A 57,671-nucleotide genomic window follows, 5' to 3' on the forward strand; every position below is an offset into this window, starting at 1 on the left:
TCTCCGATATTGCGCTTTGAGGCGTATCAGGATTAAAACATCCCAGTTGTTTTGCATTGTTTATTGCGGTAGCTAATTTTGATTTTAGTTGCAAGTAAATATCATTATTTTGTTTGGTATAATACTTTTGTGTCTTTTTATAATCTTTGAGATGTTTTTTTAATTGCTTTTCAGCGCCTTCGCATGAGCTAAAATATTTTGATGTACGTTCAAAATGGAGCAATATCATCTCAAATTGTTCTGAAAGCCTTTTCCTTTGAGGTATCTTAGGCTCAATGTTAACATTAATGGACCTTTCGTTTCTCTTTAGCATTTGCAAATACCACACTTCAGTATCTCCATCCACAACAACCGCAAATGTTTTCCTGGCCTTTATTGCAATAGCTCTTTTTTGTCTCATTTTTCGATGTCAATGTAGTAATCTCCTAAATGCGGAACACCACCAAGTTTCCCACTTTTATAGACATTTAACCTATTTGTGGTGTCCCTGATTACTGAGCTGTCAAAGTCGGCTAGTGAATATAACGAAGTTGAGCAGGATTCATCTTTATCGGTAATCCAAATAGCATCATCTCTGAGTATATCCCTGCTGTCAAGGATTTCTCTGTTATGCGTCGTTGCAATTATTTGAGATTTATCTGCATTCAAAAGAAATGAAAGTAAAAAATGACGATACAATTCAGGATGTAATGATGATTCAAGTTCATCTATGGGAAACACAACCGAGTTTTTGATAAGTAGCGCCAGTATACCAGCAAACCCATAGTATCTTTTAGTACCCTGCGACTCCAGGTCGAAAAGCAGTGTATACTTTTTGTTATCTTCTGTGGTGTGTTCGAATGTTAACTTCCGGGAGGTCATTCTTCCCTTTGCTTTTAATTCGTTTATTGTATCGTTGGGGGCATTCAACTGGTTTTCAATAAATGTAATGAAGCCTTCAGGAATGTCTCTTTCTTCTTCCTGAATAAATATATCTGAAATATTAAAGTCAGCTTTTTTAAGAATGTTAACAACGTTCTCTTTTGAGATGTTGGACTTATCAATGTGAGAGGTCACATAGCCTTCCAAATCCGTTGTTGTAAGAACCAGGGGTTTCAGATATTGCTTAAACCAATCTGTAGCCTCCTTTAATTCTTTTAACTCAATGTTTGTTTTCAGAAAGCCACCCAATACCGTATTGTTCCAAAGAGTGTTGGATTCTAATATCTTTTCAGAAGTTTTATCTATCTTAATCTTACTACCAAAAGAGATTTCTGTAAATTGGTTTTCCAGACTTGTTTTTCGTTTGAAAATACCCGCTTTGTTAGGATGAAAGAAATCCAGTTTTTCTGTTATAATTGCTTTTTGGGAAAACTCAACTTCATAATAGTATCTTATTTCATTTTGAATAAACGTTATCGTAATAGTGGAATTTTGTTTAGACGTTTGACTATCAAAAAGGAAAGGATGAAAATCTAATTCTTTCGTTTTCTTCCCAACGGGCTCTAAAACTATATTTCTTAAAAAATCCAGTGCTTTTAATATGGTAGTTTTCCCTGATGCGTTTGCTCCATAAATTAAAGCCAGCTTTAGTAATTTAACGCCACCAGTATTTACCACATATTGATTTTCAAGATGAGATGATTTGGTCGCTTCAAAAGAAAGCGTTTGCTTATCCTTGATCGAGCCAAAGTTTTCAATGCTAAAATTAACTATCATTTTATGCCTTTATAAATGCAGTTGAATTACAAATATAGCCATAAAAATACAGAATGTATTACTTTTAGGTCTGATTTTTGTAATCAAATTACAAATAATAGCGGTGAAATGCAGTAAGGTGGATAGTGCAGGAGACTAAATAAATGGGCTAATGATAAGGGGAAGCCCCTGTAGCGTCTGCTGCGTGGTTTTTTTGTTTATTGAATTTATTCGGAGACACGCCTACTTCTTTTTTAAACAGACGTGAAAAATAAGTGGCATTTTCAAAGCCAAGTGAATACGAAATTTCCGATATATTCATTTCGCCTGCTGTTAGCAAATTTCTGGCTTCACCAATCAAAAAAAGATGAATAAGCTCCAAAGCTGTTTTTCCTGTTTCCTGCTTCAGTACATCAGTTAAATAGCGGGGAGAAACATGCAGGTTTTCTGCCATGAAAGATACCGTGGGCAGCCCAATATTTTTTGTTTTTCGCTCTTCAAAATTAGCAGCAAGCAAGGCATTGAACTTTGTAAGGGTTGAACCGGTTAATGGTGCCCGGTTAATAAACTGCCTGTTATAAAAGCGCTGCGCATATTTAAGCATGGCATCAAGATGACTGATAATAATAGCCTTGCTATGTTCGTCCGTATTATTATTGTATTCTTTTTCTATGCTGAAATACAAATTCCAGATGATTTCCTCTTCTCCAGGTGAAAGGTGCAATGCTTCATTCACTTCATAATCGAAATAGCTATATTGTTTTATTTCCTTGTAAAGAGCAGTTCCTGCGAGGAAATCTTCCTGGATAAGAATTAAAAATCCATTTTCCTGTAGTTTTACATTTTTAAAAATCACCTTCTGCTGCGGCTTTACAAACGACATTACCCCCCGGTCGTGGTCATACTTTGTTTTTCCATAAAGCATGCTTCCTGATTTCAGCTTTTTGAATCCAATGGTATAAAACGCTGAAGAAAACTCAATTTCCTTGCTACCGGTACACTTATCCTGTTCACCATATATCGCACTGAAAAGCGGATGCTCCGGTGGTTTAACACCGAGTGCTTCATGTAAGTCGGCTATTTTTTTAAAATGATTCATTTTTGTAAAAATAATGGAAACAGCACCCGGTAAAGCCGGATGCCGTAATTTAAATTGCTGTTAACCATGTGCTGCCACAGAAACATCCTGCCATGATTCCCATATTTTCAGGCGCTCTTCGTAAGTGTGTTTTACCCAGGGGTAAGTAGTTTTACCCAATAGCAATCTTAATGGTGGATTTTCCGAATCCACGAGGTTAAGAAGCGCTTTGGCAGTTGCTGCAGGGTTGCCGGAATCCAGCTCATTAGCCTGATCATAAAAAGCTTTTCGTATGCCATCGTAAACCGGTATTGATTCACTTGATGCAAGGGAACTGGCGCTGAAGAAATCTGTGGAGAAACCACCTGGTTCCAGTATGGTCACTTTAATGCCAAATCTACTTACTTCGCCGGCCAGTGTTTCAGCAAGACCTTCCACTGCGAATTTGGATGCGCTGTACAGTCCCATCAATGGTACCGTATTCAATCCCAGGGCGCTGGAGAGTTGAATGATTTGCCCTGACTTTTGCTGACGCATAATGGGCAGTACTGCCTGTATCATCCACAATGAACCTAATACGTTAGTTTCAAACTGTGACCTGACGTCTTGCTCGTTTAACTCTTCGACTGCGCCAACGTGCCCAAAGCCGGCATTGTTTATTAGAACATCGATGCGGCCAAATTTGTTTTTTGCAGCTTTGATCGCTTCAAAACCCGCCTTTTTATCAGTTACATCAAGTTTCAGTACCAACAGATTTGATGAAAATTCTTTCGCAAGCCCGGTTAATGTTTCAGGGTTGCGAACAGCCGCAACTACATTATCGCCACGTTGTAAAAATGCTGCTGCCCAAATCCTGCCGAAACCGCGTGATGCCCCCGTTATAAAAATTGTTTTTGCCATGGTAGTAAATTTTGTTGTTTAAAACAAAGGACAAAGCTAGCCTGACCACCAGGAATTAATATGATACAAAAGCGCGGGAAAATGAAACATTTGTACGATTGACGTTTATTTAAAGTCTTTTGGATTTTTAGAGAATAATGAACGGTTAAGTTTTACGGTTTCTTCATGAGAAGGTTGACTTGGAAGTTCCATGAATGTTGAAATAGCAATATCTCTTATGCCCGGAGCATTTTCTTTAACACCATCACTGAGGGCTTGTTTAAGTGCTGCTGCATTCAGTTCTGTACAGTATGCAGGCGTGCCTGGCTGATGTCTCCATGATTCAGCAAGACTTCCCACATCAACAGCATCAAAACCTGCGTCATTGATTAGCCGGGATATTGTCTCTTTAGCTTTTTGGTCATCGCCTGATATGGCCATGGCAATCCGGTCATCTGCATTTCCGGGCTTACCTCCATGCTCAAGACTTGCGGCCAGTAGGTTATTGAAAGCCTTAATAACAGGACGCCCTATTTGCCCGGCCACCCATACACTTTCGACCATTCCCTTTTTGAGTTCTTCAATTTCCCCATCACGGAAGGGATAGTAGTTAGAAGTATCAACGACGATCACGTGTTCCGGAATGCCGGCAAATAACGTCTTTGGCAGTTTGGGGATGGCTGCAACCGGGATGGACAGGATCAGGACATCCACATCTTTTGCAATATCATTCAGTGTAGAAGGAGTGGCGCCTAACTGCCGGGCACGTTCTTTTAATGTGTCAAATTCCGCTGTATTATACACCTTTACCAGATGGCCTGCTGCAGCCATTTTTTTTGCTATCGTACCGCCTATTGCGCCGGTACCGATTATTCCGATTTTCATTTTTTGAATTTTAAGATTTCGTCAGAGGCCAGGAAGAGATCAGATGGCCATCACCTTTATTCCATATTGGAATAACATTTGCAAAGTTAACCTATTATACTTTCCTTTGTATAGTCCTTTCCCAAAGGAAAGTGACTTTGTAAACAATCTGAACTTATGGCACAAAAAGAAACGCATTGCGACTGCCTCAATACCGTGAAACCTGTGAGGGACGCTCTCGATGTCATCAGTGGAAAATGGAAATTGCCTATTATCATTTCCGTAGGCGTGGGCAATGATCGTTTTACCGATATACAGGAAAGTATACCTGGGATTACCCCCAAGGTGTTGGCAAAGGAACTTAAAGACCTGGAACAGCACAAATTGATAAAGCGCAACGTTTTGGGGGAATACCCGGTGAAGATATCTTACAAGCTGGAGCCGTATGCGGACACCTTAACCCCCATTATCTATTCGCTCAAGGACTGGGGAATTAATCATAAAAAAAGAGTTACCGGGAAATGACCGATTTCCTGCTACCTCTTGTTTCTCATCCCCTTATACCTTAGCTTTGGGATTATAACAATCTCTGAATATCAACCAATCATTAATTTTTGCAGGCATTTTTATAAGAGATGATGACCGAGTACTCCTACTATGCTGATGATGAGCTGGTTCAGCTGATGGGTAAAGATGATCACAACGCCTTTACAGAAATTTACAACCGTTACTGGAAACGTTTGTACGTACTGGCCTACGATCGCCTGCGTTCCCGGGAGCTGGCGGAAGATGTGGTGCAGGATGTGCTTACCGGTCTTTGGCAGCGCAGGGCGCAAACCATCATCCGGTCGTTGCCTGCCTACCTGGCTACTGCCAACAGGTACGCCGTATTTACACAATTATCGAAAATGGTCCCGGTTACAGCGGTGGAAGCCCTCCCCGAAGCTGTTCAGGCAGTAACAGACGATACCGCCCAGTTACATTTCCTCCAGCAATCCATGCAGGAGCAATTAAAACAACTACCCGAAAAATGCCGCATTGTATTCGACTATAGCCGCAATATGGGGATGAGCAACCGGGAAATTGCCACGGAACTGAAGATCTCCGAAAAAGCCGTGGAAAAGCATATCACCAAAGCCCTGCAGCGGCTGCGCCTCCAATTCCGCAACTACTTTCACGCCATTTTTTAGAAAGTCTATAATTTTTTTTTTGACGGAGGTAGGGTAGCACCCTTATTTCCGGACATTACTATATAGGACCCTGTAAATTATATCACGGATGGAAATGAATGAACTGGCCATACTGTCAAAAAAGTACCTTGCCGGCGCGGCCAGTGACGAGGAGAAGGACCGTTTGCTGCGATGGTATAATGCTTATGACGAGCATGCCTTAACAGCCCATTTAACTGTGGAGGAAAGAGAAACCGAAACAGCCATGGAACAACGGATGCGTAATCGCCTGATGCTGGCAACGGCGCCAGAGCCGCGCGTAGTGCCCATACGCCGCCGTAGCGGCTGGAAGGTGGCAGCAGCAGTCATATTGCTGGTAACGGCAGGCAGCAGCTTCTTTGTGTGGCAGTCGGGTAAAAAACAGGTGCTTGCAGATAAACCGGCGATTATTATGCCCGGAGGCGATAAAGCCACGCTCACGCTGGCAGATGGAACGGTGGTAAACCTGGACAGTGCCGGCACGGGAGTACTTACCGTACAGGGGAACAGTAAAGTAGAGAAAACCACGCACGGGCAAATTGTATATAAAAACGAAGAAGCCGAGGCATCTGCGGTAACGTACAACGTATTGCGCACGCCCCGCGGCGGACAATATAAAATCACCCTGCCGGATGGAACGGATGTATGGCTGAACGCCGCCTCATCTATCAGCTATCCCACGGCGTTTGCGGGAAAGGAGCGGACGGTGACGATCACAGGAGAAGCGTATTTTGAAGTGGCCAGCGATGTGGAACGGCCTTTCACGGTGAAAGTCAATAACATGGAAGTAATGGTATTGGGTACGCATTTTAATATCAATGCCTATGCAGATGAAAGCACCATCAATACCACCCTGCTGGAAGGGGCGGTGCTGGTAAAAACAAGCAGCGCTATGCGCCACCTGAACCCGGGGCAGCAGGCAAAGGCCACGGCCACCGGCGACGGGATCATAAAAGTGGGCAGGGTAGATGTAAACAGCGCTATCGCCTGGAAGAACGGGTATTTCTCTTTTGAGGAAGCAGATATCCCCACCGTTATGCGTCAGTTATCCAGGTGGTATAATATAGAAGTAAAATACAGCGATAAAATACCGGGAGAAATATTTACCGGGGAAATAGGGAGAAGTCTTACACAGGAACAATTGTTAAAAGTATTGTCACAGGCAAAAATTAACTTTAAAGTAGAGGAGGGAAGACGGATCATTATTTATCCATAAGCTAAATCAATAACCAACCATAGCTGATACCACCAACGTCAGCGAAACAACCAATGTTGCCAGGCTTGCTAACGCCTGCACAGATAGCTATCCAGTAATATCATGTTATGAATTGATGAGGTCCACCGGACGCGGAGGTCTTATGTTCATCCATAAAAAAAAACCTGGTGTCAAGATTGGCGTCCGCACCAGGTTTTGATCAATGGTTAACCCGTTTCAGGAAAGCTTTTCACTGCCTGCAAAGGCGGATGAGAAACATTTTGTCAACCAAAAACCAATCTAAGGTATGAAAATTAATGTTGTTCGCAACCCGCATGGGTTTTCCATGTCATTGGTTCGTTCACTTGATAACGGAAGGTCTCCTCAACCAGGGACCAATTATGTCACCAAAATCTGGCGAGTAATGAGAATGACCGCAGTTTTATTAACGGTACTGGCTTTACACGTTTGTGCCAGTGGAGTTTCACAAACGGTCACGGTGTCCTGCAAGGATATGCCGCTGCAGCAGCTGTTCAGCGTCATCAAACAACAAACCGGGTATGTGTTTTTTTACCGGAGTAAAGATTTGTCAGATGTGAGTCCTGTTTCGGCAGAGATCCGGGAGGTGCCGCTAAAGGCCGCTCTTGGAAAACTGCTGAAGGATAAGCCGTTAACCTTCGACATAGAAGGCAACACCATCGTTATTTCCCGGAAGGTAACCCCTCCGGCCGGCGACGATGCGCTACCCCCGGAAGATGTGCGCGGCAAAATAGTGGACACCAAAGGCAATCCCATACCCGGCGTATCGGTGCGTGTAAAAGGCAGCAATGCCGCCGCTATCACCGACCAAACGGGATTCTTTATCCTGCATAATACCGATGCCCGCGCGGTGCTGCTGATTTCATGCGTAGGCTTTGAATCCAAAACCCTCAGCATGGGTGGTAAATTCACTGTGGAGGTGGAGCTGAAAGCTAAAGTGGATGACCTGAACCAATACGTGGTAGTAGGCTACGGCAGTACTAAAAGAAAAGACCTCACCGGCTCGGTGGCCTCGGTAAATGTAGACGAAGTAAAGAATGTTTCCTTCGTGAGCATCGACCAGGCGCTGGCCGGTAAAGCAGCAGGTGTGCAGGTTACACAGTCCGACGGCTCCCCCGGCGGTGTAGCCAAAATCCGCATCCGCGGTGGTACCTCCCTGCTCGGCGGCAACGATCCCCTCTACATCATCGACGGCGTACAGGTAACTATCCAGAACAGGTATATCCAAAACCAGGCGGAAGTGGTAAACCCGATCGAAAGAGCCGGCAGCGATGATCCTAACAGTACCGTGAGCGGTTCCTTCTCCCGCGGACTAAACAGCCTCGCCGGGTTAAATATCAATGATATTGAAAGCATCGATATTTTGAAAGATGCATCCGCCACGGCTATCTACGGTTCCAAAGCAGCCAACGGCGTGATCATCATCAACACCAAAAAAGGTAAGCTGAACCAGAAACCGGTGCTGGAAGCCAATTACTATGCAGGCGTAAGCACACCTATTAAAGAAAAACTGCTCAACGCAACGGATTATCTCTCGCTGCTAACAGAAGCCGCTGTAAACCTGAATACGGCCCGCGCAGCCGCAGGTCAGGCATCCAGCACCAAGGCAGATAATATTATTAAAAATCCTTCCAGTCTTGGTACAGCTAACACCGACTGGCTCGGCCTCGTACTCCGTAACGCTACCTCGCAGAATGCCGATATTTCTGTACGTGGCGGCGGCTCGGGCTCCCGTTACTATACCTCCCTGGGTTATAACAAACAACAGGGCGTGGTGCTCGGAACAGATTTCTCCCGTATCTCCGGTAAAATTAGTCTCGATAATGAAATCACCAGCCGCTTCCGGATCATTACTAACCTCGATTACGGGTTCACTAAAAACAATATCACCAATGGTATTTACCCGGCTGCATTCTTTGCGCCGCCTACCTTGCCTGAACGCAACCCCGACGGCAGCTATTACCGGTTCCTGGGCTCGCAGATCGGTGGGTACGACTACCAGGGCAATCAAAACCCGATGATCCTCCTGGATGGTATCAACGAAGGAAAAACATCTTCTCTCCTGGGATCACTCTCCGCAGATTATGATGTGCTGAAAGATTTGAAATTCAGGTCTACTGTTTCTGTTAACTACAACAACTACCACCAGCTGAACTATGTGTCCAGTTCGGCCGTTATCGCTTCTCCCAGCGGGGTAGACGACTCCAATGGCGGCGTCGGCTCACAGTCGCAAACAGAAGATGTAAACCTCTTCTTCGAAAATACCCTTACCTGGGACAAACAGTTTAATGAAAACAACCGGTTAAATCTCCTTGGCGGTACCTCCTGGCAGAAATACCGCTATAACTCCTTTTCCGCCAGCGGTCAGGGCTTCCCGGATGATAAATACCTGAACAACCTTTCCTCCGCAGCCATTACTTTACCCGGCACCGGTGTTTCCGGGCAGAACTCCCTGCTGAGTTTCTACATGCGCGCTAACTATGCCTGGAGAGAAAGATACCTGTTCACCTTCACCGGCCGTTCAGATGCGTCCTCCAAATTCCCGAAAGATAACCGCGTAGGTTATTTCCCTTCCGGCGGTGTGGCATGGCGTATTTCTGAAGAGCCCTTTATGAAAAAAGTAACCTGGGTAAATGAACTGAAACTGAGAGCCAGCGGCGGTTACACCGGTACACAGAATTTTGGTGATAACCTTTATTATACTTTGTATACGCCCGGTTCTTACGGTGGTGTGAATGCACTCGTTCCTACCCAGCTCGGGAATGAAAAAATTAAATGGGAATCTACCCTGCAGAAGGATCTGGGCCTCGACTTTGAACTGTTCGGCTCCCGCCTGCGCGGTGTGATAGGTTATTATGAAAAAAATACCACGGGCCTGTTAATGGCTACACAACTGGCCCCCAGCTCATCTTATGGGAGTGTGATCTCCAACTTTGCCACTATCAACAACAAAGGACTGGAACTGGACCTGCGCACGGACTTTATCAAAAGCAAACAATTCCAGTGGACAGGCGCGCTTAATATTTCCAGGAACAGAAGTAAAGTAACCGACATCAACGACGATTTCACCAATGCAGGTGAAGTCAGCTCCTATATCCAGGGGAACAGCATCGTACGCAAAGGAGAACCCCTCGGCCTCTTCTATGGCTATAAAATGAAAGGTATTATACAAAACCAAAAGCAACTGGACGATTACAAGAAAGAATTCACCTTAGCACGGTACATGGCTCCCTACCTCGGCATCGGTGATCCGATGTATGAAATAGGCGACAATGGATTTTATAAAAGCGATGTGATAGGAAAGTCGCAGCCGGACTTCTTTGGCGGCTTCACCAACACTTTTACCTTTAAAAATTTTAGTCTTATCACCTTACTGACGTTCTCCTACGGCGGAGACCTGCTTTATCTCGCAGATATCCAGAATAAATCTTTCGATAGCTATGCCAACAGGGGAGTATCTATAAAAGATCGCTGGACACCCGAAAATCCAAATAGCAACAGGCCCCGCCTGCTGCTCGGGGAAAATGTGAGCAACACTGCCAGCGACGATGTGTACAATGGTTCCTATATCAAATTAAAATCCATTACGCTTACCTACCAGCTGCCGGCAAGAGTAGCGTCCTCGCTGCATATCAGGGACGCTTCCATGTACGCATCTGCTACCAACCTGTTTACGATCACCAACTACCCTGGCCCCGATCCGGAAGTGAGCAACAATCCTTACAGCCTTATCAACGGCAGCTCGGATGTAAGCACCTTTCCCACTACAAAGCAGTTTAACATCGGTCTTCGTTTTGGATTTTAAAACAACAAAAAAGATTTTATGAAAAGGATCATATATACTTTGCTCGGCACCCTATTAATAGCAGGAACTTCCTGCAAAAAGGAGCTGGGAAAATTACCGGAAAATGCAAAGGTAGATGGTAATACCATCATCGACCAGCGTACTTCTGAAATCGCCCTCAATGGTGTTTACTATCGCTTTGCCAACGTGGATGCCACTAATAATGTAACGGACTGGTTTGAACACGAAGTGCCCCCCGCCGTATTTGCCGGTTATATGGGATATGGTTATGGCGAAGATGGAGCAGAACTCAATGACTACACCAATTCCTTTTTCAGCGGCGTATACTGGACTTCAGCCTATCAGTTGGTAAATGCTGCCAACGGCGTTATAAAAGGCGTTTCCCTGCTGGAGGACAAAGCGTTTACCAACAACCGTAAAAAAGAAGTATTGGCAGAAGCACGGTTCCTGCGGGCTTACGGCCATTTTAAAGTGCTCAGTTACTTCGGCCAGTGGTTCGATCTCAGCAGCCCTTACGGCGCATTGCTGCGCGATGAATTTGTAACAGTGGGCGCTACCGCAAAAGCACGCAGCTCGGTGAAAGACAGCTACACCGCTATCCTCGCTGATATTGATGATGCCATTGCCAATGCGCCGGCACAAAATAAAGCGTTCTATGCTACCCGCTGGGCCGCCATGGCGCTGAAAATGAGGGTGCTTATGAGCCACGGCCAGCCGGCCGATTACCCGGTGGTAATAGCCCTGGCAGACAGTATCATCCTCAATAGCCAGTATACGCTGGAGCCGCAGATGAAAGACATCTTTTACACAAAAGGCCTTGCCAGTCCGGAAGTTATACTCGGTGTTAAATCACAGCAAAACCAGGAAAGCTATTACTATGTGCTCAGCCGCCAGTACTGGCCCGGTGCATCTTCCCTGTATGTAGCCAAAACAGCGCTGAAAACATTGCTGGCGAATGATCCCCGCGGCGCCTGGATGATAGGTTCCGCCAATGATTATTCGGATGGCACCTTTTACTTCCTGAAATATATCAAAGAAGGAAATACGCCCACACCTTTAACAGAAACCGCCTATGCCATCCGTTTAACAGAAGTATACCTGCTGAAAGCGGAAGCTATTGTACGTTCCGGCGGCAGCCTCGCTGCGGCCCGTACTATCCTGAAAAACATCATGGGCCATGCCGGTGTAACAGATTTTTCGGCAGTAGATAATGCCGGAAGCGTTAATGAAATGCTCAAACAACTGTACCTGGAAACGGTCCGCAACCTGGTAGGAGAAGACGGACAGGAGTGGATGTCGCTGCTGCGCCTTCCATCTTCGCTGGTACAGGAACTGCGGCCCACCGCAAATGATAAGGTGAAATATATCATGCCCATCCCGCACACCGAATTTTTGAACAACCCGACCATCGGTGAGCAAAACCCGGGCTATCAACAATAATAACTTTTAAATATTCAGTATGAAGATCCACACACCCACTATGTTTGCCATGCTGCTGCTGGCCGCCGCCTGCAGCCAGCCTAAAGCTCCCTCCGCCAGTATCACGGCGGAGCTGCGCGGATTGAAGGACTCCGTTGTTTTCATCTCCATACCGGTAGCCGATTCTGCTAAAACAGACACGGTGCCGGTAAAGGATGGCCGCTTCACCTGGACCGGCAACATCACCGAGCCGCAAAAAATATATATCGGTACCTCCACACGCTACCTGGAATTGTTCGTGGAAAATGCCGCTATACAGGTGAACGGAAATATGGATTCAACGGACCAGATAAAGATCACCGGCTCCGCCACGCAGGACGCTTACGAAGCGTATAAAAAATCGATCTCCGATATCACCAGCCAGGAAGATACCCTTTACTCAAAGTACGATGAAGTAAAAGGTAACGATACCGCCAAAGCGGCTTTGGAAGCGAACCTCGAATCCCTGCGTAATCAGCGGAGGGCCCGCGCCAAAGCCTATATTAAAGCACATCCTGAAAGCGCCGTAAGCCTGAACATGGTGGCAGATATGGCCGTGATGGGAGAATATGCACCGGTAGACAGTATGTTCCGTATACTCACGCCGGCGGCACAACAAACCGCTACCGGCGTACGATTGGCCAAACGCCTCGCTGTGCTGAAAAAGAGTGCGATCGGTGAGCCGATGATAGATTTCACTCAGGGAGATGTAGATGGTAAACCCGTTCGCTTATCCGACTTCAAAGGCAAATATGTATTGCTCGATTTCTGGGCCAGCTGGTGCGGTCCTTGCCGCGCTGAAAACCCCAACGTGCTGAAGGCTTACAACACATTCAAAGATAAAAACTTCACCGTGCTCGGCGTATCGCTCGATGATAAAGCCGATAAATGGAAAGAAGCGATTAAGCAGGATGGCATGCCCTGGATGCAGGTGTCGGACCTGAAAGGCTTCCGCAATGAAGTGGCGCAGGAATACGGTATCCAGGCGATCCCGTCTTCTTTCCTGATAGATCCGCAAGGCATCATCATCGCCAAAGAATTAAGAGGTACTGCGCTGCATACAAAGCTGGCTGAAATATTAAAGTAAAAACTACGCAGGTATGAAAAAAATAACCGCATTGCTGGCTGCTGCATTAACTACAGCAGCAGCCTACGCACAGCAAAACACCACCATCACGGCTACCATCAAAGATCTGCCGGCTGGTCAGTGGGTATACTGGCGCTCACAGGGCAACGATGACCGCCGCGACTCCGTGCAAACCACTGCCGGCGGATTCACCATTAAAACAAACATCGCCCCCGGGGAAGCAGATTACTATGTTATCCAGATCGGGAAAAAGTATGGAGACAATAACATGATCTTTTACTACCTCGATAAAGGAAACGTCGCCATAAAAGGAGATGGACCTATGTTTAAGAATGCCACTTTCTCAGGTCCGCAATACATAAAAGATTACAACGAATATACGGCCCTGCTGAAACAGGCGCCCGGGTTGCAAGGACAGGCAGCCCTCTATGAACAGGCGAATAAATTATACGCCGCAAAGGACTCCGCCGGCCTGGCAGCCCTCGAACCTAAAATGAAACGCATGCAGGAAGAGCGTGACAGCCTCACCAAACAATGGATCCTGCAACATCCGAAATCCGGTATCAGCGCATCGTTGCTGTCGCACCTGAACGACGTGCCGCTGGATGAAAAAGAAAGTATCTTTAATAAATTGTCTGCCGCTGCGAAAGAAAACGGCCCGGCAAAACGACTGGCGCACAGCATACGTGTAAATAAACTCACCGGCATCGGCAGCATGGCGCCGGACTTCACGCAGAATGACACTTTAGGCAAACCCGTTTCCCTAAAGGATTTCCGCGGTAAGTATGTACTCATCGATTTCTGGGCCAGCTGGTGTCATCCCTGCCGGGAAGAAAATCCGAATGTAGTGGCCGCCTTCCAAAAGTATAGCAGCAAGAACTTCACGGTACTCGGCATATCGCTGGATCAGCCCACCGGCAAAGAGAAGTGGCTTAACGCCATTCACCAGGACAACCTCACCTGGACACATGTATCTGACCTGAAATTCTGGAACAACGCCATCGCCCAACAGTATGATATCCGCAGCATTCCGGCTAACTTCCTGGTTGATCCTTCCGGTAAAATTATCGCCAAAGATCTGCATGGGGATGAACTGGAAAAGAAACTGGCGGAAGTATTATAATCATCTCAAAAAAACAGCAGCATGAAATACAGTCTCATTGCGCTTCCTTTTATAGCCCTGCAATTCGGGGCACAGGCGCAGGAAAAGTTACCATTTACCCTTACGGGAGATATTAAAGGTCTTCCCAATCGCTACGTGTACCTCGCTTATGCGGAAAGCGGCAAGGAATACCGGACCGACAGCGTATTGTCGAAAAACGGGCAGTTTACCTTCAGTGGTAAACTGGTGCAGCCGGTAGAAGGCCGTATCTACGTGGATAAAAAGACTGCCATGTACGGAGAAGGAGACATGGCCTCTTTTTTCATGGAGGCAGCGCCCATGAAATTAAAGTCTTCCACCGGGCGCCTGAAGGACGCGAAACTCACAGGTTCCAAAGCCCAGCTGGACCAGGACCAGCTGGATGCCGCCCGTGCACCTATCCTGAAAAAGCTCCAGCCATTATCTGATGCTTTTAATAAACTGAATAAAGAATACATTACTGCCATCAAAGCAAAGAAATCCGAAGCGGAGCTGGAATCCTACAAAACAAAGCTGGACAAAATAAAAGACCAGATGGAGCCCTACTACGAGGAAATGGAGAAAACGGACAAAGCTTTTATGAATGAGCATCCCAACTCCTACGTATCTGCACAGCTGCTCCGTTTTCGTGTAGGCAACATGCCTTTGCAGGAAGGAGAGGCCTTTTATGCAAAGATGTCGCCTGAGATGCAGCAAAGCGCCAACGGCCTTGAAATAAAAAAGGAACTGGACGCCCTGCGCGCAGGCTCTCCGGGCAGTCCCGCTCATGATTTCACCAAAACCGATATCGAAGGCAAAACCATTAATCTCGCTGATTTCAAGGGCAAATACGTGATGCTCGACTTCTGGGCCAGCTGGTGTGGCCCCTGCCGCAAAGGCAATCCGCACCTGAAGGAACTATACGGTAAATACAGCAGCAAAGGCTTCGAAATCATCGGCGTTTCCGACGACGACTCCAAGCCTGAAGCATGGAAAAAAGCCGTTAACGAAGATGGCATCGGCATCTGGCGTCATGTACTCCGCGGCCTGGATTGGGGCAAGCGGGAAAAGAACCTGCCCAATCCCGAAGATCTAAGCGACTATTATGGCATCCATTCCCTCCCTACCAAAATCCTGATAGACCCCAACGGCGTGATCATTGGCCGCTACGGTGGCGGCGGTGAGGATGACGAGGCGATGAACAAGAAGCTGGCGGAGATCTTCGGCGCGTAGATACGCGGATTTTGTCTTTCCCGCTGATTACGCTGATTATACTGATTTGGGGGATTTGATCACTTTGGATTTTAAATGATTCGGGGAGATGTAAGCGGATTTTGTTTTTTTGAAGGAGAAGATGGGGTATTTAAAGATGATGTGAAGAGGAGATAGGTTATGCTTTGTACTGGCTTTGTACCTGCTTAACAGATACTTTACACCTGCCTTTAACATGCTTTGAACCTGGCCTTGATGTGGAGGTGACGTGGACTTGATCGGTAATGTATTGTGTATCAATGCGCTATAGCAGGTTTTGAAATATTCTTTAGACGCACCCATCAGAGAATTGAACTGGTTATCAATGTCTTACGCACAACATAAAGATAACCAGGATCCGTTAAAATTCCAAAAAAATCAGCCTAATCAGCGTAATCAGTGAGAAAGACAAAATCCGCTAAAATCCCAAAATAAAATTAGCGTAATCCTGAGCCAAGACGAAATCCGCTTAGATCTCCCCGAATCATTTAAAAATCCAAAGTGATCAAATCCCCAAAATCAGTAAAATCAGCGTAATCAGCGGGAAAGACAAAATCCGCGTAATCCTGAGCCAAGACGAAATCCGCTTAGATCTCCCCGAATCATTTAAAAATCCAAAGTGATCAAATCCCCAAAATCAGTAAAATCAGCGTAATCAGCGGGAAAGACAAAATCCGCGTAATCCTGAGAAAGACAAAATCCGCGGCAAAACTTCAAATTTGCTATAAATTTACTACGCACTTTGCACCCAGGTGTGTTTATATGAAAGTATTGATTGTAGAAGATAACAAGGAACTGGCCAGCGGTATTTCCGATTACCTCAACGGGGAAAAGTATATCAGCGAACTGGCTTATGATGTGGAAACGGCCCGGGAAAAGCTTTCTCTTTTCACTTACGACTGTATCCTGCTGGATATCATGCTGCCTGATGGCAACGGGATGGAATTGCTCAATTTCATCCGGCAGGAGAATATCAGCAGCGGGGTGCTGATCATTTCCGCGAAAGATGCCCTCGACGACAAGGTGAATGGCCTCGAACGGGGTGCGGATGATTATGTGACCAAGCCTTTTCACTTGCCGGAGCTGCATGCCCGCCTGAGGGCTATTTACCGCCGGAAGAAGCTGGATGGCAATAACCTCGTTGTTTTCAATGAAATAGAGCTGAATACCGACACCATGGAAGCCCTGATCAATAACTCCCTCCTGGATGTAACACGCAAGGAATTCGACCTGTTGTTGTATTTTGTGGTCAATAAGAACCGTGTACTGTCACGACAGGCTATCGCCGCTCACCTTTGGGGTGATTATACCGATAACCTGGCTAACTTCGACTTCGTTTACCAGCATGTGAAAAATCTGAGAAAGAAGATCAGCGCCGCAGAAGGAGTAGACTATATAGAAACGGTTTATGGATTAGGGTACAAGTTTAATACATCCAAAACATGAAGCTGCTTAATAAAATAACACTCTGGTTTATAGGGATCGTGTTCCTGGTAACGCCTGTTACTATGGTGATTTCGCGCAATAATATCAAGAGGCACCTCGATGACGCGGAAGTAGCGCGTATGACCGCCGTGAATGACCGGGTGGCCCAGCAGATGATGGCCGGCGAAAAGCCCGACCGCTACACCCATGGCAGGCCTATTGCCATTACCACTGTGGCGGATCCGCTGCCGGAAAAGAAGGTGATTGTAACGAAAGATAATTTTGTAGCAGAAGATCTTGGAAAGAAAGAATGCCGTATCACGGTAGACTCCTGGTATAAAATCGGGGACCAGCAATATAAAATATCGTCCTATAATTATGTGATCAAATCGGAAGAAATATTCCGGGGGATGCTCAGCACCGTAGTATGGAAAATGCTGCTGATGATCTTCGCCGTATCTGTTACCGCAAGGTTGCTTTCCGGTAAGATCTTTTCCCCGCTGCGCCGCACCATGAAGGCGATTCATAGCTTCGACCTGAAACAAAAGAATAAGCTGCAGCTGGCGGAAACCAGCACCACCGAATTCAAAGAGCTGAATGTGTTCCTCACCAAGATGACCGATAAAGCAATGGAAGATTACGCTGCTGTAAAAGAGTTCAGCGAAAATGCTTCGCATGAATTACAAACGCCGCTGGCCGTAATCCGCAGTAAGATAGAACTGTTGTCCGAAACCAACATCGATAGCGTGCAGGCCGCACTGCTGGGGGATATGCAAAATGCCATTGAGAAGCTGTCGCATATTAACCGCTCCCTCATTTTGCTCACCAAGCTGGAAAACCAGGAATTTAAAGTAACGGAGAGCCTCAAGTTTTGCCGCGTGGTGAAAGATGTGATTGCTACTTATGAAGACTGGATCACCATGCGTGAAATTGCCATCACCACTAATCTTGATAAAAACATTCCGCTTAATATCCACCCGGCCCTTGCTGAAATGCTTATCAGCAACCTGCTGAGCAATGCCATCCGGCATAACCGCGATGGCGGACAAATAAAAATGGTACTCACTCACCGTGAGCTAAGCATCAGCAATACCGGCATACCGCCGCAAATCCCTACGTGTGAGCTGTTCCAGCGGTTTAAGAAAAGTAACCAGAGCAACGACAGCATCGGGCTCGGACTGGCCATCGTAAAGCAAATCTGCGAGGTGAATGGCTATGATGTGGATTATAATTACGCCGACGGATGGCATAAAATACAGGTGTGTTTTTACAAAAAACAGACAGTAAATAGTGATGCCTTGCCTGTAGCGGCCGCAGTAGCCGTTTAAGTGTCCATCTCACAAAAAAAAATCCGTATTTCCCTTTTCCTTCAAGTTTACTTCAAAATGATACAGAAATTTTGCAGTTGAATATCCTTCAGGATATTTCAACCGTAAAATCTATTTATTCATGTGGAGTAAGAAATATTTGCTGTTGGCGCTTGTATCCCTGTTTTCAGGCTACCATTTATATGCACAACAGGCATTTACCTTAAAGCAGGCTATCGACACGGCTATTGCCAACTATGGAACGATCCGTGCCAAAGCCAGCTACACCGCAGCTTCCAGGGAACAGGTGTCCCAGGCACGCCGCGATTACCTGCCTAATTTCAATGTGGCAGCACAACAGGACTATGGTACCGTAAACGGCCAGAACGGCCCGCTATACGGCTTCGGAGGCTTAGCAGCGGCTTCCTCCGGCTTACCACTCGATCATCAGAACTGGAACGCCTCCTTCGGCGCATTATACCTTACTAATATCAACTGGGATTTCTTTGCTTTCGGCAGGGCAAAGGAAAAAGTTAAAACAGCATTAGCGGCCGCCGCTCAGAACGATAAAGACTGGCAACAGGAGATTTTTAAGCACAAGATAAAAGTGGCGGCCACTTATTTAAACCTCGTAGCAGCACAGCAATTAACCCGCTCTTACCGGGAAAACCTGGAACGTGCAGATACCATCAGAAGGGTAGTGGTTACCCGCGTGAAAAACGGGCTGATAGCGGGCGTGGACTCCTCCCAGGCCAACGCGGAATACTCCAATGCAAAAATTGCGCTCACCAAAGCAAGGGACTTTGAACAAACACAAAGCAATGAACTGGCACAGCTGCTGGGCATCACGCCGCGGCAATTTATACTGGACACTTCTTATGTAGCGCGCATCCCGGCGCTGCCGCAGCAAACATTTTCCCCGGAAAACCACCCGTTGCTGCAGTGGTATAAAAGCAGGATTGCTGTTAGCGATGAACAGGCAAAGTATGCTAAAACCTTTTATTACCCGGCATTTACGCTGGTTGGCGTATTGCAGACAAGGGGCTCGGGCTTCGGTTATGGTTATGCCACCGATCAAACAGATTTCACGCATAGCTACTGGGATGGGATTAAACCTACCCGTACCAACTACCTGTTGGGCGTAGGCGTTACCTGGAATATTACGCAGCCCTTCCGCATTTCGCGGCAGGTGAGGTCGCAACAGCTCATCAGCCAGGGATTACAGGAAGAATACAACCTGGCGGATCAGCAGATCCGCGCACAGCTGGACCTCTCTGATATAAAAATCAAAAATGCTTTAGATAATTACCTGGAATCGCCCGTACAGGTGAAAGCCGCTTCAGATGCCTATCTCCAGAAATCAGTATTGTATAAAAACGGACTGACCAACCTGGTAGATGTAACACAGGCGCTGTATGCACTCATCAGGGCGGAAACAGATAAGGATATTGCATATAGTAACGTATGGCAGGCGCTATTGCTGAAAGCCGCCGCAGTAGGCGATTTTAGCATCTTTGAAAATTAGCTTTTCGTTAAACGGACGCCATTGATGGCTTTATTTATCAACACTTCATTACCATGAACTTAATCAGTTTCGCATTAAAAAAACCTATTACCATCCTGGTACTAGTTGCCGGCCTGTTCTTCTTCGGGATTAAAGCAGTCAATACGATTAAGATTGACATCTTCCCGAAGCTGGACATGCCGGTAATTTATGTGTCGCATCCTTTTGGGGGATATACTCCCAAACAAATGGAATCCTTCTTTGCTAAACAATACATCAATATATTCCTGTTTGTAAATGGCGTTAAAAGTATAGAAACAAAAAATATCCAGGGGCTTACGCTGATGAAGATCAACTTTTACCCTGGTACCAACATGGCGCAGGCAGCTGCGGAGGTGAGCGCCTTTTCCAACAGGATCCAGGCTATTTTTCCACCTGGTTCCAACCCGCCGTTTATTATCCGTTTCGATGCCTCCACCTTGCCGGTAGGCCAGCTGGTATTGAGCAGTAATAAACGCAGTAATAACGAATTGCTGGATATGGCGAACGTGTATGTGCGTTCTTCCTTTACCTCCATTCCAGGCCTGATAGGTTCCACTCCATTCGGTGGTAATATGCGTACCGTGGTGATCAAGGCCGATCCCGAACTGCTCCGTCAGCATAACATGACACCGGATCAACTGGTGGAAGCCATGCGGCTCAATAACCAGACGGCTCCTTCCGGTAACGTGCGTATCGGGAATAATAATTACATCACACCGGCTAATACCACGATCCGTAATGTAAAAGATTTTGAAAACATTCCCTTATTTAAGGGAGATGTACAAAATCTTTACCTGAGAGATGTAGCTACCGTGGAAGATGGGGCGGACGTTACCGCAGGCTATGCGCTGGTAAACGGCCGTCGCTCGGTATACCTGAGCATCGCCAAAGGCGCCGATGCTTCTACCTGGGAAGTAGTGCAGAACCTGAAAAAATCATTGCCGAAGATGCAGGCGCAGCTGCCGGAAGATGTGAAGCTGAGCTATGAATTTGACCAGTCGACCTACGTGATCAACTCCGTAAAAAGTTTGCTCACGGAAGGTACCATCGGCGCGATCCTTACGGGCTTAATGGTATTGTTATTCCTGGGTGATCCACGTGGGGCAATGATCGTGATCCTCACCATTCCTACCTCCATTATTTCAGCGGTACTTTTCCTGAGCCTGTTCGGGCAAACCATCAATATCATGACGCTGAGCGGATTGGCGCTGGCCATTGGTATCCTGGTAGATGAAAGTACGGTAACCATAGAAAATATACACCAGCACCTGGATATGGGGAAACCCAAAGCGCTGGCTATCTGGGATGCCTGCCAGGAGATTGCATTTCCGAAATTGCTGATCCTGTTTTGTATCCTTGCGGTATTTGCGCCGGCCTTTACCATGGGCGGTATCCCGGGATCACTGTTCCTGCCGCTGGCTTTGGCTATAGGATTCAGTATGATTATCTCTTATTTCCTGGCACAAACATTTGTGCCTATCATGGCTAACTGGGTGATGAAAGTAAAGCATCATAAGAAAGCAGATGGCGGTGAGATGACAGATGCAGAAGAATTTGCGGCTGCTGGCCTTTCCGGTGAAAAAGATACCTGGGAGCAAAAGAAAGTACTGGTAGAGCGTGGCGACTTTAACGGCAATGGTAAGCTTAGTCGCTTCGAGCGCCTGAGAAACCGTTACCTGCGCTTTATTAAAAGGATGATGCCTTATCGCAAACCTATAGTGATTGGCTACCTGGTGGTGGTTTGTGGTATTGTGGTATTGCTGCTTGCCAACATTGGCCGAGATGTACTGCCAAAGGTAAATGGCAGCCAGTTCCAGGTGAGGATGAGAGTGCCGGATGGTACCCGTATTGAACGCACGGAGCAGCAAACCATCAAATTATTGGATGGTATTAACCAGATTGTGGGTAAGGAAAATGTGTCCATTACTTCTGCCTACATCGGCATGCACCCGCAGTTGTTTTCCACGGCGCCTATCTTCCTGTGGATGGCGGGCCCGCATGAAGCCGTATTGCAGGTGTCGCTCAGTGAACATTATCATACTAACCTGGATGAGTTAAAGGATAAGATCAGGGAGAAGGCAAAGGTGATTGATCCAACGATAAAACTTTCTTTTGAGCCGATAGAATTAACGGATAAGATCCTTAGCCAGGGTTCGCCAACGCCGGTGGAAGTGCGGTTTGCGGGCCGCGACCGGAAACTGAGCGAGCAATATGCGCAGAAGCTGATCACTGAATTGAATAAGCTGCCATATCTCCGCGATGTACAGTTAGGACAGTCCATTAAATACCCTGCTATCAATGTAAACATCGACCGTATCCGGGCTGCACAGCTGGGAGTGGATATGAACGATATATCCCGTTCCCTGGTGGCTTCTACTTCTTCTTCCAGGTTAACGGAAAAGAATATATGGGTAGATGAAAAAGCTGGTTTGAGTTATAACGTACAGGTGCAGGTGCCGGAAAGTAAGATGAACAGCAAAGAACAGATCGGTGAAATTCCGTTGCTGAGGAATAATTCCCGTCCGTTGCTGAGTGATGTGGCTACTATGTCGGTAGATACCACTTACGGTGAGGTAGATAACCTCGGCGCCATGCCCACACTAACGGTAACGGCTAACCTGAATAATACCGACCTGGGTACGGCAGCAGTGGATGTAAAGAAAGCGATTGCCGGACTGGGTACGCTGCCGCGCGGACTGAATGTAGACCTGATCGGGTTAAGCAATACGCTCACGGACACGCTGGATAGTTTGCAGAGTGGTTTGCTGGTGGCGATTGTAGTGATTTTCCTGATGCTGGCGGCCAACTTCCAGTCATTCAAAGTATCCGCCGTTGTATTGGCTACCGTGCCGGCAGTGTTGCTGGGATCCTTGGTGTTGCTGATGCTATGCCGTTCTACGCTGAACCTGCAATCCTACATGGGTATGATCATGTCGGTGGGAGTATCTATTTCCAACGCTGTATTGCTGATCACGAATGCAGAGCAGTTGCGGAAGCATAACGGCGATGCGCTGTTATCTGCTACAGAAGCGGCGGCATTGCGTTTACGGCCTATCTTAATGACAGCCCTCGCGATGGTGGTAGGTATGATTCCTATGGCCAGCGGTTTGGGTGAAGCCGGCGATCAGTCGTCCCCATTGGGAAGGGCGGTAGTAGGCGGATTGATAGCTTCCACCTTTGCAGCACTGTTTATTTTGCCCCTGGCGTTTGCATGGGGACAGGGTAAAGCAGGTACACAAAGCGTATCACTGCATCCAAGAGATGAAGAAAGTATTCACTATATCCCATCAGACGAAAAAGCCTGACCATTATCTAATTCTAATAAAATATAATTTATGAACAGCGGTTTCCGTATTACATTTCCTTTATTGTCAGCGATGGTGATCATCGCAGGACTGTACAGTTGCAGTACCTCCGGCGCCAAAGAGGGAAAAGACACATCCGCCATTGCAGCAGCGCCCACTGTTGAAGTTTTCTCCCTGACACAGGGCAGCTTATCTTCTTCTATACAAATTCCCGGAGAGCTGATTGCTTTCCAGCAGGTAGATCTTTATGCCAAAGTGAGCAGTTTTATCAAAAAGATGAGTGTGGATGTGGGTAGTGAAGTATCTGCCGGTCAACTGCTGGCTACCATGGAAGCCCCGGAAATCAATTCGCAGCTCTCCGGCGCCGAATCCAGGTTAAAGTCGCAGGAAGCGATCTATTTGTCCAGCAAAGCCACCTACGACCGCCTGCTGGAAACCAGCAAAACCCCGGGTACCGTGTCACAGAATGACCTGGACCTGGCTTTTGCCCGGCAGAAATCCGACCTGGCCCAGCTAGACGCTGCCAAAGCCGCGCACCGTGAAGTAGGGGATAACCGCAACTACCTCGAGATCCGCGCGCCTTTCAGCGGGGTGATCACTGCGCGTAACGTAAGCGCCGGCGCCTATGTAGGACCTTCCGGAAAAGGTTCTGAAATGCCCATCTTCACCTTACAGGAACAAAAGAAACTCAGGTTAGTAGTAAGTGTGCCGGAAGCCTATACCAGTTACCTCACCAACCAGAGCGAAGTGGCTTTTAAAGTACGATCCCTGAACAACAAGGAATTTAAAGGAAAAGTGATCCGCCTCGCCGGTGCGCTGGACCGCAAACTCCGTTCCCAGCATATTGAAATTGACGTAGCCAATAATGATAAGACGTTATTGCCCGGTATGGTGGCAGAAGTAGCCATTCCGCTCACCGGTAATGCCAACAATTTCCTGGTGCCTTCCTCTGCCGTCCTCAATTCCACCACCGGTGTATACGTGGTGAAAATACAGGACAAAAAGACGAAATGGGTACCGGTAACTACGGGTCGCAGTGAAAACGGTAAAACCGAAGTGTTTGGAGAGCTGAACGCCGGCGATACACTGGTGGCTACCGCCACAGAAGAAGTACGGAACGATGCACCCGCCCCTAATGTAAAAGTTAAGTAGATAGATAGTGGATGAAAGAGAAAAGTCATTCCCGCAAGGGGGTGGCTTTTTGCGTATTTTGTCTTGAGCGCTGATTACGCTGATTATACTGATTTGCCTGATTTTTACTTTTTTGATTTTAAAAGATTCTGGGAGATAGAAGCGAAAATATCCGCTTGTATCTCCCAGAATCTTTTAAAATCAAAAAGTGATCAAATCAGCGTAATCAGTGTAATAAGTTTAATCCTGAGAAAGACAACCTCCGCTGCATTTTTCCCGATTGCGTAAATCAAATTCCGTATTCGTCTGCCTCTACATATCGTACACCCCGAACTTTGCGGCTGCAAATTTTACGGAACCAGACAATGGAGAAAGCTATGATAAGGGAATTTTTAAAGAGAACAGCATGGTGTTTACTGTTCCTGACAACAATTGTATCCGGCACTTTATCCGCCGAGGAAATAGACAACGGCGGCAGTATAAAGGGACTCATCACCACATCAGACAACAAGCCGGCGCCGGGAGTGGTAGTAGTTTTGAAAGGCACTAAGAAAGCAACCCTCACAGACGATAACGGTACTTATTTACTCCGCAATATCACCCCCGGAAATTATACTATCCAGGTATCACTCACAGGATATGAAACCAGCAGTCAGCAGGTAACTGTTGAAAAAGATAAAGCCATTACGGTGGATCTTCAGCTGAATATTTCCGAGAAGAACCTGAATGAAGTAGAGGTGACTGCCTCCCGGAACAAGTATACCAAAAGAAGCAGCGAATATGTGGCAAAACTGCCCTTAAAGAATATTGAAAATCCGCAGGTATACAGCGTTATTTCCAGCGAGTTGATCAAAGACCAGGTGGTGACCCGTTATGAGGATGCGCTGAACAATGCACCTGGTATCAGCAAATTATGGTCCTCCACCGGTCGTGATGGCGATGGCGCCGGTTATTACTCGCTTCGTGGCTTCGCGGTGCAGCCTACGTTGGTAAACGGCCTGCCCGGCTTAACCAATGGTGGCCTGGATGTGGCCAACGTAGAGAGGATTGAAGTAGTGAAAGGCCCGTCAGGTACGTTGTACGGCAGCTCCGTAATTTCCTACGGCGGTTTGATCAACACCGTTACTAAAAAACCTTATGACCACTTCGGCGGGGAAATCAGCTATACCGGCGGCAGCTATGGCCTCAACCGCCTTACCGCAGACATCAATACCCCGCTGGATAAAGATAATAAAGTGCTGTTGCGCGTTACCGGCGCTTATCACGATGAAAACAGTTTCCAGGATGCGGGCTTCGTGAAGAAACGTTTCATCGCGCCGTCGCTTACCTACCGTGCGAGCGACCGCCTCACACTGATGCTGAATACCGAATTCCTTTCTTCAGAAAGTACCAACCCTACCATGCTGTTCCTCGACCGTGGTACAGCCTTGTTCGCAAAGAACCTGCAGGAGCTGGGCTACGATAACAAACGCTCTTATACCAGCAATAACCTCAGCATTAAAACGCCTACCTCCAGTGTGCAGGCACAGGCGATCTATAAATTATCCGATACCTGGACCTCGCAAACCATTGTGTCAAGGGGAACCGCCAAATCAGACGGATATTATTCCTACCTGTATGAAGGCTCTGCAGCTATGCCGGGCTTCCCTAATATTTCGCCTACTTTTGCCAGGTATATCAGCTACCAGAACGGTAGCACCAATACCACTGATATCCAGCAGAACTTTACGGGCGATTTTAAGATCGGGCAGTTCCGTAACAGACTCGTGGCGGGCCTGGATTATTTCAGCCGTAAAACACAGGGCAATAGTACCGGATATGTGATGAATGGACTGATAGATATGGCAGGTAACGACAACGGTATTCTTTCAAGGCAGCACACCGACTCACTGTTGAACGCTACCTCAGTGGATAATTCTAACCTTACACAGGAAACATACAGCGCTTATGTGTCGGATGTATTCAACATTCTGCCCAGCTTATCGGTAATGGCCAGTTTGCGGGTAGACCATTTTAAAAATGGGGGTCTTACTGCCGGCGCCAATGAGAAGTATGAACAAACCGCCCTGTCGCCTAAGTTCGGCATTGTGTACCAGCCTATCCTGAATACATTGTCTGTTTTCGCCAACTATATGAACGGTTTCACCAACAGCGGGCCAAAGCAACTTGGTGATAACACCTGGAAGTCCTTCAATCCTGAACAGGCCAATCAAATGGAAGGCGGTGTGAAGGTAAATCTGTTGGGCGGTATGATCACCGGTTCTGTGAGCTACTACGATATCAAAGTGAAAGACGTGATCATGCAAACAGGCGGCGGCACCAACCTTAACTATATACAAGGTGGTGAAAGAACCAGTCGCGGCGTGGAAGCAGAAATCGTGGCGAACCCCGTAGCAGGTTTGAACATCACCGGGGGCTACAGCTACAACGACAGCAAATTCACGAAAACACTGGACAAGGAATACGAAGGCAGACGTCCCGAAGAGGCCGGCCCTAAAAACCTGGCGAACCTCTGGGTTACCTACAAATTCCAGGATGGTCCGGTGAAAGGCTTTGGTATTGGTTTCGGCGGCAACTATGCCAGCGAAAACATGATCCTGAACAGGCTTACCACTGGCGTATTCGCGCTGCCATCCTACACTGTGTTGAATGGCTCCCTGTTTTATAACACCAATAAATTTAATGTAGCCTTCAAACTCGATAACATCGGTAATAAAGAATACTACAAAGGCTGGAGCACTATTGAGCCTCAAATGCCAAGACGTTTTTCCGGAAACGTAACGTTTAAGTTCTAAAGCCAATTCTAAATAAGAAAAGGAGAGGGTGTCCAAAGGGCATCCTCTTTTTTGCGTGGTTACCAGCAAAATTTTCCCGATTGCGTAAACTTTTCCCTTTTCGTCGCCGGACCTTTGCGGAAGTTTTAATCAACCAGTTTAATGTAGATGAACAGATTTCTATTATTTATAGGTACCCTTTTGTGTTCAGCAGCAGCATACGCGCAGAACGGCGCCATCCATGGTACGGTAACCACCAGCGACGGCCATCCGGCTATTAATGTTACCATCAGCGTAGAACGCACCAAATTGGGTAGCATCAGCAACGAAAAAGGTGAATATGCCATCAAAAATATTAAACCGGGTAACTGGACGCTGCGCATTACGTCTGTTGGCTCCGCTACCCAGTTAAAAGAGGTGACTGTAGCCGCCGGGCAAACGCAGCAACTGAACTTCACCCTCAACGAAAGCGCTGCCCAACTGAGCGAAGTAACGGTTTCGTCACGCAACATGAACCGGGAAAGCAGGGCAGTGGCTAAGATGCCGCTCAAAAACCTGGAGAATCCCCAGGTATATAATGCTGTTTCCACCGAGATCATGAAGCAACAAGGCATTACTACCTACGATGATGTAATGCGCAATGTTCCGGGGATCTTCCAAACGTGGCAGTCGACCGGCAGGGCCGGCGACGGCGCTTCCTATTTCGCCCTCCGTGGTTTCGATGCACAGCCGTCCCTGATCAACGGCCTCCCTGGTCTTACCAGCGGCAACCTTGATCCCGCGGATGTGGAAGAAGTGCAGGTGATGAAAGGCCCTTCCGGCACGCTTTTCGGCGGTAGTTTTTATAGTTACGGCGGTATGATCAACACCATCACCAAAAAACCTTACTATGGCTTCGGTGGTGAAGTGGGCTACAGCATCGGCAGCTTCGGCCTCAACCGGGTTACGGCTGATGTAAACACCCTTCTCAGCAAAAAGCAAAAGATCGCCATGCGACTCAATGCGGCTTATACTTCCGAAAACTCTTTCCAAAACGCAGGCTTCCGGAAAAGCTTCTTTATTGCGCCTTCTTTCTCCTACGAAGTAAATGATCGCCTCTCGTTCCAGGTGATGGCCGAAATACTCCAGGAAAAAAGGGCTGTACCACCGGTGTTCTTTCACTCCGATCGTGCTGCTCCACTCGATTTCAAAAATATCGACGAGCTTAACCTCAACGTGAAGGAATCATTCACCAGCAACGAACTTACTATTAAAAATCCCCGGATAAACTTCCAGGCGCAAATGCTGTACAAGCTTTCCGGCAATTGGACTTCCCAGACCGTTGTTTCCGGCGGCAGGGTACAATCCGACGGTGTGTATACCTATATGTGGGACCAGGACCCGGGAGATAAATGGTTTGGCCAGGATTTTCACATTGAAGATCAAACCACCAAAACCATCGATATACAACAAAACTTCAACGGCGATTTCAAGATTGGCGGACTGCGTAACCGCCTGCTGATCGGGGTCGATTACTTCCGCCGCAACGTGGTGGATAAAGGGTCGGGCTGGGCAACCGGCAGGAACGTAAGTCCGCAGGGCGACGTCACCGACTATAGGGACCCCTCTAACGAAGAAGTACATCCTGCAGTACCTCTTACAAAAGATGCGGTATATGCACTCCTCGCCGGCACAGCAGGCAGCAACACCAATGTTACCAACAGCTCCTACAGCGCTTATGTATCCGATGTGCTGAATATTACACCTGCCTTCACCGCTATGGTAAGCCTCAGAGCCGATTACTTTGATTCAAAAGGTGATAAAAATGCCGCTGATGATGATGGCTACCGTCAATTTGCATTGTCGCCCAAGTTTGGATTGGTATACCAGGTGGTACCTGATAAAGTATCCGTTTTCGGTAGCTATATGAATGCATTCATAAACGTATCTCCATCTTCTGTTTACAATGCAAACGGAGATTATGAGCGTACGCAGTCGTTCAAACCGGAACACGCTGACCAGGTGGAGTTTGGTGTAAAAACAGACATCTTTGCAGATAAATTGTACGCTACCTTATCAGTGTATGATATTAAAGTAGGCAACAAAGTGATCCCCGACAGTCAGAACCCGATGAATGCTACCCAGGGTGGTAAATTCGGCAGCAGGGGATTTGAAATAGATTTGAATGCTCACCCGGTACAACAACTGAACATCATTGCCGGCTACAGCTACAATCATACAAAAGTACTGGAAGGGAATAAGGATGATTTTTACAGTGAGCCAGGCAGAGCGCCAGGCGGACAAGGACCACAGCATCTTGCCAACCTCTGGGCCACTTACCGGTTTGCCAGCGGAACGCTGAAAAACCTGGGTATCGGCGCCGGCGGCAACTATGCCAGCCGGTACAAAGTGATAGACAACAGCAAAACAGGCGTGTTCTATTTACCAAGCTATGCGCTGCTGAACGCCGGCGTATTTTACAATGCAAAACATTTCAGGGTATCCTTCAACGTGAATAACCTCACCAACACCGTTTACTACACCGGCTACTGGTCTGTAAACCCTCAAAAACCGCGGAACTTCGTGGGCAGTGTTGCATTCAAATTTTAGCGCGAGCGGAGATTGTCGTGAAGGTTGTCTGAAGCACTGATTACGCTGATTTTACTGATTTACTTTTTTTGATTTTTATAGGATTAAAAAGATAATGGGAGATGAAAGCAAAGTTTGCCTTCTGTCTCCCATTATTTTTTAATAAAATCAGAAAAGTAAAATCAAAAAAGAAAATCAAAAAGTAAAATCAAAAAAAGTAAATCAGCAAAATCAGCGTAATCAGTGCTTCAGACAACCTCCGCGACAATCTCCGCTACAATCCCCGCTCCGTGGTATCGGCCGGCGGCGCCTTATCTTCGGCTTCTACGAGCCATTGGGTGAATTTGTATTTGGGGAGTATTTCGCTCAGCTTTTTCTTCAGCCACTTGGAAACTATTTCAAAAACAATAAAGCCGATCACGATGGAGATGGTCCATTCCATGGTGTTGTAGGTGTGTTTGTCTACCACCGTTTTGTGGGCGGTGAGGCCCCATAAGTTCCGGATGCTGCGGGTGGTGAAATAATGGGATACCAGGCGGGTAGAAGCCATTCCGATCACAAATCCTAAAAAGTTGCCCACGTAATTATTGTAAACGTATTCCAGGAATTTTCTGAGAAGCTTAATTTTCATGTAAGGGATCTTTGCCTGCAAGCTAATATCAAAATGCCAGTTATATTTTCTTTTGTGATAAATATTTTTCCGGAATGTTAAAATGATGCAGTTGCCGCCGGGGTATCTTTGCGAAAATTTTCGCATCCAACCATGAAGAAATTACTATACTGCCTGATCTTATTACTGCCATTGTACGCATTCTCCAATACAGAAACTGATTTCGGGACTATTAAAGGAATAATAACTACCAGCGATAACCAAACTGCGGCATCGGTAACCGTGGTGATAAAAGGAACATCGAAGAGCGCTATTACAGGACCAGATGGTACTTTCACCATTCACCGTGTACCGGCGGGCGCCTGGCAGTTGGAAATTTCGCTGATCGGATACCAGACCCTTACACAAAACGTAACCGTGGAAAAGGGCCGTACAACAGACGTATCGCTGCGGCTGGAATTGTCTGATACGCAGCTGCGGGAAATTGTTGTTAATACGAACCGTAACAGGTTTGTTGATAAGAATACAGACCAGGTAGCGCGGCTGCCGCTGAAGAACCTGGAAAATCCGCAGGTATATCAAACGGTAGGCAAAGCCCTGATGCAGGAGCAACTGATCACGGAGCGCACAGACATTTACCGGAATATTCCCGGCGCAGTACCTAATTTCGCCGTAGGCGGTTCCCAGGGCATGACTATACGCGGTTTTTCCAATGCCACGGGTATGCGGAACGGGATGGTGACCAGTGCGATTGTGCCTTTGAACCCGGCTATCCTGGAAAGCGTAGAAGTAATCAAAGGACCTTCCGGTACCTTATTTGGCAGTAACCGGAACATCACCTTCGGCGGACTTTATAATTACGTCACCAAAAAACCATACGATCATTTCGGCGGAAACGTGAGCTTTACCGGCGGCAGCTTCGAGTTTGCGCGCTTTACCGCTGATATCAACACCCCGCTGAACGACGAGCACACTATGCTGTTCAGGCTCAATGCTGCCGGTCAAACGGAAGGCTCTTTCCAGGACCAGGGATATGCTAAAAATTATACGATTGCGCCGAGTTTCTCTTACCAGGTGAATGACCGGTTGAAGTTCCTGGTAGATGTGGACGTCACCAGGGGTAACTTCGCTACCGGCACTTATGCGGTAAACGATTTCAAAAATGTGACGGCCAGAAGTTTTAAAGATCTTAAAATTGGGTATAAGCGGTCGTATATCAATAACGGCGCGGATATCAGCAATGGGATCAATAATATACAGGGCAGGATAGAATACAAAATATCAAACGCCTGGACTTCCCAAACCAATTACCTGTTTTCTGAAGGCTTCTATAAACATTTTTACTGGACCAACATGACCCTGCTTACCGATTCTACTATGGCGCGTAGCGTCAGGAATCAAAAGCCGGAGACTTTTGGTAACATCCAGCTGCAACAGAATTTCGTAGGTGATTTCAAAATTGCATCGTTGAGAAACCGGCTGGTGATTGGTATCGACTATAACTATAATTATAATAGCCTGAACCGCGTTACTGTTAACTACGATGTTGTTAATATCAATCAGCCGGTGAAAGAACTGAATGCTGATTTGATTGATGACTTGTCCTACCAGAAAGGATTTTCAGCTACCCGCACCAAATCCAACAGTTACAGCGTGTATGCTTCTGATGTGCTCAACATCACCCCGGCGCTGATGGCTATGCTGAGCCTGCGTGTGGACCGGTTTACCACCAGCGGCACTTACACCGTTGCCACGGGTAAATATGCCGGTGACTATAACCAGACTTCCTTGTCGCCCAAGCTCGGGATCGTATACCAGGTAGTAAAAGACAAAGTATCATTGTTTGCCAACTATATGAACGGTTTCGTAAACCTGGCGCCACTTGTGCAGCCGGATAATACTATCCTGAACCTGAAGCCCCAGAAAGGCGACCAGTGGGAAGGTGGTGTAAAGGTGGAGCTGCTGGACAACAAATTAAGCGGTTCCGCCAGTTATTATAACATTGACGTAACCAATGTTACGAGGACGGAGATCGTGGACGGTAAAACTTTTATGTTCCAGGATGGTACGCAACGCAGCAAGGGATATGAGCTGGAACTGGCGGCCAACCCGGTAACAGGACTGAACATTGTTGCTGGTTATGCCCATAACGAGAACAGGTACACGAAAGCGTCACCTGCTTTGCAGAATAAGCTGATCGCGGGCAGCCCTAAAGAGGTAGCCAACATCTGGGTAAGTTATCATATGCCTTCTGGAAAGATGAAGGGACTGGGCTTTGGCGCCGGCGGGAATTATGTCAGTGACTCCTGGTTTGAATCCAGCAACACTTTCCTTTTGCCGGGATATACCCTGCTGAGTGCTTCTGTATTTTATGATCAACCGAAATACCGGCTGGCACTGAAAGGCAATAATCTCTTAAATGAAAAATACTGGGATACCAATGGTATCGCGCAAAAGCCGGTGAACATCCTGGCGAGCGTAACTTTGAAGTTCTAAAAAAAAAGCAGGTTGCCGGAAGAGATGCTTCCGGCAACCTGCATCAATAAATGTACCTGATCAGCTGTTAACTGTGCTGATCACGCCCCTGAAAAACCCGGCCGATTCGGCAATGCCCGGCAACGGATCACTCATATCTTTTTCAAACTCCAGGCTGCATACGCCCGCGTAATTGATTTTCTCCAGTGCCGTTACCAGTTTTTTGAAATCAATGGCGCCGCGGCCCAGTTCGATGGCTTTGCCATCTTTGACTGCTGCTGAAATATCTTTGATATGCAGATCGAAGATCCTGTTTTTATAGGCCAGGATGGCTTTGGACGGTTCTTCTCCGGCGCGGGCGGCATGACCTATATCCAGGCAGAGGCCCAGACGGGCATCCCTGTTTTTAATAAGGTCGTAGGCGTTTTTAGGGCCGGGATAGAGCTTGTCTTCCGGACCGTGATTGTGTACCGCCAGACGGATATTATATTCTTTGATCTTTTTTTCGGTATAGTCCAGCAGTTCCGGGTTGGGTACGCCTACAATCAACGGAACGCCTACACGTTTAGCGTAATCGAATGCTTCATCTACTGCTTTTTCTGTTTTCATGTAAATAACGCCTACGGCATATACGTTAATACCAGCCGCAGAAAATTTACCCAGTACTTCCTTTATTTTTTCCGGAGAACTGTTTAAGGGAAGATGAATATCTTTTACAGAGATATTTTTGATATTCACCCGGTTCATCATGGCGATGGCCTGGTCGAGGTCAAATTTGGCAAAGGTGTAACCCGCCATCCCGATGGGCAGCAACGCCGGGCCGGCAGCCGTGGCGGCAACGGTGAAGGGCGCCATCGTAGTGGCTGCCATGCCGAGCGCTGTCTGAAGCAGGAAGTTTCTTCTTGATGACATATTGTAGATTGTTTACGTGGTTTTAGCAAAATGTAGCACCCCTGGAAAATGTGCTCCCGCGGTACCATGGGCTAAGATCTCTAAAAAACTTTGTTTTTTTATTGTTTTTTCTGGAGGTGCCTGGTGATTCCCCAAACAAAATGACCAACAAAAATTAACTGTGTTGCTAAAAAAAGCAGGATCAGCCAACGGTAAATAAGTTCAGCCGTTTGTATGTAGTGTATTGTCTGCCCGATCGAAGCATTGGAATCGTTCTGCCCGGCATTTTTATACAAATTATCATAGTGGTTAATAATTATGGCAACAGACAATAACAGCAGTAAGGTTAACAGTATATGCGTCCATGTTAGTGCCCGGTTTGGGAGGAAGCGCGTTAAACCGGCATATAGCCCGGCGGCGACTATAAAGCAAAAGGAAATCAGCCAGTAAATAAGGTAGGTGGATATAATCAGCATGGTATCGTGCACGTGGATGTCCGTCATTTGATGGCGGATAAAAAAGGAATAGATGATCAGCACAATGGCGGTTAACAGGAACAACAGGTAAGGGCGTTGTTGAAGAGATAGTATCAATCTTTTCATCATGGCAATATTAATATTATAAATATACGGATTCCCGGCATATGTTCAGGCACGTTAATTGCGGCGCCCGAAGCGCACCTAAGCACCTGTTCATGAAGAGATTAGTTTTACTATGGATGGCATTGTTTTACGGTTTAAGCTCCAGCGCCCAGTTCAGCGACTCGGTGCATTACTATGTTAAATACGCTTCCACGGGATCGGTGAATATGACCAACGATGGTAATTCGTACCTGCTCAATAATAACGTAGGCTTTAAGATCAGTAAAAAGAGAATGACCCTGAATATGGGCGCCAGTTATGTATATGGAAAGCAGGACCACGACATTACCAATAATGATGTTTCTACCGCGCTGGATTTTAATATTTACCGGGGAGAAAAGAAAGTGTATTTCTGGGGACTGGCCAACTACGATAAAAGTTATTCCTTAAAAATAAACGATCGCTTCCAGGGCGGCGGCGGTGTAGCTTACGACGTTATTAAGCGTAAGAACGCCACGCTCAACCTGAGCGATGGACTTTTGTTTGAAAACAGCGACCTTATTTTGCACGATACGATCCCTGATGTGTATCATACCTTCCGGAATTCCTTCCGGGTATACTATAAATGGGTGATCAAGGATGTTATTGTGCTGGAAGGCTCCAATTTTTTGCAAAACTCCTTGTCCCACGGCAACGACTATATCATCAAATGCAATAATGCCCTTTCCGTGAAACTCCGTTCCTGGCTGGCCATCACGGCGGCCATGACCTATAATAAGCTAAACCGTACTGACCGCGAAAACCTGCTGATGAATTATGGTCTCACTATAGAGAAATACTTCTAGCGGGGTTGGTTAAACAGTTCCTGGCAGGAAGCATATTTTATCTTATTTTGGTAGGGAATTGGTACTATGGAGCGTTTATTCCAAACGGTTATCTTACTGGGGGTAGTCCAGGGGTTTATTGCAAGCGGACTACTGTTTTTCTCCACCAGGAAACGGGTGGCGAACCGCTTTTTAGCGGGATTGATCTTCCTGCTCAGTATGGCCAGTTTTTGTTTGTGCGGTTCCTACTATCACTGGTTCGACGTTCCGCTGCTCAATTTGCTGTCGCAGTTACTGCCGCTCATTGTGATAATGCCTGTGGGGCCGCTGATGTATTTCTACATACAATCCTTTTGTGATCCGGAATTTACGCTCACACGGCAACGGCGGAGGCATTTCTGGCCGGTGGTCATCGACCTCGGAGCGCCCGTTGCAGCTATCGTGTTTGTGGCAGGCGTGTTAACGGGTGTATTAAAGAATAACCCGCAGCCGTGGGGCATCTTTATAGATACTTACAATGTATATTCAGATATTCCACGATGGATATCGCTGGCCATTTATACGGGGTTGTCTTTTAAATTCCTGGCAGTATATAAAAGCAATCGACCGGCTGACGCCGGCCTGCGCTGGTTGCAGCAGCTCACCTGGCTGTTTGCCGGCTTCCTCACTATCTGGCTGGTATACCTGGTGCCGTATATCATTCCCCGTTATACCGACGTGATACTCGATAAATTTGACTGGTATCCTATTTATGTACCTGTTACCATCCTGATTTACTGGTTGGGTATTAAGGGATATATTATTTCTTACCAGGAACTGGTAACGGCTAAGAAAGCCGAAACAATATTGCCGGAATCGACTACCACGCCTGCAGTATTGTTGCTGAAAAAAGCAATGGAAGAAGACCAGTTATTTCTGAATGCGGCCCTTACGCTGCAAATGGTGGCCAAACATACCGGGTTACCGCCAAAAACTATTTCGGCGGTATTGAACCAGCATCTTTATAAAAATTTTAATGAGTATGTAAACGGCTACCGTATTAACCTGTTCAAAGAAAAATTGTTACAGGAGGATGCTGACCAATTAACTTTCGCCGGCATTGCATATGATTGCGGTTTTTCTTCACCTGCTACTTTCCAGCGGGTGTTTAAGCAATTCACGGGCATGTCGCCCTCCGAATTCCGGAAAAGTGCTCCTGAGGCACAAAAAACGGTGCTTTAATTTGTCTCAAATCCGGATATGAGTAGGTGATAAGGCTGTAAACAGGGAGCTTTGCCATCAAAAAAATAACCCGGATGGAATCTCGCTCAACTTTTTCGTTCTACGCATTTTTGATGATCGTTTTTTTATTATTGGGTTGCCGCGCTACCCGGCCGGCACAAAACGTTGCATCGGTCACCTCCCGTGATACGGTGTGGAGTGCTGCAGCAATATCCCGTTTTGAAAAGAAACTGGAACACCTCCGGGAAAAATACCATATCCCTGGTTTGTCGGTGGGCGTGGTAAATGAACAAAAGCTGATCTGGAAAAAAGGCTTTGGCTACGCCGACCTGGAGCAACAAACGGCGCCCGATGAAAATACCGTTTACCAGGTGGCTTCTGTTACCAAAACGTTTGGTTCCATTATTCTCATGCAGCAGGTACAGGCCGGGAAGGTAAGCCTGGATGACCCTATCGGCAAATACGGGATCAACCTGGGCGCCCGCTGGGGTAGTGATCCACGGATCAAACTAAAGCACCTGCTTACCCATACCGCGATGGGCAATATGTTTAACAGCTATAAGCCTGGTTATGTGTTCCGCTATAACGGCAATTGGTATAATCAACTGGGGAAGGTAATTGCGCAATCATCGGGGCATAGCTTTGGCGAGTTGCTGATGGAGCAGATCATTACGCCGTTGTCGCTGAAAAATACAGTGCCAAGTACGGACGACAGTCTGAACTTCGCGTTAACCGGTTATGATAAAGCGGCATTCATGCAGCGGGTGGCCAGGCCGTATGACTGGAAGCACCAGCAGTGGCAGCCTGTTACTTTTTCATATGGCTTTGGCCCGGCGGCCGGTATAATGAGCAATGTGGCCGACCTGGCGGTTTATTCCACCGCTATTGATAGGAAAATGTTCCTGGCAGACACTACGTGGGAGAAAGTGTTCACGCCTTATGTTACCCCCAAAGGTAAAACCATCCAGTACGGACTGGGATGGTATGTAAAGTATTACAAAGGCGTAAAAGTGGTGTGGCATACCGGCTGGTGGACCGGCTATTCAGCCCTGTTTGTGAAGATTCCGGAGAGGGACCTGACATTTATTGTGCTGGCCAATTCCCAGGATCTGAGCCGGCCTTTTTATCACATTGTGAAACCTTTGCCGGGGATTGGGATGTTTAATCCTTTCCGGCGCAATCTGAACAAAACACTGCGGGCTTCCGCATTTGGGGAAGCTTTCCTGGATCAGTTCCTGGAGTGAATCCGGGTTAATGTGCGCCCGGATCGGGCTCAAAGTCCAGTGATACGGAGTTCATGCAAAACCGTTTGTGCGTAGGAGGGGGGCCGTCATCAAAGATATGCCCGAGGTGCGAGCCGCAACGTTCGCAGATCACTTCCGTCCTTTGCATGCCAAAGGAATTATCTTCCTTATAGATCACGCTGTTGGCCTTGAGTGGTTCAAAAAAACTGGGCCAGCCGCAGGTGCTGGCAAATTTGGCGTCTGATCTGAACAAAGGATTGCCGCAAACCGCACAATAGTAACTGCCTTTCACCTCGGAATCCCAGTATTTGCCCGTAAATGCCCGTTCAGTGGCATTTTCCCTGGCCACGGCGTAGAGGTCGGACGGCAGTATTTTTTTCCATTCTGCATTGGTAATATGCAGTTTCCGTGTATCCGTTCTGGAGTAGTAAGGATTTTTCACTGGCGCTTGTTTATTGTCGCTGTTCTGGCTATGGCAGGCAATCTGTGTAGCCAGGATCAGTGTTAAAAGAAATATTATTCTCATCTCGCTAAAAAATACTGGTGAATAATACAGTAACCCAAAATTACCGCTTTAAATCCGTAATAAAGACGGCTATCCTGTTAGTCGGATAAGCCGCCTTTTCCTTACAGGATCTTTAAAATAACTGTGCCAATACCTTTTCCATTGCTGTTTGCAGCCGGGTGCGGAGCGATTCCAGTCCGCGGTAGCCCCGGAGGTGCAGTGCAGGGTCAAAGTAGCTCACTGCGGTGGTGTTTTCGCCGGTTTCCCGCAGCACCAGTTTAAGGGGCGCCTCTATCACTGCTTCAGGGTCATTTTCGAGCAACGACTGCATATATACCGGGTGGAAAAACAACAGCTGGCGGACCGGCCCGGTGGTGATGCCATGACTGGCCAGAATGGCCTGCGGGTTAATTTCGTGCAGCAGCAGGAAGCCGCTGCTGGTAATGGCTTCCCTGGCGTTCAGTAATAATCCGTTAAAAGGTTTGTGGACGGTAACGGTGATGTTATTCGTTTTCATGAACAGCGGGTTTTAAAGGCGTTACCACTTCGGGCCAGTCGACTTCTGTGCCGGCTACTACGTTGAGATAGTTGGTGAAGATATTTCTTACCACGTTGGCAATGATTTCCAGGATGGCGCCATCGTTGTAACCGGCAGCGCGGAGTGTGCTGACATTGGCTTCCGACAGGCTTTGCGGGGCGGCGAGCAGCTGCCGGGTGAACTGCATGGCCGCATCCGTTTTTTCGTCGACCGCTTTCATTTCCCGTGCATCGCGGATATCTGCGGCTGTTAAGCCGGTACGGGCGCCGAGGTAGCTGTGGGCCGACAGGCAATAGCTGCAGCCGTTATATTCCGCGGCGGCGAGGGCAATCCTTTCCGCCATGGCGTTGCCAATACTTCCTTTGCGGAGTGCGTTGCTGAATTGTACATAGGCTTCGAGTACGGCGGGCGATTGGGCCATTACACCGTACATGTTGGGAACGCGGCCCAGTGAGCGGGCTACCTGTTCCAGTACCGGCTTTGCCTCCGTTGCGGCCGTTGCTGCTGATAATACAGGAATTGTATTCATGAAACATTCTATTTAGTTATAGACAAATTTGTCTATAACCGGGTATGAAAATAGCCCTGATCCCAGGGCGATGATAAATGTTATGGCTGGCCAATGAGCAACCGGACGGTCTTCTTCGCCGTTTTCACCGGCCAAAGATCCCGGTATACTTTACTTTCCACAATAGCCCCTTCAAACAGAAGATAGACCGTATCTGCCTGTGCGGCTGTTTGTCCCGGTACAGCAATTAACAACTGATGCAGGTACTTCCGTAGTTTGCGCTTGTGTTCCAGCACCTGTAGCTGCATCTCCGGCTGGCTGTCGCCGGTTTCCGCCAGCATATTTATAAAGCGGCAGCCTTTAAAACCCTGTTGCGGCAGCTGCTGCTCCAGGAAATCGAATACGGCGAGGAGCCTTTCTACCGGCGCCTTTTTTTTCTCCACCATGGCAGTAATGCCCGCAAACCAGGCCGTTCTGGCTTCTTTCAGGTAGGCCAGTCCGAGTTCTTCTTTGGAGCCAAAATGACTGTACAGGCTGGCCTTGGCTACACCGGCTTCTTCCAGTACCTGGTTGATGCCGGTGGCGTTATATCCCTGTTCGTAAAACAACCGCGCTGCGGTGGCCAGTATTTTTTCTTTCGGATTGCCTGGTCGTGCCATAATGATGCGAAGTTAGTAATTCTTCTTAATAATAGACAAATTTGTCTATTATACATTTTCCCGGTTTTTTTTCGGGAGATAATTATCTTAGAGGATATCTTCATGCTTAAATCCTCATCACATTGCTACGTAAAATATTTTTTACCTTTGTTATTATGTTTTTCGGCGGCCTTGCTACACATGCGCAGCAGTACTATCTCTTTGTGGGAAGTTACAATCACAACAAGGAGAAAGATGGCGTATACCTGTTCAGGTTTAATGATCAGACCGGTACGTTACAACAGGTATCTGCCACTAAAGGCATTCTCAATCCTTCCTTTCTTACGTTATCGCCTGACGGGAAATATATTTACGCCTGCTCAGAGGCGCAAACGCCTAATGTAGGTGGTGTAAGCAGTTTTGCTTTCGACAGTGTTAAAGAAACGGTGACACTGGTGGACCGGCAGGACAGCGGCGGCGATAACCCCGCCTATGTGGGAGTAGATCCAACGGGTAAATGGCTTATCTGCGCCAATTACAGCGGTGGCAGCCTTTCCATTTTCCCGCTCACCGGCGGCGGACATATAGCGCCTGCCAAACAAACCATTGCTTTTAAAGACAGCAGCGTTGTACGCAGCCGGCAACTGAGCTCGCATATCCACGCGGCGGTTTTTTCTCCTGACGGTAAATATGCTTTTTTCCCGGACCTCGGTGCGGATAAGATCCATGCCTATCAATTGGCGCCGGAAGCGGCTGAGCCGCTGCAACCGGCCAATCCGCCGTTTGCCCGTACCACTCCCGGCAGCGGACCCCGGCATATCACATTTCATCCCCGGCTGCCAATGGCTTATTGTATTGAAGAAATCAGCGGCACCGTTGCGGCATATCAGTGCCACGCCGGTAAACTGGATAGCTTCCAACGGGTAGATGCCCGCCTGGAAAAACCCCAGGCCGATTATGGCAGCGCTGATATCCATATCTCCCCCGATGGCCGCTTCCTGTATGCTTCAACCAGGGAAGATGCCAACAGTATATTTATCTACTCCATCAACCAGCAGAACGGACGACTGAAACAAATAGGCGTTGAATCCACGCAGGGTAAACATCCCCGGAATTTTGTAATCGATCCTACAGGCAGGTTTTTACTGGTAGCCAACCAGAAAACGGGGAATATTGTTGTTTTTAAAAGAGATCAGAAAAGCGGGCTGCTAAAGAAAACAGGTGTGGAAGTAACGTTGCCCAATCCATCGTCTTTGCAAATCAGGGCTTACGCCAGATAATAAGGATCAGCATAAGCAACAGGAGATATAATACCCACTTTACTATTTTGTAGGTATTCGTTTTGAAGAAGATATTCTTCTTAATGGTACCGGTATCATCAAAACGTTCAGTGATCCTGGAAAGCTCGCCGTGGGTGAGCTTTCCCCATAATTCCCCTGCATCGTTTAATAATTTCAGGGTGGTGACATAAAACATCACCGGGAAGGAACTGCCCGGGAAACGTTTTTTGGTCATCACCGCGGTTGCCACCAGTTCCACGGGTAAGGTACCAATGGCAAACAGCAACACAGGAATGATCCAATAGGGTGCAGTAAACAGCAACACCAATGTTATTGCAACGCAAAGCAATATTGTTTCGGGCGTATTCAGCAAATTGCGGTAGGTATAAGTTGGATTGTATTTACCCAAACGGCTGTTGCCAATGCCATACCGGTAAGGACGTTTGTAGTTAGCGCGGCCATCATCCCACCAGGGATGCGTAACAGCCGCTTCCGGCAGTGATCTGAAATTCCGTTTGTTGTTATTGTCGCGTACATGCAGGAAGAAATCCACATCTTCACCGCCGCCGGCTTTTGGGTAATCAGTAGAAAAGCGCACATCGCCCACTGCACTTCTTTTTACCATGATATTCGCCGTTGCGCCCCAGGTAAAGGAGGGCTTATTCGCTGCCACAGAAAAGATATTTACATTGCCGTTGATGATGAGCGCCCTGGCAAAATCACCGGGTGGCGGCGGCAAATGGATAAGGCCAATGAACCCGGTTTCATCCGGATATGCGGCGGCAGCAGCGGCATACCTGAACAGGAGGTCATCTGTTACCATTACATCATCGTCCAGGAACAGGATCCAGTCGCCTTTTGAAACGGTTATACCACGGTTCCGGGTACCGGAAGCACCCAGGTTTTTTTCATTGATATAGAGAAACACCTGGTCGTTGTCTGCCAGTTCCCGGATACTTTCGGCAGGCACTATATCCGGGTTATCTGCCATCAGGTAAAACTTAATGACTACATCATCCGGCACCGGCAGGCGAAGCACCGGAAGCACATATTTTTCCTCCAGCCGGAAGGAAGGCATTACAACATCTATGGTGAGTTTCATACTTAACAGATAACAGTAGATAAATCAGGCTACATTCCTTACGGCGCCCAGAGGTCTTCTTCCCGCAGCAGCTTTTTCCTGTAACGTTTCAGCAGCATACGCACATACATCCACCAGCCCATTCCCCTGCGGATCAGTTGTAATTTATCTTTTAAAAATTGTGTGTCTTTATTGCCGGAGGAAAATCCCGTCATGTTATACAATACAATGGTAACAGGATAATGCTGCTTTTTAAAGGTGCGGTCGCCCCACACAAGGAGGTTAAGGGCATAATCAGCCAGCACTTTGTATTGCAGGTCGTAGGAATATTTCCGGAAAACGCTTTTCGGGTAGATAATGGATTGGTGGTTCATACAATACTTGGCGAGCCGGTATTCGCTGAAGCTGCCCTGTAAAAGCGGATATTCAACGGGGCCATTTGTATTGAACCCGGTGCTGTTGCCATAGTAAATGGTGTGGTCATCGCTGAGATGTGCCGAGAGTTCACTGAAGCCTGGCAGGAGGCGGTCGTCGCTGCCCAGAAAATATAACCAGTTTCCGGCTGCCATCAGGATACCTTTATTGAGTGCGTCATAGATGCCCTTATCCGGTTCACTCACCCATTTCAATATTTCCAGGCCGGATTCTTTTACGATAGTCAGGGTATCATCTGTGCTGCCTCCGTCTACAATCACCACCTCGATTCCTTTCACAGTCTGTTCCTTCACAGATTGCAGGCATTCTCTGAGGTGCTGACCGGCATTATATGTCGCTATAATTATGCTGATCAATACATCACCGGGTCGTTCATTCATTCGATATACTAGTTGATTACCGGGGCTAAAATTAGGGCTATTTGTTTGTTTTTTTATTTGGTTATTTGGATATTTTGTTGGGATAGCCCGGCATGATGTAACGCCATATCCAAATAACCAAATATTTAAAACAGGGGAATGTTTACTGGTTTACCCTGAACTTTTCAGTAGCCCCGATAGTAGTACGGTTGCAGGTCATAGGCTGTGTGCCGCCTTCGCTGGAAACATACTTACCATTGCTGCCTTTCAGGGAAATGGTGCCATCGCTGTTGCTGATCCAGTCGAACTGCTCCCAGGGACCAACAGCGGTACGGTTGCAGTTCATGGCCTGGGTTCCATTCTCTGAGCATACATAGAAGCCGCTGTTTACCAGCGCCACTTTGCCGCTGCCGGCGCTTACGACGGAGAACTGTTCCCATCCCTGCGCCGTGGTACGGTTGGCGTTCATGGGCTGGGCGCCGTTTTCGCTGCACACGTACAGGTTATTGGCGCTTTTGAGGGTAATGGTTTGTCCGACCGGCGCGCCGCCACCTCCGCCCACTACCGGCGCAGTAGGGCGGGTGGCAGTCAGGCCGATTTGTCCTTTCAGCATTTTGCCTCCGTCGCCGGTCAAACGCAGGTAGTAATCTGCGGAGCAAACCACGCCATCTTCATCCAGGGTTACAAAGTTGGAACCTGCGGGAATGAAGGAGGCGTTTTCCGCTGTTTTAGCGATCTGGTTGCCTTCATTGTATTCGTCGAACATAGAAATGTAAATACCCTGGGCGCCTACCCTTACCATGTTGTAAAACTGTCGCCACATGAAGTCGCCATGTGCGCGCTGGTGTTCCTGCAAATCGCCCGGCAGTACGCAGGGCTGATAGTCGATACCATTGTTGTTGCAATAAGCCTGGTCTGGTGTGTTTACATTGGTATAAAAATTATCTACGTCAGCGATATTGCCGATCCTGCCTACCATCCATGGTGAAATCATATTCAGCGCGCTGTAGGTGGCGAGGAAGCCAGGTCTGGAATCGCTGGTTTCGGTACGCCAATGCGTAGGTACGCCGCCAATTACATAGCAGCCCTGGTTTTTGAACCAGTTGATCACATCCAGGCATACGGCGGCTGACCAGGGGTGATTGGAATCGTTGAAGCCAAAGCCCCAGATACACACCACCGGTTTGCCGTTTTGTTTGGCGTAAGCGGAGGAGGAGGTGTAGGTCGACATTTTAGTGGTCCAGTCGGTTTTAATTTCCGACTGCATGTTGGTCCAGCCGCTGACATCATACATGATGTAAAACTTGCGGCCATAGTTTTCCGCGGCCGTTTTCATTTTTGCGGTAATGGCGTCGCGTACGGGTCCTTCGCTGCCATTAGGGTTAAAACGTTGCAGTGCGGCGGCGTCGATACCGTTTTGCTGCATCCACAGAAAGTGGGTGTTTACGGTTTGGTCGTTGAAAGAAGAGAACAGTTTCGCGGGTTGACCATTTCCCAGGTTGGCCCAGGCGGTTTGGTAGGTGCTGCTGTAATCCCTTACATCGGGCCAGGACTTAATACCATTATTCGTGGAAGAAGGCGATGCGCCCCAGTTCTGCGTCCAATGCCACCAGGCATTGATGGGGGAGCCGTCGCCATTAGCGGCAAACCAGCCCTGGTAGCCTACCGTAATTTTGCCGACTACGTCGCCTACAGGAGAGCCCAGTGCGTTGACGCCTGATTTTTTGCCATCGAGCGACTGGAGTGAATTGACGGCCTCTTTTTTGGAGCAGCCAACAGACAATGCAACAAGGGTTGCGAAGAGAAGATGCAACTTGTTTTTCATGTGTGGAACAATTGATGATGATTAGGAATTACTATCGGATTTGCTACCGTGGTTTTCTTAGAATAATGCCGGGCTACAGATAATGAAACGTGGAAGTTTCCTGGTGCAATTAAGGGGAGAGGCACTAATCAGTGCATTAATAAAGGGCTAATAAATCAATTAGGGCTGATTTTTTTTACCCGGAGCCGTAATGCGGTCTCCGGGTAGCGGATATAAATCGAGATCTACTGGCGCTGATCAGGGAAACCCGGCGTGTAATTCGTTAACGGTGTTAAAAATGTAATCCGGTAATGCAGCTTGTAATTCCTGCGTACTGCCGTAACCGTAGCCCACTGCAATGGCAGGTAAACGGTTTTTCTGTGCGCCTATAATATCGTGTTTACGGTCGCCCACCATAATGGTGTCGCCGGCGCTCAGTTGTTGTTCGGACATTACATAGCGGATCAGTTCCGCCTTATCTGACCGGGTACCATCCAGTTCGCTGCCATACACTGCCGTAAAATAAGGCTCCAGGTTAAAGTGCCGGATCACGATATCCGCAAATACCTGTGGCTTGGAAGTGGCAACAAACAGCCGCCGCCCCTGTGACCGCAGCGCAGTGAGTAATTCCGGGATACCTGCATATTGTTCATTTTCATAAATACCGGTTTCTTTGAAATATTCCCGGTAAGCGCCCACGGCCTCCCAGGCCTGTGATTCGCTAAAGCCATAATAATCGATGAACGATTGCTGCAGCGGGGGACCAATAAACGGCACGAGCTTTTGCAGGTCCGGTTCGAAGATGCCTGCCTTTGCCAACGCATACTGAACAGATTTCGTTATACCGGTTTTAGGATCTGTCAACGTACCATCGAGGTCAAATAAAATATTGCTGTATTTCATAACAACCGCAATATAATTAAAAAGAGGACGTTGAATAAGTTGGCGTTATTTCTTAGCTTACAACTGAATACAACTGTCACATGAATGATTTCTTCCGGAACTCCCTGTCCGCTATTACCGTTATTTTCTTACTGGCAGGATGCACCAAAAGTGAATCCCAAACCATTATTGCCACCGGTTACAGTGATGTGGACCAGGTACTGAGCGATTCTGTGCCTGTGGCTTTCGGCGGTAAGTGTTATGCAGTTATTCATGAAAATGGTAAAACAGTATATGCCAAAGGATTTGGTGGTTATACGGGAAGTACACGCCAGCTTATCGCCTCCTGTTCCAAATGGTTATCGGCGGCGGTGATCATGAGCCTGGTGGACGAAGGAAAAATAAAGCTCACTGACAGTGTGGGAAAATACCTGCCCGTTTTTACTACTTATCATAAGGGAGATATCACCATTGCGCAGCTCTTCTCCCATACATCCGGTTTCCCGGGAAATTCTTCCCAGGGATATGAATCCAATGTACTGATTACGCTTACACAGGCGGCAGATGGCATCGCGCGGAATGTAGCGCTGTTGAATCCGCCGGGTACTACCTTTTATTATGGCGGCGTAAGTATGCAGGTAGCCGGCCGTATCTGTGAAGTGGCATCCGGTAAAAGTTGGAAAGACCTCGCTGCTGATAAGATATTTACGCCCTGCGGCATGACCAATACTGATTTTGGTCTTACTGCCAATCCGCAGATTGGTGGCGGCGCCCGGAGCACTCCGGACGACTATATCCGCTTTCTCGACATGATCATGAACAAAGGCGTGGCTGCAAACGGCGCCCGTGTGCTCAGCGAAGCAGCGGTAACAGCAATGGAGGAAAGTCAGACTGCCCACGCTACCGTTACCTATTCCCCTTATCCCGCGGTACTGCTAAATACAAAAGATTTCTATGGCACCGGCAACTGGCGGGATGTAACCGGTCCGGGTGGTGCATTGATTGAAAACAGCAGCCCCGGCGCCTTTGGGAGCCATCCCTGGGTAAACCGCGATAAAAAGCGTACGGGTTTCATCTTCACTTTTATTGCCGCCAATGGCTACCTTTCCACCATGCCCACCTGTTTAAAGGTCCGCGCGCTGGTGAAGAATAAATAACGCACTCATTTTACCCGTCTGAAAGTATGTAAATACCATATTAAGTCAATATAGTGTCTGTTTTAGTCAATTTTCAGGGAGCACGGTTACCCCGTTGCCGTTAATTTTGATGGCATACAAATTCCACGGAAGAATCATATACCTATGGTCTGCCGCAGTCGGAGATTATTAATAGCAAGCGGGCACACAGCCTGCTACATCAAAAACGTTATCCGAAAAACATGAGTCAGCAACTTTTTTCTTTCAGGCGTGTTGTAATTGCCGGCATCGTGTTGATGGCCGGGTTTCGGCCATCAACCGCTGAAGCGCAGCAGCGGCCGTTACGACTCTGGTATAACAAGCCGGCAAAGGTTTGGGAGGAAACGGTACCACTTGGGAATGGACGCCTGGGGATGATGCCGGACGGCGGTATCGCCCGGGAGAAGATTGTTTTAAATGATATCACGCTCTGGTCCGGCGCGCCCCAGGACGCCAACAATTACGAGGCGTACAAACAACTGCCCGCTATCCGGCAGCTGCTGGCTGAGGGAAAGAATAACGAGGCGCAGGCGCTGATGGATAAATCATTTGTGTGTACCGGCAAAGGCTCCGGGGATGTGCCTTTCGGATGCTTCCAGATGCTGGGCGAGCTATCGCTGCAGTTCAGCTATCCAAAAGCGGATAGCCCTTCCCGTTATGAAAGGGCTTTATCATTGAATGAGGCCATTGCCACTACGGCATATACCATTAACGGGGTCGCCTATACGCGCGAATATTTTACGGACTTCAACGGCGACGTAGGCGTGATCCGCTTAACAGCCGGCAAGGGCGGACAATTGAATATGCGCGTCGCTATCAGTCGCCCGGAAAGAGCCACCATCCGTACAGAAGGGCAGGAGCTGCAAATGTCCGGCGAATTAAAAAGCGGCACCGCCAACCCTGGCATGAAATACCTGACCAGGGTACAGGCAAAGCTGAAAGATGGCCAGCTGCTAACGGACAGGGATACACTGGTTATAAAAGATGCCACGGAAGTGATCCTGTATGTATCCACAGCGACCGATTTCAGAAATGCCGGTTACCGGGAACAAACGAAACAACTGCTCGCTGCGGCCATGCGTAAAGGTTATGGGCAGCAGAAGCAACAGCATATCGCCGCTTTTCAGCGTTTATTCAACCGCGTTAGTATGGAATTGGGCGGCGCCAGTGCGGAGCAGGTGCCTACCGATCAGCGGCTCATCGATTTTCACAAAGCGCCGGCGGCGGACAACGGGTTGCCCGTATTGTTTTACCAATATGGCCGTTACCTGAGCATCAGCAGTACCCGCGTAGGTTTGCTGCCACCTAATTTACAGGGGCTGTGGGCCAACCAGATCCAGACGCCCTGGAATGGTGATTACCACCTCGATGTAAATGTGCAGATGAACCACTGGCCGGTGGAAGTGAGCAACCTGCCGGAGCTGAACCTGCCACTGGCGGAGCTGGTACACGGATTGGTGAAACCCGGCGAAAGAACTGCCAAAGCCTATTATAATGCAGAAGGATGGGTGGCGCATGTGATCACCAATATTTGGGGCTTCACGGAACCAGGGGAAAGCGCTTCCTGGGGTGTTACCAAATCCGGGTCGGGGTGGTTGTGTAATAATCTTTGGGAGCACTATGCTTTTACCAATGATAAAAAATACCTGGAAGATATATACCCGGTATTGAAAGGCTCTGCGGAATTTTACAGCAGTATGCTGATAAAAGATGACAAAACAGGATGGCTTGTTACTTCGCCCTCTTCTTCCCCTGAAAATTCTTTTTATCTGCCCAACGGCCAAACTGCCAGTATCTGCAACGGTCCTACTATTGATAACCAGATCATCCGCGAGCTGTTCATGAATGTGATCACCGCTGCCCGGACACTCGGCAAGGATGCTGCTTTTACCAACACGCTGACAGAGAAATTAAAACAGCTGCCGCCTGCAGGCAGGGTGGGTAAAGACGGACGATTAATGGAGTGGCTGGAAGAGTACAAGGAGACAGAACCCACGCACCGCCACATTTCACATTTGTATGGATTGTACCCCGCTTCGCTGATTACACCGGAAGCCACGCCGGAACTGGCCGAAGCCTGTAAAAAAACGCTGGAAGTGAGAGGCGACGACGGCCCCAGCTGGTCCATTGCCTATAAGTTATTATTTTGGGCAAGACTGCACGATGGCAACCGCGCCTTTAAATTGTTTGCAGGACTGATCAAACCCACTTATAATACAGACATCAACTATGGCGCGGGTGGCGGCATTTATGCCAACCTGTTTTCCGCGGGTCCTCCGTTCCAGATTGATGGTAACTTCGGCGGTGCAGCAGGACTGGCCGAAATGCTGCTGCAAAGTCATGCCGGCTTTATCGACCTGCTACCTGCTTTACCCGATGCGTGGAAGACTTCCGGTACGGTAAAGGGACTGAAAGCACGCGGTAATTATACGGTAGATATGACCTGGAAAAACGGCCTGGTTACCAATTACAGGATCCGCGGCGCCGCCACGCATAAAGTAAAAGTAAAGATCAACGGGGTCATAAAAGAGATACAACCAACGAAAATATGATCAGGAAAATAGCAGGATTTATATTAGGGATAGTCGTTACCGTTAGTATACAGGCGCAGGATAAATTTATCACACGTTACGGTCGCCTTGATAATGTAAGGTATCACATCAAAACAGACAAAAAGGCCACCATTACTTTCCTGGGCGGGTCTATCACCAATATGGAAGGCTGGCGTACGAAGGTGTGCGACTACCTTACGGCGGCATATCCGGCTACTGACTTCCGTTTCATCAATGCAGGTATTCCTTCGCTGGGTAGCTTGCCGCATGCATTCCGGTTTGAGCAAGATGTGCTAAGCAAGGGGAAGACCGACCTGCTTTTCCTGGAAGCAGCAGTAAACGACCGCGTGAATGGTACCAATGAAGTAACGCAACGTCGTGCTATGGAAGGGATCATCCGTCATGCGCTGAAAGCGAATCCGCAGGTGAATATTGTGCTGATGGCTTTTGTTGATGAGGACAAGATGGCCGACTATCATGCCGGTAAAGTGCCGGTAGAAGTGCAGGTGCATGAAGATCTTGCCAAAAAATACCATCTGCCGTTTATCAATCTTGCCAAAGAAATTACGACCCGCATTGATGCCGGTGAGTTTACCTGGAAAGATGATTTTAAAGACCTGCATCCTGCTCCTTTTGGTCAGCAGTTATATTTTAACGCTATAAAACGTTTGCTGGATGAAGATTTCAGCGCACGGGCGCCCAAACGTTTATTATCCGTGAAACTGCCCCGCGCGGCGGATCCGCTCAACTATGAAAACGGCGCCTACGGCGATATTCATGAAGCCGTTCATCAGAATGGCTTTCGCATTATTGCCTCCTGGGAGCCATCTGATAACGTAGGTACCCGCCCGGGATTTGTGAAAGTGCCGATGCTTGTGTCGGATACGGCGCGTGCCAGTGTTGACTATCCTTTCACCGGGAGGACTATTGGTATCAGCATTGTTTCCGGTCCGGATGCAGGTGTAATCAGCTATCGTATTGACGGCGGGGCTGTTCAGCAAAAGGATCTGCGCACGCAGTGGAGTAAAAGCCTGTACCTGCCGTGGTACCTTATCCTGGGCGATGACCTGAAGCCGGGTAAGCATATACTTAGTTTGCAAAAAGAAGGGGATGCTGCTGTTTGCCGCGTGGTGTATTTCCTGGTGAATAAATAAGTTAATCCAGCGAAGTCACTTCTCTTTTGTACTCTCTCGGAGTTTTTCCTTTAATTTTTTTGAAGAAGCGGTTAAAGTGCGTGGTATTCCTGTACCCGCACTTGTTGGATAATTCCACCATCGACATTTCCTTTTCCTGCAGCAGCCTGCAGGCGTAACCGATTCTTAGTTCATTTACAAAATGGGTAAATGATTTCTGTGTGCGGCTTTTAAAGAAGCGGCAGAAGGAGTGTACATTGATACCTGCTACAGCTGCTATTTCCGACAGCGGGATATCCCGTTTGAAATGACGGAAAATATATTTGAAGATATCATCCATCCTCGACTGGTCTTTATCGTTATACAGGTTTACATAGTTGGTGCCGGCCAGGAGTTTATATTCTTTGGTGGCCATCATCTTTTGTATCAGGGTCATAAAGGAGATGGTTTGCAGGAGGTCCTGCTGTTCCAGCATCTGCCGCATTAATGCCAGTATTTCCGCTTTAGCTTTGCCATGAAACTGGATGCCCCGCTGCGCCTTTTTTAACCAGGTTTTAACGGTGCTGGTATTGGCAAAGGGACTTAGATGCTCTACCAGCAGATCCGGCGAAATATACAATGCCAGCGACCTTGCCTGCAGTTTATCTTTTCCTTCAAAATATTTTTGTTCGTTATGCCATACATGCGGGGTACCGGAGCCTACGAATATCAGTTCCCCGCTTTCAAAGTAGCTGATGTTGTCGCCAATGATACGGCGGCCGGCGCTTTCCACTACATATACCAGCTGGCATTCGTGATGGAAATGGAACTCCGTGGAAAAATACGGTTGCGTAATTTCCTTGACCAGGTATACCTTTTGTTCGAGGGCTTTATCGCCCGGTATGGCAAAAAGAGGCTTCATATTATCCATCTAAAATAGGTAAATTCAGTAAATAAGTCAAAATAGTGTTGATTTAAGTCAATTTCACCGGGATGACCTACCTTATCCCTGCTTACTTTTGAATTATCCACGGAAAATGAAAAATGATGATACTGCAAGATAAAATAGTGCTGATTACCGGCGGCGCATCGGGCATTGGTGAGGCTTGCGCGCAGGTTTACGCAAAACAGGGCGCGACCGTAGCCGTAATTGATAAAGACGCAGCAGCATTGCAGCGTTTGAAGGAGTTGATGGGGGCGCCGCATATTTTCATCCGGGCAGATCTTAACAGTGGTGCTGCTATAGAACTGGCCATTCATAACGTATTACAAACGTTCGGCGTACTGCATGCCATTCACAATAATGCCGGTATTGCCAGTCCCTCGAAACCTTTACATGATACCACTGACGAGGAATGGGAACAGGTAATGAATGTAAATGTGCGGGGTATCTACTACACCACGCGGTACGGCATTGCCGCGCTGAAAGCGTCCCGCGGCTGCATCCTCAACACCAGCAGTATGGTAGGGGACATCGGCCAGGAAAACCATGCCGCCTATGCGGGCAGTAAAGGAGCGGTGAATGCACTTACCAAAGCAATGGCGCTCGACTATGCCGCAGATGGCATCCGGGTAAATGCAGTGGCCCCGGCAGGCGTATGGACGCCGATGCTGCGCCGGTGGAGCAGCGAACAGCCGGAGCCGGCGCGTATTGAGCAGTATCTCGATGGCATCCACGCGTTGGGATATTGCCCTGAAGCAGATGAGATCGCCGACGTATGTGCGTTCCTGTTATCTGAACAGGCGCGGTTTATTACCGGCTGCATAATGCCGGTAAGCGGCGGGGCAGAACTTGGATATAAGCATACCTTATAAAATAAAGTGAACAATGAAAAAATTAGCTACTTTCTGCTTGTTGTTGCTGGCATTCCAGGGCAAAGCCCAGACAAATGCACAGTTGGATCCCAAGATACTGACCAGCAAAAAAGTTATGGACCAGTTTATGGACCTGCGCTTTGGCCTGTTTATCCACTGGGGACCTGTAACCCTGCGGGGTACGGAAATAGGCTGGTCGCGCCATAGCAAGGTGCCGGCCGCCGACTACGACACCTTGTACCGCCAGTTTAATCCCGTGAAGTTTAATGCAGAGGAATGGGTAAAAACGGCCAGCGAGGCCGGTATGAAATACCTGACGATTACTGCCAAGCATCATGATGGCTTCTGTTTATGGCCATCTGCCTATACCGACTATAATATTACCGCTACCCCGTTTAAGAAAGATGTAGTAGGGCTGCTGGCAAAGGCCTGCAAGAAGTATAATATCAGGTTCTGTATTTATTACTCGGTGATCGACTGGCACCATCCGGAATACCCGATAGACAATCCGGATGATACAACGGGGAAGGGTATACGTAAAAACGCACGCATGGATCAGTATGTGGTGTATATGAAGCACCAGCTGAAAGAACTGGTAGAAGGCTACGATCCGTATATGCTGTGGTTTGATGGTCCCTGGGAAAGCGTGTGGACGCCGGAGATGGCGCTGGATGTATATGCTTATCTCAAAACGCTGAAGAAAGATCTTATCATTAATAACCGTCTTGGTAAAGCATTTTCCGGCACCGGTGCATCGGGTACTGCTACCTTCCTCGGTGATTTTGATACGCCGGAGCAGCGCATCGGCGACCTGGACATGAACACGCCCTGGGAAACCTGTATGACCATTTGTGAGCAGTGGGCCTGGAAGCCGGATGATAAAATGAAGTCGCTGCAAACCTGTATTCAAACACTGGCGAAAGTAGCCGGTGGTAACGGCAACTTATTATTTAATGTAGGTCCCCGCTCCGATGGCGCCATAGAACCTGCGCAGGTAGCACGTTTGAAAGAAATGGGCGATTGGCTCCGTAAGTATGGCGCTGCTATTTATCATACGCATGGCGGTCCTTACAATCCCAACAGTAAGTATGCGGCTACGCGGAGTGGCAATAAAGTATACCTGCATGTTTTTGATGCGGCACAGCAAACCATTGAAATTCCTGCTATGCCGGGTGTGAAAATTACTAAAGCATACCTGCTGAAAGGCGCTGCAGTGAAGCTGACTACAGCTGCCGATCAGTTCACGATAACACTGCCTGCTGTATTACCCGATGCCAATGACAACGTGGTGGTATTGGAAACGGATAAGCCGGCGCTGAGTGTTGCACCCATAAAATGAAAAAAATAAAATGATCAGTAAGATAGTTGTAAAAGATGCCCGGTTCCCTTTAACGGGTGGCGCCGGCAGTGATGCCATACATCAGAATCCCGTATACTCGTACACGGTAGCCTGTTTGTACGACGATAAAGGTAATTGCGGTACCGGCCTGGCTTTCACCCTGGGAGCAGGTAACGAGCTGGTATGCGCTGCTGCGCGGTTCTACGGCGAAAAGCTGGTAGGAAAGGAGCTGCCGGAAGTGATGGCTTCTTTCGGCGACTGGTTTAAACAACGTTCCGATGAGCAGCAATTCCGCTGGCTGGGACCTCACAAAGGAGTGGTGCACCTGGCTCTCGCTGCGGTAACCAATGCGTGCTACGACCTGTGGGCTAAACAGCAGCAGGTGCCGTTATGGAAATTGCTGCTGGATCTTACGCCCGAACAGCTGGTGAACACACTGGACCTGTCGTATCTGGAAGAAGTATTGTCCCGCGAAGACGCGATCCGGATGTTAACGGAGATGCAGGCTTCCAGGGTTTCCCGGGAGGGCGTGCTGCGCACGGGGTACCCTGCTTACGACACCTCTGCCGGGTGGTTTAATTATCCGGATGATCAGCTGGAGGCGAATTGCAAACGCGCACTGGACAATGGCTTTCGCGCATTGAAATTAAAGGTAGGTGCAAAAGATCCGGATACGGATATACGAAGAGCGCATATTGTAAGAAATGCCGTTGGCGATGAGATCAAAGTGATGGTGGATGCCAATCAGCAATGGAATCTGCCGCAGGCAATTGCTATTGGTAAAAGGCTTACCGCTATTAACCCTTACTGGATAGAGGAGCCTACGCACCCGGATGATATCCTGGCGCATAAAACGCTGGCGGATGCATTGAACCCGGTGAAACTGGCTTTGGGAGAACATGTGCCTAATAAAGTGATCTTCAAAAATTACCTGCAAACAGGCAGTGCCGGCTTTATACAAGTAGATGCAGTAAGAGTAGGGGGTGTGAGTGAATTTATTACGGTAAGCCTGTTATGTAAAAAGTTTGGCGTGCCGGTGGTGCCGCACGTGGGTGATATGGGACAGCTGCATCAACATCTTGTATTGTTTAATCATATCGGGATGGGACATGAGGCATTATTCCTGGAGCATATACCGCACCTGCGTAAGCACTTTGTTCATCCGGCACTTATTACAGACGGTTTTTACCAGACGCCTGAAACACCGGGCAGCAGTTGTGATCTGCTTTCCCTTAATACTTTTCCCGGATGATCGCTACTACCGATATTATCATCAGCATCTGCTATGTGGCCTTTATTGTAGGGCTGGGCTTCTGGGCCGGGTTATCCGGTAAGAAGAATGATTCCGCGGCGGGAGAATATTTCCTGGCAGGAAAATCATTGCGCTGGCCTATGATAGGCATGGCCTTATTTGCTACCAATATTTCCTGTTTGCACCTGGTAAGTCTTGCCCAGAGCGGCTTTGATACAGGGTTGCTGGCGGGTAACTTTGAATGGATGGCCGCCTTTACATTGATATTGCTGGCTCTTTTCTTTATTCCGTTTTACATCCGTTCAGGGGTGGCTACGTTGCCGGATTTCCTGGAGCGGCGTTACAACAGGGCGTGCCGCGACTGGCTGGCGATTGTTTCTGTGGTGTCGGCGATTGTGATCCATATTGCGTTTTCGTTCCTGGCGGGCGGAATTGTGCTGGAAACGTTGTTTGGTATAAACATGTTTACCAGCATTATCCTCATTGCACTGGTAACAGGTGCTTACACGATCGTAGGCGGGCTCCGGGCCGTGGTGGTAACTGAGTCCGTGCAAACGGTGGTGTTGCTGGCGGGCGCGGTGATCATTACGGTGTTGTCGTGGTGGAAGGTAGGCGGCTGGCAGCCGGTAGTGCAGGTATTGCAGGAAGGTCACCAGATGGATAAATTGTCGATGTTGCATCCGGCGGGCGATCCGAATGGATTGCCCTGGTATGCGGTATTCCTGGGATACCCGGTTATTGGCATCTGGTACTGGTGTGCCGATCAAACGATTGTGCAGCGGGTACTGGGTGCGAAGGACGAGCATCATGCGCGTACCGGTGCGTTGTTTTGTGGCTTTATAAAAGTGTTACCTGTTTTCATTTTCATTCTCCCGGGGCTGCTGGCGTATGTGCTGTTCAAACAGGGGCACCTGGACCTGGAAGTATTGCGGCAGGCGGATGGACAGCTGCATACAAAAGGCATTTATTCCGTTATGATTACGCGGCTGGTGCCTACCGGGCTGGTAGGCGTGCTGGTAGCGGCATTGCTGTCGGGCCTGATGAGCCAGATTTCCGGTGCGCTGAATTCTATTGCCACGCTGGTGAGTTATGATTTGTACAAGCGGAACCGCCCGCAGGCAACCGACCGGCAGCTCGTGAAAACAGGCCGTATTGCGGCGGTTTTAGCACTGTTTCTATCCATTGGGCTATTACCATTATTGAACAGGTATGAGAGCCTTTTTAACGGCATTAACGACGTTATATCGCATATTGCGCCGCCTATCACCTGCGTATTCCTGTTGGGGGTGTTCTGGAAAAAAGCATCTTCCCTTTCGGCGCAATATACTTTGTGGATAGGATCGGCGTTGGGAGCGGGAGTATATCTTACAGGCAAACTTTATCCTATCAACATACCGCCGCTGATGGTGGCTTTTTACCTGTTCGTGGTTTGCGTGGTACTGCAGGTGGTATTGTCGTTTGTATTCCCGGTGCAGCATACTGCTGAAAGCAACCGCCTTTACTGGGAAAGTCCGTTGGCGCCCTTGCGGGTAAAAGGGTGGCCGGGCCTTGCCAATTATAAAGTATTATCCACGGTGTTGCTGCTGATGATGGCAGTGCTGTACTGGTTTTTCAGGTAATATTTAATGCCCGGATTGTTTTTGCAGATCCATTTGCAGGAACCATAATTCTTCCACCGGCACGGCTTTTTTACTCGCGTTGTCCATGTCTTTTCCTTCTTTTGTAAACAGGAATGGCACAAAGCTGAATGCCTGGTTACCGTTCAGAGTTGCCAGGTCTTCACGCCAGCCTTTCCAGCGGAAGGCTTCATAAAAGCCATTAATGTCGCCGGAGCAGCAGAAGGAAATAAAATCGCTGTAACTGATCTCCATATTTTCCCATTCCAATGTATCGGGGGCAAAATAAAACACGCTGCCAATACCTTCCTGTGCGGCAATGCCACCGGCATTGATGGCGAAGAAGCCGCCTACCACATCATCTGCTATTAATAAAAAGCCGGGTTGCTCACCTGAATGCGTATACGATTTTCCGTCATTCCAGGCAGGTAATGTACGATCCAGTTTATCATGACCGGAGCCGAGTACCCGGATCCATCCATGATCTACGAGTAGTCCGCCGGTTTCATAGATGATGGCGCCCATCGGGGAGCGGGTGGTTACCTGGGTTTGATATAAAGCCTGCTCTGCGCGGGCGTTATCTTTCGGGAGAATTTCTATATGGTTGTTACCATCTTTGATCCATTCCTTTACCAGGTCCCAGCCTGGTTCTTTTGTATTTATCAGTTCATTAAGAGGTTTCATTTGCGCAAATTAAATAAAAAAACGCGGGTGAACAGCAGGTGTTCATCCGCGTTTTAAATAACCGTTAAGGTTGATTATTTTATCTTACGCTTTAATTCGTCGATTTCTTTTTGTTGTTGAATAAGGTATAACGTTAACTCTTCTACTTTTTGCAGGAGAAGTTTATTCATTTCTCCAACATCTACGCCATTTTCTTTTACATCTGCTGCTGTTGGGATTTCCGGAAGGTGCCCATTTTTAGTGATGAAGGTTTCAACTTCGTGTAGAGAGGGTAGTTTATATTCCGGGTGAAATACAAAGTCGGCCCAGTTAGCCTGTTGGGTTACTTTTATCCGCCTGGCGCCCAGTGTGCCTTCCACAGCTAATTTATAGTTATTAGGGGTGAGTGTGCCAATGCCGATGTTACCGCTGTTGGTCATTACCAGATTGTATCTTACCGGCAGCGCTGTGGTATCTGTATCTGTAGAAAAGAAGTAGAGGAGGCTATCGCTGGTGGCGCCAATGCCAAATTTCCGGATGCCTGCTTCCAGTTC

Annotated in this window: 46 protein-coding genes (2 of these 46 running past the window's edge); 27 read left to right on the top strand and 19 right to left on the bottom strand. The window is 47.8% G+C overall.

The window, feature by feature from the left end; genetic code table 11:
• The 5 genes from AB6805_RS24345 to AB6805_RS24365 form a co-directional block, all read right to left on the bottom strand.
• Window positions 1-400, bottom strand: the 5' portion of a protein-coding gene (locus tag AB6805_RS24345) for an RloB domain-containing protein (protein WP_370912060.1). It extends 44 nt beyond the left edge of the window; the window shows 400 of its 444 coding nt (coding positions 1-400); the start codon lies at window positions 398-400; the stop codon falls past the left edge of the window.
• The gene (locus AB6805_RS24350; protein ID WP_370912061.1) at window positions 397-1,698 is read right to left on the bottom strand and encodes an ATP/GTP-binding protein; all 1,302 of its coding nucleotides are present in this window, start codon (window positions 1,696-1,698) and stop codon (window positions 397-399) included. The genes AB6805_RS24345 and AB6805_RS24350 overlap by 4 nt, the downstream gene beginning before the upstream one ends.
• Before the next feature lie 148 nt (window positions 1,699-1,846).
• Window positions 1,847-2,533 carry a helix-turn-helix domain-containing protein gene (locus AB6805_RS24355; RefSeq protein WP_370912062.1) on the bottom strand — a complete coding sequence of 229 codons (687 nt, stop codon included), beginning with the start codon at window positions 2,531-2,533 and terminating at the stop codon, window positions 1,847-1,849.
• 303 nt (window positions 2,534-2,836) lie between these two features.
• Window positions 2,837-3,655: an SDR family NAD(P)-dependent oxidoreductase gene (locus AB6805_RS24360; RefSeq protein WP_370912063.1), complete on the bottom strand. Its 819-nt coding sequence runs from the start codon at window positions 3,653-3,655 to the stop codon at window positions 2,837-2,839.
• A 105-nt stretch (window positions 3,656-3,760) separates the two neighbouring features.
• The gene (locus AB6805_RS24365; RefSeq protein WP_370912165.1) at window positions 3,761-4,528 is read right to left on the bottom strand and encodes an NADPH-dependent F420 reductase; all 768 of its coding nucleotides are present in this window, start codon (window positions 4,526-4,528) and stop codon (window positions 3,761-3,763) included.
• A 147-nt stretch (window positions 4,529-4,675) separates the two neighbouring features.
• On the opposite strand from AB6805_RS24365, the gene AB6805_RS24370 reads away from it, so the two are divergent.
• The 15 genes from AB6805_RS24370 to AB6805_RS24440 all read left to right on the top strand — a co-directional run bounded on the left by AB6805_RS24370 (window position 4,676) and on the right by AB6805_RS24440 (window position 29,738).
• Window positions 4,676-5,023 carry a winged helix-turn-helix transcriptional regulator gene (locus tag AB6805_RS24370; RefSeq protein WP_370912064.1) on the top strand — a complete coding sequence of 116 codons (348 nt, stop codon included), beginning with the start codon at window positions 4,676-4,678 and terminating at the stop codon, window positions 5,021-5,023.
• Between the two features lie 110 nt (window positions 5,024-5,133).
• Window positions 5,134-5,688, top strand: coding sequence for a sigma-70 family RNA polymerase sigma factor (locus AB6805_RS24375; protein WP_370912065.1), 555 nt, complete (start codon window positions 5,134-5,136; stop codon window positions 5,686-5,688).
• Between the two features lie 88 nt (window positions 5,689-5,776).
• Window positions 5,777-6,922 carry a FecR family protein gene (locus AB6805_RS24380; protein WP_370912066.1) on the top strand — a complete coding sequence of 382 codons (1,146 nt, stop codon included), beginning with the start codon at window positions 5,777-5,779 and terminating at the stop codon, window positions 6,920-6,922.
• A gap of 403 nt (window positions 6,923-7,325) precedes the next feature.
• The gene (locus AB6805_RS24385; RefSeq protein WP_370912067.1) at window positions 7,326-10,745 is read left to right on the top strand and encodes a TonB-dependent receptor; all 3,420 of its coding nucleotides are present in this window, start codon (window positions 7,326-7,328) and stop codon (window positions 10,743-10,745) included.
• Window positions 10,746-10,763: 18 nt separating this feature from the next.
• Entirely contained in the window at window positions 10,764-12,185 is a 1,422-nt protein-coding gene (locus tag AB6805_RS24390) for a RagB/SusD family nutrient uptake outer membrane protein (protein ID WP_370912068.1), read from the top strand.
• A 19-nt stretch (window positions 12,186-12,204) separates the two neighbouring features.
• The gene (locus AB6805_RS24395; protein WP_370912069.1) at window positions 12,205-13,290 is read left to right on the top strand and encodes a redoxin domain-containing protein; all 1,086 of its coding nucleotides are present in this window, start codon (window positions 12,205-12,207) and stop codon (window positions 13,288-13,290) included.
• 13 nt (window positions 13,291-13,303) lie between these two features.
• A complete protein-coding gene (locus tag AB6805_RS24400; protein ID WP_370912070.1) occupies window positions 13,304-14,413 on the top strand; it encodes a redoxin domain-containing protein in 1,110 nt (369 codons plus the stop codon).
• Between the two features lie 21 nt (window positions 14,414-14,434).
• Entirely contained in the window at window positions 14,435-15,643 is a 1,209-nt protein-coding gene (locus tag AB6805_RS24405; protein WP_370912071.1) for a redoxin domain-containing protein, read from the top strand.
• A 780-nt stretch (window positions 15,644-16,423) separates the two neighbouring features.
• A complete protein-coding gene (locus AB6805_RS24410) occupies window positions 16,424-17,107 on the top strand; it encodes a response regulator transcription factor (protein WP_079473001.1) in 684 nt (227 codons plus the stop codon).
• The gene (locus tag AB6805_RS24415; RefSeq protein WP_370912072.1) at window positions 17,104-18,414 is read left to right on the top strand and encodes a sensor histidine kinase; all 1,311 of its coding nucleotides are present in this window, start codon (window positions 17,104-17,106) and stop codon (window positions 18,412-18,414) included. The genes AB6805_RS24410 and AB6805_RS24415 overlap by 4 nt, the downstream gene beginning before the upstream one ends.
• A 121-nt stretch (window positions 18,415-18,535) precedes the next feature.
• A complete protein-coding gene (locus AB6805_RS24420; protein WP_370912073.1) occupies window positions 18,536-19,918 on the top strand; it encodes a TolC family protein in 1,383 nt (460 codons plus the stop codon).
• A gap of 53 nt (window positions 19,919-19,971) precedes the next feature.
• Complete coding sequence (locus tag AB6805_RS24425; RefSeq protein WP_370912074.1) at window positions 19,972-23,244, top strand: efflux RND transporter permease subunit; 3,273 nt, start codon at window positions 19,972-19,974, stop codon at window positions 23,242-23,244.
• Window positions 23,245-23,274: 30 nt separating this feature from the next.
• Window positions 23,275-24,396, top strand: coding sequence for an efflux RND transporter periplasmic adaptor subunit (locus AB6805_RS24430; protein WP_370912075.1), 1,122 nt, complete (start codon window positions 23,275-23,277; stop codon window positions 24,394-24,396).
• Window positions 24,397-24,740: 344 nt separating this feature from the next.
• Window positions 24,741-27,170, top strand: a complete 2,430-nt coding sequence (locus tag AB6805_RS24435) for a TonB-dependent siderophore receptor (protein WP_370912076.1) — start codon at window positions 24,741-24,743, stop codon at window positions 27,168-27,170.
• Between the two features lie 147 nt (window positions 27,171-27,317).
• Window positions 27,318-29,738 (top strand): TonB-dependent siderophore receptor, encoded by a 2,421-nt coding sequence (locus AB6805_RS24440; protein ID WP_370912077.1) that lies wholly within the window; start codon window positions 27,318-27,320, stop codon window positions 29,736-29,738.
• A gap of 253 nt (window positions 29,739-29,991) precedes the next feature.
• On the opposite strand, the gene AB6805_RS24445 is transcribed toward AB6805_RS24440, so the two are convergent.
• On the bottom strand, window positions 29,992-30,348 hold the full coding sequence (locus AB6805_RS24445) for a hypothetical protein (RefSeq protein WP_370912078.1): 357 nt from the start codon (window positions 30,346-30,348) through the stop codon (window positions 29,992-29,994).
• A 132-nt stretch (window positions 30,349-30,480) separates the two neighbouring features.
• Here AB6805_RS24445 and AB6805_RS24450 point away from each other — a divergent pair, with 132 nt between their 5' ends.
• Window positions 30,481-32,823 carry a TonB-dependent siderophore receptor gene (locus AB6805_RS24450; RefSeq protein WP_370912079.1) on the top strand — a complete coding sequence of 781 codons (2,343 nt, stop codon included), beginning with the start codon at window positions 30,481-30,483 and terminating at the stop codon, window positions 32,821-32,823.
• A gap of 60 nt (window positions 32,824-32,883) precedes the next feature.
• On the opposite strand, the gene AB6805_RS24455 is transcribed toward AB6805_RS24450, so the two are convergent.
• Both AB6805_RS24455 and AB6805_RS24460 read right to left on the bottom strand, forming a co-directional pair.
• The gene (locus tag AB6805_RS24455) at window positions 32,884-33,714 is read right to left on the bottom strand and encodes a sugar phosphate isomerase/epimerase family protein (RefSeq protein WP_370912080.1); all 831 of its coding nucleotides are present in this window, start codon (window positions 33,712-33,714) and stop codon (window positions 32,884-32,886) included.
• Between the two features lie 98 nt (window positions 33,715-33,812).
• Window positions 33,813-34,298 (bottom strand): hypothetical protein, encoded by a 486-nt coding sequence (locus tag AB6805_RS24460; protein WP_370912081.1) that lies wholly within the window; start codon window positions 34,296-34,298, stop codon window positions 33,813-33,815.
• A gap of 89 nt (window positions 34,299-34,387) precedes the next feature.
• On the opposite strand from AB6805_RS24460, the gene AB6805_RS24465 reads away from it, so the two are divergent.
• The 3 genes from AB6805_RS24465 to AB6805_RS24475 all read left to right on the top strand — a co-directional run bounded on the left by AB6805_RS24465 (window position 34,388) and on the right by AB6805_RS24475 (window position 37,563).
• Window positions 34,388-35,119 carry a DUF481 domain-containing protein gene (locus tag AB6805_RS24465; RefSeq protein ID WP_370912082.1) on the top strand — a complete coding sequence of 244 codons (732 nt, stop codon included), beginning with the start codon at window positions 34,388-34,390 and terminating at the stop codon, window positions 35,117-35,119.
• A gap of 66 nt (window positions 35,120-35,185) precedes the next feature.
• Complete coding sequence (locus tag AB6805_RS24470; protein ID WP_370912083.1) at window positions 35,186-36,319, top strand: helix-turn-helix domain-containing protein; 1,134 nt, start codon at window positions 35,186-35,188, stop codon at window positions 36,317-36,319.
• Window positions 36,320-36,393: 74 nt separating this feature from the next.
• Window positions 36,394-37,563, top strand: coding sequence for a serine hydrolase domain-containing protein (locus tag AB6805_RS24475; protein WP_370912084.1), 1,170 nt, complete (start codon window positions 36,394-36,396; stop codon window positions 37,561-37,563).
• A 7-nt stretch (window positions 37,564-37,570) separates the two neighbouring features.
• On the opposite strand, the gene msrB is transcribed toward AB6805_RS24475, so the two are convergent.
• The 4 genes from msrB to AB6805_RS24495 all read right to left on the bottom strand — a co-directional run bounded on the left by msrB (window position 37,571) and on the right by AB6805_RS24495 (window position 39,773).
• Window positions 37,571-38,089, bottom strand: coding sequence for a peptide-methionine (R)-S-oxide reductase MsrB (gene msrB / locus AB6805_RS24480; protein WP_370912085.1), 519 nt, complete (start codon window positions 38,087-38,089; stop codon window positions 37,571-37,573).
• 112 nt (window positions 38,090-38,201) lie between these two features.
• Window positions 38,202-38,585, bottom strand: coding sequence for a DUF302 domain-containing protein (locus tag AB6805_RS24485; protein WP_370912086.1), 384 nt, complete (start codon window positions 38,583-38,585; stop codon window positions 38,202-38,204).
• The gene (locus AB6805_RS24490; RefSeq protein ID WP_370912087.1) at window positions 38,572-39,135 is read right to left on the bottom strand and encodes a carboxymuconolactone decarboxylase family protein; all 564 of its coding nucleotides are present in this window, start codon (window positions 39,133-39,135) and stop codon (window positions 38,572-38,574) included. The genes AB6805_RS24485 and AB6805_RS24490 overlap by 14 nt, the downstream gene beginning before the upstream one ends.
• A gap of 80 nt (window positions 39,136-39,215) precedes the next feature.
• A complete protein-coding gene (locus tag AB6805_RS24495; RefSeq protein WP_370912088.1) occupies window positions 39,216-39,773 on the bottom strand; it encodes a TetR/AcrR family transcriptional regulator in 558 nt (185 codons plus the stop codon).
• A 122-nt stretch (window positions 39,774-39,895) separates the two neighbouring features.
• On the opposite strand from AB6805_RS24495, the gene AB6805_RS24500 reads away from it, so the two are divergent.
• On the top strand, window positions 39,896-41,032 hold the full coding sequence (locus tag AB6805_RS24500; RefSeq protein WP_370912089.1) for a lactonase family protein: 1,137 nt from the start codon (window positions 39,896-39,898) through the stop codon (window positions 41,030-41,032).
• Here the strand turns inward: AB6805_RS24500 and AB6805_RS24505 are convergent.
• The 4 genes from AB6805_RS24505 to AB6805_RS24520 all read right to left on the bottom strand — a co-directional run bounded on the left by AB6805_RS24505 (window position 41,013) and on the right by AB6805_RS24520 (window position 45,614).
• A complete protein-coding gene (locus AB6805_RS24505) occupies window positions 41,013-42,134 on the bottom strand; it encodes a glycosyltransferase family 2 protein (RefSeq protein WP_370912090.1) in 1,122 nt (373 codons plus the stop codon). The two genes, AB6805_RS24500 and AB6805_RS24505, sit on opposite strands and share 20 nt — an antisense overlap.
• Window positions 42,135-42,172: 38 nt before the next feature.
• Window positions 42,173-42,928, bottom strand: coding sequence for a glycosyltransferase family 2 protein (locus tag AB6805_RS24510; RefSeq protein WP_370912091.1), 756 nt, complete (start codon window positions 42,926-42,928; stop codon window positions 42,173-42,175).
• A gap of 142 nt (window positions 42,929-43,070) precedes the next feature.
• Complete coding sequence (locus AB6805_RS24515) at window positions 43,071-44,732, bottom strand: lectin (RefSeq protein WP_370912092.1); 1,662 nt, start codon at window positions 44,730-44,732, stop codon at window positions 43,071-43,073.
• Window positions 44,733-44,969: 237 nt separating this feature from the next.
• Window positions 44,970-45,614: an HAD family hydrolase gene (locus tag AB6805_RS24520; protein WP_370912093.1), complete on the bottom strand. Its 645-nt coding sequence runs from the start codon at window positions 45,612-45,614 to the stop codon at window positions 44,970-44,972.
• An 80-nt stretch (window positions 45,615-45,694) separates the two neighbouring features.
• Here AB6805_RS24520 and AB6805_RS24525 point away from each other — a divergent pair, with 80 nt between their 5' ends.
• From AB6805_RS24525 to AB6805_RS24535, 3 genes are all read left to right on the top strand, one after another.
• Window positions 45,695-46,750: a serine hydrolase domain-containing protein gene (locus AB6805_RS24525; protein ID WP_370912094.1), complete on the top strand. Its 1,056-nt coding sequence runs from the start codon at window positions 45,695-45,697 to the stop codon at window positions 46,748-46,750.
• A gap of 221 nt (window positions 46,751-46,971) precedes the next feature.
• Window positions 46,972-49,320 (top strand): glycoside hydrolase N-terminal domain-containing protein, encoded by a 2,349-nt coding sequence (locus AB6805_RS24530; protein WP_370912095.1) that lies wholly within the window; start codon window positions 46,972-46,974, stop codon window positions 49,318-49,320.
• On the top strand, window positions 49,317-50,474 hold the full coding sequence (locus tag AB6805_RS24535; protein WP_370912096.1) for an SGNH/GDSL hydrolase family protein: 1,158 nt from the start codon (window positions 49,317-49,319) through the stop codon (window positions 50,472-50,474). The genes AB6805_RS24530 and AB6805_RS24535 overlap by 4 nt, the downstream gene beginning before the upstream one ends.
• Before the next feature lies 1 nt (window position 50,475).
• On the opposite strand, the gene AB6805_RS24540 is transcribed toward AB6805_RS24535, so the two are convergent.
• The gene (locus AB6805_RS24540; protein ID WP_370912097.1) at window positions 50,476-51,354 is read right to left on the bottom strand and encodes an AraC family transcriptional regulator; all 879 of its coding nucleotides are present in this window, start codon (window positions 51,352-51,354) and stop codon (window positions 50,476-50,478) included.
• Window positions 51,355-51,476: 122 nt separating this feature from the next.
• On the opposite strand from AB6805_RS24540, the gene AB6805_RS24545 reads away from it, so the two are divergent.
• The 4 genes from AB6805_RS24545 to AB6805_RS24560 are packed head-to-tail and all read left to right on the top strand — an operon-like array spanning window position 51,477 to window position 56,457.
• On the top strand, window positions 51,477-52,247 hold the full coding sequence (locus AB6805_RS24545) for an SDR family NAD(P)-dependent oxidoreductase (protein WP_370912098.1): 771 nt from the start codon (window positions 51,477-51,479) through the stop codon (window positions 52,245-52,247).
• 13 nt (window positions 52,248-52,260) lie between these two features.
• Window positions 52,261-53,586, top strand: coding sequence for an alpha-L-fucosidase (locus tag AB6805_RS24550; RefSeq protein WP_370912099.1), 1,326 nt, complete (start codon window positions 52,261-52,263; stop codon window positions 53,584-53,586).
• Window positions 53,587-53,596: 10 nt separating this feature from the next.
• A complete protein-coding gene (locus tag AB6805_RS24555) occupies window positions 53,597-54,838 on the top strand; it encodes an enolase C-terminal domain-like protein (protein WP_370912100.1) in 1,242 nt (413 codons plus the stop codon).
• Window positions 54,835-56,457: a sodium:solute symporter gene (locus tag AB6805_RS24560; RefSeq protein WP_370912101.1), complete on the top strand. Its 1,623-nt coding sequence runs from the start codon at window positions 54,835-54,837 to the stop codon at window positions 56,455-56,457. The genes AB6805_RS24555 and AB6805_RS24560 overlap by 4 nt, the downstream gene beginning before the upstream one ends.
• A 3-nt stretch (window positions 56,458-56,460) precedes the next feature.
• Here AB6805_RS24560 and AB6805_RS24565 read toward each other — a convergent pair whose 3' ends face one another.
• Window positions 56,461-57,138: a DUF2625 domain-containing protein gene (locus AB6805_RS24565; protein ID WP_370912102.1), complete on the bottom strand. Its 678-nt coding sequence runs from the start codon at window positions 57,136-57,138 to the stop codon at window positions 56,461-56,463.
• Between the two features lie 74 nt (window positions 57,139-57,212).
• Window positions 57,213-57,671, bottom strand: the final stretch of a protein-coding gene (locus AB6805_RS24570; protein WP_370912103.1) for a hypothetical protein. It continues 717 nt past the right edge of the window; the window shows 459 of its 1,176 coding nt (coding positions 718-1,176); its start codon lies off the right edge, out of view — the gene reads right to left on this strand; the stop codon is at window positions 57,213-57,215.

Origin of the sequence: Chitinophaga sp. RCC_12, from assembly GCF_041360695.1 — a bacterium.
In the GTDB taxonomy this organism is placed as follows: domain Bacteria; phylum Bacteroidota; class Bacteroidia; order Chitinophagales; family Chitinophagaceae; genus Chitinophaga.

Coding starts and splice junctions, on each gene's coding strand:
- AB6805_RS24350 (WP_370912061.1), bottom strand. CDS start 1,698: ATGATAGTTAATTTTAGCATTGAAAACTTTGGCTCGATCAAGGATAAG.
- AB6805_RS24360 (WP_370912063.1), bottom strand. CDS start 3,655: ATGGCAAAAACAATTTTTATAACGGGGGCATCACGCGGTTTCGGCAGG.
- AB6805_RS24370 (WP_370912064.1), top strand. CDS start 4,676: ATGGCACAAAAAGAAACGCATTGCGACTGCCTCAATACCGTGAAACCT.
- AB6805_RS24375 (WP_370912065.1), top strand. CDS start 5,134: ATGATGACCGAGTACTCCTACTATGCTGATGATGAGCTGGTTCAGCTG.
- AB6805_RS24380 (WP_370912066.1), top strand. CDS start 5,777: ATGGAAATGAATGAACTGGCCATACTGTCAAAAAAGTACCTTGCCGGC.
- AB6805_RS24385 (WP_370912067.1), top strand. CDS start 7,326: ATGAGAATGACCGCAGTTTTATTAACGGTACTGGCTTTACACGTTTGT.
- AB6805_RS24390 (WP_370912068.1), top strand. CDS start 10,764: ATGAAAAGGATCATATATACTTTGCTCGGCACCCTATTAATAGCAGGA.
- AB6805_RS24395 (WP_370912069.1), top strand. CDS start 12,205: ATGAAGATCCACACACCCACTATGTTTGCCATGCTGCTGCTGGCCGCC.
- AB6805_RS24400 (WP_370912070.1), top strand. CDS start 13,304: ATGAAAAAAATAACCGCATTGCTGGCTGCTGCATTAACTACAGCAGCA.
- AB6805_RS24405 (WP_370912071.1), top strand. CDS start 14,435: ATGAAATACAGTCTCATTGCGCTTCCTTTTATAGCCCTGCAATTCGGG.
- AB6805_RS24410 (WP_079473001.1), top strand. CDS start 16,424: ATGAAAGTATTGATTGTAGAAGATAACAAGGAACTGGCCAGCGGTATT.
- AB6805_RS24415 (WP_370912072.1), top strand. CDS start 17,104: ATGAAGCTGCTTAATAAAATAACACTCTGGTTTATAGGGATCGTGTTC.
- AB6805_RS24420 (WP_370912073.1), top strand. CDS start 18,536: ATGTGGAGTAAGAAATATTTGCTGTTGGCGCTTGTATCCCTGTTTTCA.
- AB6805_RS24425 (WP_370912074.1), top strand. CDS start 19,972: ATGAACTTAATCAGTTTCGCATTAAAAAAACCTATTACCATCCTGGTA.
- AB6805_RS24430 (WP_370912075.1), top strand. CDS start 23,275: ATGAACAGCGGTTTCCGTATTACATTTCCTTTATTGTCAGCGATGGTG.
- AB6805_RS24435 (WP_370912076.1), top strand. CDS start 24,741: ATGGAGAAAGCTATGATAAGGGAATTTTTAAAGAGAACAGCATGGTGT.
- AB6805_RS24440 (WP_370912077.1), top strand. CDS start 27,318: ATGAACAGATTTCTATTATTTATAGGTACCCTTTTGTGTTCAGCAGCA.
- AB6805_RS24445 (WP_370912078.1), bottom strand. CDS start 30,348: ATGAAAATTAAGCTTCTCAGAAAATTCCTGGAATACGTTTACAATAAT.
- AB6805_RS24450 (WP_370912079.1), top strand. CDS start 30,481: ATGAAGAAATTACTATACTGCCTGATCTTATTACTGCCATTGTACGCA.
- AB6805_RS24455 (WP_370912080.1), bottom strand. CDS start 33,714: ATGTCATCAAGAAGAAACTTCCTGCTTCAGACAGCGCTCGGCATGGCA.
- AB6805_RS24460 (WP_370912081.1), bottom strand. CDS start 34,298: ATGATGAAAAGATTGATACTATCTCTTCAACAACGCCCTTACCTGTTG.
- AB6805_RS24465 (WP_370912082.1), top strand. CDS start 34,388: ATGAAGAGATTAGTTTTACTATGGATGGCATTGTTTTACGGTTTAAGC.
- AB6805_RS24470 (WP_370912083.1), top strand. CDS start 35,186: ATGGAGCGTTTATTCCAAACGGTTATCTTACTGGGGGTAGTCCAGGGG.
- AB6805_RS24475 (WP_370912084.1), top strand. CDS start 36,394: ATGGAATCTCGCTCAACTTTTTCGTTCTACGCATTTTTGATGATCGTT.
- msrB (WP_370912085.1), bottom strand. CDS start 38,089: ATGAGAATAATATTTCTTTTAACACTGATCCTGGCTACACAGATTGCC.
- AB6805_RS24485 (WP_370912086.1), bottom strand. CDS start 38,585: ATGAAAACGAATAACATCACCGTTACCGTCCACAAACCTTTTAACGGA.
- AB6805_RS24490 (WP_370912087.1), bottom strand. CDS start 39,135: ATGAATACAATTCCTGTATTATCAGCAGCAACGGCCGCAACGGAGGCA.
- AB6805_RS24495 (WP_370912088.1), bottom strand. CDS start 39,773: ATGGCACGACCAGGCAATCCGAAAGAAAAAATACTGGCCACCGCAGCG.
- AB6805_RS24505 (WP_370912090.1), bottom strand. CDS start 42,134: ATGAAACTCACCATAGATGTTGTAATGCCTTCCTTCCGGCTGGAGGAA.
- AB6805_RS24510 (WP_370912091.1), bottom strand. CDS start 42,928: ATGAATGAACGACCCGGTGATGTATTGATCAGCATAATTATAGCGACA.
- AB6805_RS24515 (WP_370912092.1), bottom strand. CDS start 44,732: ATGAAAAACAAGTTGCATCTTCTCTTCGCAACCCTTGTTGCATTGTCT.
- AB6805_RS24520 (WP_370912093.1), bottom strand. CDS start 45,614: ATGAAATACAGCAATATTTTATTTGACCTCGATGGTACGTTGACAGAT.
- AB6805_RS24525 (WP_370912094.1), top strand. CDS start 45,695: ATGAATGATTTCTTCCGGAACTCCCTGTCCGCTATTACCGTTATTTTC.
- AB6805_RS24530 (WP_370912095.1), top strand. CDS start 46,972: ATGAGTCAGCAACTTTTTTCTTTCAGGCGTGTTGTAATTGCCGGCATC.
- AB6805_RS24535 (WP_370912096.1), top strand. CDS start 49,317: ATGATCAGGAAAATAGCAGGATTTATATTAGGGATAGTCGTTACCGTT.
- AB6805_RS24540 (WP_370912097.1), bottom strand. CDS start 51,354: ATGAAGCCTCTTTTTGCCATACCGGGCGATAAAGCCCTCGAACAAAAG.
- AB6805_RS24545 (WP_370912098.1), top strand. CDS start 51,477: ATGATGATACTGCAAGATAAAATAGTGCTGATTACCGGCGGCGCATCG.
- AB6805_RS24550 (WP_370912099.1), top strand. CDS start 52,261: ATGAAAAAATTAGCTACTTTCTGCTTGTTGTTGCTGGCATTCCAGGGC.
- AB6805_RS24555 (WP_370912100.1), top strand. CDS start 53,597: ATGATCAGTAAGATAGTTGTAAAAGATGCCCGGTTCCCTTTAACGGGT.
- AB6805_RS24560 (WP_370912101.1), top strand. CDS start 54,835: ATGATCGCTACTACCGATATTATCATCAGCATCTGCTATGTGGCCTTT.
- AB6805_RS24565 (WP_370912102.1), bottom strand. CDS start 57,138: ATGAAACCTCTTAATGAACTGATAAATACAAAAGAACCAGGCTGGGAC.